Origin of the sequence: Flavobacterium sp. CAN_S2, from assembly GCF_015752255.1 — a bacterium.
Lineage (GTDB): Bacteria > Bacteroidota > Bacteroidia > Flavobacteriales > Flavobacteriaceae > Flavobacterium.
This window is the reverse complement of record NZ_JADOVA010000002.1, coordinates 288,358-346,028: the sequence shown is the minus strand read 5'-3', so window position 1 is coordinate 346,028 and position 57,671 is coordinate 288,358. Positions and strand designations below refer to the sequence as shown.

The following is a 57,671-nucleotide window of genomic DNA, read 5'->3' as shown; positions in this document are numbered from 1 at the left end:
AAAGACACCATGGGTGAAGTGCAGGTTCCAGCTGAAAAATATTGGGGCGCACAAACAGAACGTTCAAGAAATAACTTCAAAATAGGTCCATCAGCATCGATGCCAAAAGAAATCATTGAAGGTTTTGCTTATCTTAAAAAAGCAGCGGCTTACGCCAATTGTGATTTAGGAGTTTTACCAGTCGAAAAACGCGACGCTATTGCTGCAGTTTGTGATGAAATCCTTGCGGGAAAATTAGATAATGAATTCCCATTGGTGATTTGGCAAACTGGTTCAGGTACACAAAGTAACATGAATGTAAATGAAGTAGTTGCTAATCGTGCGCAAGTTCTTAAAGGATTCAACATTGGCGAAGGCGAACAATTCATTAAAGCAAATGATGATGTGAATAAATCGCAATCTTCAAACGATACTTTCCCAACAGGAATGCACATTGCAGCCTATAAAGCAGTTGTAGAAGTTACTATTCCCGGAGTTGAAAAACTAAGAGATACACTACATGACAAAGCAGTTGAATTCAACAATGTGGTCAAAATAGGTCGTACGCACTTAATGGATGCTACTCCACTGACATTAGGTCAGGAAATTTCAGGATATGTAGCGCAATTAAACTACGGTTTAAAAGCGGTTAAAAATACATTGGCACACTTATCAGAAGTGGCTTTAGGTGGAACAGCGGTAGGAACTGGATTAAACACACCAGAAGGATATGATGTAAAAGTAGCGGAATATATCGCTGAATTTACTGGACATCCATTTGTAACTGCCGAAAATAAATTTGAAGCACTAGCAGCACATGATGCTATCGTAGAAACACACGGTGCATTAAAACAGCTGGCAGTTTCATTGAATAAAATTGCCAATGATGTACGTATGTTAGCTTCTGGACCACGTTCCGGAATTGGAGAAATCCTCATTCCTGAAAATGAGCCTGGATCTTCTATCATGCCTGGAAAAGTAAACCCAACACAATGTGAAGCATTGACTATGGTTTGCGCACAAGTTATGGGGAATGACGTAGCAATCTCCGTTGGAGGAATGCAAGGTCATTATGAATTGAATGTTTTCAAACCATTGATGGCTGCAAATTTCTTACAATCAGCGAGATTACTTGGAGATGCTTGTATGTCTTTTGACGAACATTGCGCTCAAGGTATCGAACCTAACTACAAACGAATCAAAGAATTGGTTGACAATTCATTAATGTTGGTTACGGCTTTGAATACTAAAATAGGATACTACAAATCAGCTGAAATTGCTCAAACTGCACATAAAAACGGAACAACTTTAAAAGATGAAGCGGTTCGTTTAGGATATGTAACTCCAGAAGATTTTGATGCTTGGGTTAAACCCGAAGATATGGTGGGAAGCTTGAAATAATTAATTATCAATGATGAATTATTAATTATAAGTATAAACCAAAAAACCCTGCAACTTACATTGCAGGGTTTTTAATTTATTTTAAATAATTGAGCTTCTTAAATGAACTTATATGACTTATATGGATTAAATGTATCAAAATACTAAGTTAATTTTAGTTAAAAAAAACATCCGAAATTCTACTACTTATTAATATCATCCATGACTTCCTTCATTATTCGAATGCTATTCAATTTGTCTTCATGATTAAAAATTGGGCTGGTAATCATCACTTCATCGATACGGGTATATTCGATAAATTGCTTCAATTCTGTTTCTAATTTCTTTTTACTTCCTACAAATGAACAAGCAGTCATTTGATTGACATGAAAATGTTCTTCTTCACTCATAATTCCATCTAACGAATCAACTGGCGGCTGCAATGGCTTTCTGTCATTCCGAATCAAATTCAGAAACATTTGAGTCAAACTAGTTGCTAATTTTTCAGCTTCTTCATCTGTTTCGGCAGCTATTGCGTTTACACATGCCATCGTTTTGGGTTGGTCTAAAAATTCCGAAGGTTCAAAATTATCTCTATAAAACTCAAATGCCTGATGCATTTGTTTTGGTGCAAAATGTCCTGCAAAAGCATATGGTAATCCATTGGTAGCAGCCAAAGCAGCACTATCCATACTGGAACCTAAAATCCATATGGGAACTTTAATTCCTTCCGCAGGGAAAGCACGCACTTTTGCAGTAGCATTATCCTCGGAGAAAAATTGCTGTAGTGAGGCAACATTTTGAGGAAAGCGTTGCGATTGTTCAAAGAAATCTTTCCGAATCGCTTGTGCAGTTAAGCCATCCGTTCCTGGCGCTCTTCCTAATCCTAAATCAATCCGGTTGGGATATAAAGTCTCAAGGGTTCCAAATTGTTCCGCAATTATAAGTGGAGCATGATTGGGTAACATGATTCCGCCTGAACCTACGCGGATATTCTTGGTTTCACTGGCAATATAACCAATCAAAACAACTGTTGCCGTACTGGCTACATGCGCCATATTATGATGTTCGGCTAGCCAAAATCTGTTGTATCCTAAACTGTCAGCTAATTGCGCTAAAGCTTTTGTTTTTTGTAATGTTTCGCTTGCATTACTATTTTCGGTGATTATTGCTAATTCTAATATGGAAATTGGAATATTTTTTGTCATTATAAATTTCTGATTTTAAACAAAATTAATCATTTACAATCGAGCCAAAAATTGTGCGGTGTTAATTGATTTATAATATTTCAAAAGCAAAACAGATTTTCAGTCACTAATTTGAATAAAAAAACCTGCAACATTACATTACAGGTTTAAAAAATCATTTAAAAACAGGGCTTATTTCCCATCAACATAATCCTGTAAATAACTAAATCTTGGTGTGAGTTTTCCTTTTTCAGTAATCTTAGCTCTTTGTAAAATTCCGTCTTTATCATTATTGAAAAACGCAGGAATTACATGTTCCAACACCATTTCTCCAAATCCTTCACTGGCATCTTTGGGCAATTCACAAGGTAAATTGTCTACTGCCATGACCACAATTGCAGCAGGATGAAAAACTTCAACTTCTTTATTTTCGTTTGGAAAATATCCGTACAAAGGTTCTGCAATAGTCGATGATCTAAGCGTGCAGGCAATTGGACCGTTAACATCGCAGGAAACATCAGCCACAACTTTGATTTTACAATCTTTGGACTGAAGCATTTCACGGGTCAAAATTACCGGAGCTTCATTGGCATGAAAATGACCTGAAATATAAATATCAGATACTTTAGTAAATCTTTCGAAATCAGAAATATATTCATTCGGATTCTGATAAAAATCAGTGAAATCTAAAACCTGTCCATCTCTTCGTTTATTGTAATCTAAGACGTCAATTTGAGTATAAACAGGTTGCGTATAGTTTTTAGTCAAATAATTCTCTACTGATACTTCCTTAATTTTTATGGCATCAAGAATCTCTTTGACTCCATTCCCTACTTTTCCGGTTCCTGTAATTACAAATTTCAAAGGAGGTAATACGACTCTTTTTAAATGTGTAATCAAGGCTTCTTTACCCGAAAGTGTTTCTGCCTTTGGTAATTTAAACAATTCGTATTTGATACCAAAAGCGCGAATGCTATTATAAGCGCCTACAATTCCGGCATAACGCCCAAAACCTATTAGCCTGCGATTATTTTCGTCAACTATGGTTTCATAATCATACAAATCGATGTTTTTTTCTAATATTGCCTGTAATAATTTTCGATTGTACGGCTGTTTTTTGATGGTATGCGAAAAAAAGAAATATGATTTATTAGGTATCAAATTTTCTACCGGTACTTCCTTTACTCCAAACAAAATATCACAATCACTGACATCATCCGTCAATTCGATTCCGAGATTTTCATATTGCGAATCATTAAAAACCCTAATATCAGAACGCTCTACTTTCACAGTTACATTTTGATGTTGCTGTTTAAACCTTATTAGTTCATCTGGTGAAAAAACAACTCTACGATCTGGCGGATTTTTTCTTTCTTTTATGATTCCAAATTTCATATATTTTGTATGCTTTGATTTGTTTTTATATAACTTTATAACACGTATTTGTTACAAATATAACATTTTAAACTAAATTGAATTTATTTTTCAATAAAAATACACAGACTGAAAACGACTACCCACTGATGTACAAAATGATAACAAAAATGGGATTACAGCCTACTGATAAAATAGTGTTAAGGTTTAGAAAAAACACCCTTTGAAAAGACATTGATTCTATATATTTGCCTTTCTAGCACTACAGAAATGAATTTTATAAAAAAAACAAATATACTACATATATTCCTCCTCTTTTTAATTTTGGGTTCTTGCGCAAAAGAGAAAAAGAAAGTTGAGTTAAGCGATGACAAACTCCCAAAGAGTACATTGCCTAAGATGAAGCCGTTAACAAAACCAGAGCCTAAACTTACGGCAGAATATATCAATTCTAAAAAACAAGAAATAGACTCTTTTTACAAAAAGAATTGGCCTAATAAAAGTGCAAACGGAAGTTTTCTAGTTGCTAAAAACGGCCAAATTATTTATGAAAAATACGAAGGCTACTCTAATTTTAGAGATAAAACATTAATTACAAAAAATACGCCTTTGCATATTGCATCAGTAAGCAAGGTTATTACCGCAACCGCTATTTTGAAACTTGTAAATGCAAAAAGAATAGAACTGGATCAAAAGGTAAATACAATCCTGAAAGAGTTTCCTTATCCGGAGGTTACTATAAGAACATTACTGAATCATAGAAGCGGTATGCGTCATTATGCTTATTTTACAGATCGTGACAAAAGCATTTGGGACAGACACAACATCCTTACCAATCAAGATATTCTGACCATTATGGCAACAAAAGATATTGGATTAGAATTTAAAACCGATACTCGTTTTAGTTATTGTAATACCAATTATGCCATGTTGGCATTAGTAATTGAAAAAATCACTAAACTTCCCTATAAAGAAGCCATGAAACAAATTATTTTCAAACCGCTTGGCATGAAAAATACGTATGTTTTTGACTATGAAAGAGATAAAGACACTGCTGTTACTTCCTATAAAGGAAATAAAGTTGAGATAGGAAAAGATTATCTGGATGCAGTTTATGGAGATAAAAACATTTATTCGACACCGAGGGACTTATTGAAATTTGACAGAGCCAGAAACAATTCCGCTTTTTTAACGCCTGAATTACAAAGTCAGGTTTATAAAGGCTACAGCAATGAACGTAAAGGGACAAAAAATTACGGTCTTGGAATTCGAATGGTCAACTGGGAAACAGGACAGAATTTTTATTTCCATAACGGCTGGTGGCACGGTAATACCTCATCCTACATTACATTGCGAAAAGAAGGTGTAACCATTATAGCGCTATCTAATAAATTTACCCGAAAAACGTATGACGTACGCAAATTGGCTGTATTATTTGGTGACTATCCTTTCCGATTAAAAGACGAATAAAAAAAGGTACGATTTTTGAAATACTCATATCAATACAACAATAGTAGTTCAGATAAAAAGTGTACATTTGCAAACTCAAAATTCTGGTTTGGATTTTGAAATAAAAAGGGGTCGACTGGTTTTGACAGCAAGTCGAATTGATAAGTAAGCACGTCGAGCATTGAGACCTTGCTCGTAAATATAAGATCTTACAATTTTACACGGCGAAAATAACTACGCTTTAGCTGCATAATCCGAATTATAGTACGATTAAGCCACGTTCCTATCAGATAGGAAAGCTGGATTCTCCTTGAAAGCCTTGGTTTGTGGCGTTCAGTTCAGGGGAACCGTAAAAATAAACCTAGATTTCCATGAGCTTCGGGTGGATTTCAAAATTAAGAAGATAAGTAGCGTGTGGCTGTTTCTGGCCTAGCACACTATCGAAAACTCAATCAGGAAATAAACGCGTAGAAAGCTTTTTAGTTGCTTGTTTGGACCCGAGTTCGATTCTCGGCGACTCCACAAAAGGAAGGTGTCGAACACCTTCCTTTTTTAATTTTTAAAACACTTAAAATCAAATACTTATCTATTTAATAATTCCAAAATCGAGACAAATTCCTTAAATATACTAAAAAAAGAAAAAGGAATCCGTTGGGAATCGAACACCTTAAAATACTAACAATCAATACTTAATATATTAAAAAACAAGTGTTCGATCGAAATTTTTCAATCCCGTCCACTATCCTTATTTTTTTCATATAATTCTTCAAGTGTCTTTCCCACAATAACTCGGACAAACCAATCAACTATAGCAGCACGTTTTTCCTTTGCTTTACACTTTTTTTTACTTCCATCACTTTTTTGAGACTTATTAGATTTTGGTTTCATGGAAAGACTATTAAATCAAATTGCAAAAAACTTTTGTCTAAGTTCACAATTCAATTTAAATTGATCGTTAAAGAATAATTATTTTTAGATTAATAATTATTTGATTAAAATAATACCTAAATTTTTATCTGTAAACAGGTATTTATACGTACTGATTTATATTACTTAATTGATATTTTTGAAAGCATTCAATTAAATTTTAAGAATTATGGTTTTCCGTAAAAAAGCTATGAATTAAATATTAACATTTGCTTTATTGTTTATTAAGAGCAATTAAAATAATCAAAATTCAATTATGGCCAAAAGTAGAGGTTTCTCAATTTATTTATTAAAGAATACATTTTCACCTGAAAATGCACTTAAGGATGACCATAATCTTGAACTACTATTAGAGGAAGGTACAAATCTTCCTCTTAATTCAATAATGTACATAACTGATAGTCCTGGGAATGCACCTTGGTGGAAAAATTATTGGGGAATAAATAAAAACTTATTTCAAGTTCAGAAAGGAAGTCTTGTTTTTCTACCAGTTGATAATAGTTGGGTAGCCTTGACGTTTGGTATGACATACCATCAACTAAAAGATAATTGTTATGAATATGACTTTGGATTAAGAACGACATTAAATTCACTAGATCCTGAAAAAATTAAATCTACTGATATATTACAGCCGGAGAATGCAAAAAGACAAAGAGTACAAAGTCCTACAGCTTCGAACTTAAACTTTTTTGATATAAGGCATGATGAAACTATTATAAAGAAATTGACAGGTGCAGTTAAATCTGAATACAGTGATTTATTTAGGAATGCGACTGGATCTAGTAGTCTACGAATTTCTTCAAATCTACAGCCAAACGAGATTACGGATCTATGCAGGGAAATTATTGATATCTATAATAAAACGGACTATGTTCAATCTTTTCCAGATATTCAAAATATAGTTCCTGTTAGAGATCCTGATAAAGTAAATGAACTTAATCAAAACTTACTTATAGCTTTTAAAACTGCACCTGTAGATTTGGTATTATCTATTCCTGAGATCATAGATTATTCGGCATCTTTTAAAATTAAATTCAACGGTGCAGGTAGAAGTAATTCCGAATATAATGATGTCTACATCGGTGCTTATAGGGCATACCTTGAAGAACGTGACATAACAGAAGTTATTGATATTAATATTTTTAACAAACATCATATGTCTATTGTCGATGAAAATGGCACTCTAATTAGGCAATATACTATCTACAAAAGTTTTCTATATGATTGTGAAATAAATGAGCTTACTTATCATTTATGTGAAGGTGAGTGGTATCAAATAGATAAAGATTATATTAAAAGATTGGAAAATGCACTTAACCCCCATTTTTTAGATGCACACTCGCTTTTACATCAATGTGATTCCAAAAGAGAAGATGAGTATAATATATCGGTAAAAGATGCTAATACAAATGTTATATGTTTGGATAAAAAAAACATTTCACTTGCCGGACAAACTCAGATAGAACCATGCGATTTAATTACTTTGTTAGAAGATAAAGTCAACCTTATACATATAAAAATTTCAACTCGTTCTTCAAGTCTTAGTCATTTATTTAATCAGGGAGTAAATTCGATTGAATTACTTAGAATGGAAGAGACATCAAGAGAAAAATTAAAAGCGCTCGTTAACAACCACAATTTTGATTCTTTAATAGATAACGGCGATTTTAGCGTTACTTATGGGATAATCACTAAAAAAGATTCCATTGGAAAATCTCGAAAACTACCTATATTTTCTCGTATTAGTTTGTTAAGAGCGGTCAACTCATTAAAACTAATGAATATTCCATGTACAATCTACTTTATTTACGATAATGTAAATAGAAAAGACAATAATAAAGATGATGATTAAATATCGCCTTCGATTAGATTAATATCATTAGAATTCTTTACAGCAGAAACTTTATAATATATTACTATTTCATAATCGTAAAATAAAATTTTACATAGCTTACTTGATAGGCCAATTTAAAATATAAACATAGTTTAGAAAAAATCATTATTTTAGATTATAAATAGATACGCAAAATTCACTAATTCACCAACAAGTTAAAATGCATAGCGAAAATCATAAATTAATTGCAGAAGACGATTTAAAAAGATCTGAATTCATCCATAATTTTTTTAGCGTGAAAAATCAAATGATTTTAACTTCAGAAATAAAAATCCCAAAAGTAATTATTCAATATTGGCATAATCTTGATGAAATACCACAAGATGTTGCTAATTGTATTCAAAGTTGGAAAATTCTCAAAGAAAAGGGTTTTGAGTTTAAACTTTTTGATGATTCAAGCGCTAAAAAATTTATATTGGAAAATTTTGAAACTCAATATCTAGAAGCATATTTAAAATGTCATCATCCTGCTATGAGATGTGATTATTTTCGATTGTGCTATTTGCAAATTTACGGCGGATTTTATGTTGATTGCGACGAGATATATTCTAATCAAGAAATTGATTCTTTATACCTTGATAATAACCTTAAAATCCAACCTCTTTGTTATAGTTTGCAAAAAGATCAAATGATTGACATAAAAGACTATTTCACGAAACCTTTTGATGAATCTAATATCTACTATTTTAATAACAACCCTATACTTGCTCCTCCTAATCACAATTTGATACACATGGCATTAAAAAGAAGTACCGAAAGGCTTATTAATGATACGGACATCTTTGACATCCAATCAGCCACAGGTCCAGGAAATCTAAGTGCTTCAACAACTTATTATCTTCTGGAGAATCAAAGTGAAATAACTATTATTAAAGATTGGGACAGCATATCTGTTACCCCTTGGCCATTAAGCTATAGAAATGATGATAGAAACTGGAGACTTTACAATGCCAAAAACAAAAAATGTTTCAATTAACTAACGCTTATGAACATAATAACCGGGAACAAAAATTACCTCTTCTTAAGATTTAAAATAAAACAGGTATTAAGAATTATCAGAAAAAAAGTTATACTAACCGCTTTTGGTAAAGCCAATAATCAAATCAATAAAATTTTCATTATTAATTTAGATAGACAAACTGAAAGATGGGAATTAATTAAAAAGGAACTTAAAAATATTCCCACGAATGTGAACATAAATCTTTCGAATTTTTCTGAAAGATTTTCAGCAATCGACGCAAAAATAAAATTATTAAACAATACTAAAATTAATAGTACTTACAAATTACAAGATCAATACTTTGTAGACCCTGATCCTAGATTACTAAAAATAATTAGAGAAAAAGAAATAAATATTGAACTAACCAACCAAGAAACAGCAGTTGCATTATCACATATTTCTGTTTGGGAAAAAATAATACTAAAAGATGTATCTAATGCACTTATTTTAGAAGATGATGTGTATTTTGAAAATAAGTTTTCAAAAACACTAAATTTATTATGGGAAGAAATTGAATCATCATCATTAGATTTCGATATAATATTTCTTTCATACAAAAAAGTTGAACATAACCCAGACATAAAAAAAGTATCAAAAAATTTATCTGTACCTAAAAGAGGGATTTGGTGGTTTTCCGGTTACATTTTATCCAATAATGGAGCTAAAAAATTATTAAGTAAATTACCTGTAATTGGCCCAATAGATCTTTGGATTAATCATGAGTTTGCTAACTTAAATGTATATCTTTCCAATGAGTCAATTATAAACCAAAAACTTTTCGTCCAATCTGATAATAATTATTCGATTCTACCAATTCTTTCTCAAATTGGAATAAAATCCAATGAGACTTTTATTCTATTAGATAAATTAAAAGGTAAAAATCCAGTTTTTGTCTTCGACCTAAGCGAAAATTGTGATACAACTTTATCAAAAATTAATACACTCTTAAGTTTAAACAGTTATAGAGCTTATAAAAATGTTTCCGAAAGAGATTCTTTACATGTAAAAGAAAGTATAAAGCAAAAACAAACTTTATTGTTTGATGCCTATCTTGGATTTAATTTAATCATTGATAATTTATCAGACCTGATAAATTTTTATCCAAGCGGAATAATTATTATAATAGAAGAGGTTCATGATAAATCTTTGCAATCGGTATTATCGAATGAAATAAGTACTAATTTGCATTTTATAAATTCAAATAGCAAAAAAGTTTTCAAGCAAGTTTCTAAATTATTACAAATCAAATATTGGGAGTTTAATGACATTAAATTAAATCAAGTAAAAATAGATAAAAATATCAATTCCGAAAAAATTCAAATAATTAATAAATTCAAATATTTAGAACATGATGTAAATCCTTGGATAATTCCAATTCAAAATATTGAAAAATATATACCTTATAATCATACTGAATTTGAAATTCTCTCTTTAGCAAAACCCATTGATGGCATTTCAGATTCATTTAATAAAATGGATTTAAATTATTGGAAGTTGCTAGACGACACTTTCCCTTCAAATCTAGCACATTTTACAAAAAGAAATTTTAGGTTAAATAATTCGGGCTTTGAAATTACCATAACTAATGACAAATTAGAAGGAAAACAATATTCATCTTCAGCAATAGTGACAAAGCTACCACATATTTATGGTAGTTTTGAAATTTCAATGAAACCAATTAAAGGAGATGGAATTATTTCGGCATTTTTCCTCCATAGAAATGATCCTTGGCAAGAAATTGATATAGAATTTTTAGGAAATGATACAACGAAGATTTTACTAAATGTTTATTATAATCCTGGATTTGAGAATACAAATTACAATTATGGAGTTAGAGGAACGCCAATTTTAATAGATTTAGATTTTGATGCTTCTGAAGACTTTCATCTATATAGAATTGAGTGGGAATATCATGAAATAAGATGGTATGTTGACAATAAAATAATACATTCTAGAAGGACTTGGATGCCAACCCCCATACCTGATCTCCCTTTAAACGTATATGTAAATGCATGGATTACAAATTCTGAAGCTTTAGCTGGAAAATTTAATAATATCCTCTTACCTGCAATTCTACACGTTAAACTTATTGAATTTTATAAATTTGAGTATTAAAATACTAATTGCATATAACTGTCTATATTTACAAAAGTAGTTTTACTGATAAGATATACTTCATAAGTCATTCTATGCTTTTAAGAGAGCAAAATTAACATACTATGTAACAAGCTGATAACGCCAATACTTGTATGCATCGCAACAAATTTATAGGGCAACATTATTAATTTACAGAATACTTTGCATCAGCAATATGGAGATTATAAATATAAATAATTGATATAATCTGAAAAGTCCATAAACTGATACTTGGAAACCTATTTCTATATATATTTGATTAACCTAAAATAATAAAAACTTCATTACTTTCAATATTTATTCGCAATGAACCAGAACCTTCAAAATGTTTTTCAATCTTACGAAGCATTGCTTCCTTCCAGGGAATATGGGATGGTTATATTTTTATTAAATCAAAAAATCAAAGATCGGGAAATCGACGAGCAATTTACATATGGAGACTTCAAGCAGACAATCAAAGAGCTTGCGGAATTTGCTCCATGGGCACTACCCCATACTGAAGCAGTGCTGAAAAACCTCCTAAATAATTTTATTGAGAGACCGCCGGAACAGAAATACATTTACAAACTGACCGAATACGCAATGAAGTTTATCGCGATGGTCGATCAAAAACTTAACAATCCCTATCGAAAATTTCCACTGCGTGAAAGTTTTGAGAAATATACAAATTTCCACGCAAGTGAAATACAGGTGATAAGCCAATTTGAAAGCTGGTTCCAACAAGGATTTAACAACACCACAAAGCAAAATATTATTGATCACCTTGAAGCACTCAAAGACGATGTTAACCAGTCTATTAAAGAGCTTAACAAACTTCTCTACCAAGAAAATGTTGATATACTGGAAACCATCTCCAGATTTACCGAAATTTTCAAGAGCCTAAATGAAAAGATAGAAGAAATAAGGGATACATTACGCCTTGGCAATAATCTGGAAAGGGAAATCCACAACGTGGTAAGCTATTTTTATGATCTTTCTGATAATTTCGTCAATTCTGAACCTCAAGAAAAGGCTGCTTACCAGCAATCGACCCAAGATTATACCAAATCCGTTAATATACATAAGGATGTGCGGAATTTTTTTATGGTCATTGATTCCAAGATTGGACAATTAAGGGAAAAAATCGTTTTTGCGAGCAATAAGCTGAATGATTTGCAACATAACTTTCGTTATCAAAGTAATTATAAGGTGAACATTAAACGCTTTATGGAATTTGTCCTTACTGAGAGCAGCTACACCAAAGAGGGTCCCAAGCTACCAAATGCATTTCCCGTCAAGGCCATACCCATGGAATCTTTTAAGTATACATTAGTACCATATCTAGAAACATTCTTCCCTGTAAAGAAAATGGTCCAGTACACAACACTCGACCCAAATTATCAGCATTTGGAAAAGGAAAAAATAGAAAAGGAAATTTCGCGACAGCAAAGAATCTCAAAGCTAGTAAGTCATTATAAGGACTTGCTTCATAGAGAAAAGGAGATAGATTTTACCGAACATTTTCACCTTATACTGGAGCGCGATCAGGATATAGAGATTGCACTAAACGTAAGCTACGAATTGTTAATCTTTGCGCATCATTCTTCTGATTATAAAATAATAATTGACAGAACCTTACTGAGAGAATCAGCTAATAACAACATACATTCATGGCAGACGAACATCATTCAAAAATAGATTTCTCCTTTTTGTCAGAGGAAGCTGTGCAAAACCATTTTGCTGATCTTAATATCGAATTATTAAAAGGAGCCCACATCCAAAAAGATGCATTCTACCTTTTTAGCCTATTGCAAGATAAAGAACGTGACCTGCAGCATTACTATATTTCCCTCTATGGACTCGAATTAACACGCGGTGCTAATGGCAATGAAACATACTATTATCTTGATTTCACAGAGCAAGGCAAAGGCAAGCTGTCAAAACAAGAAAGATACAGGGAGCTTTCGACATTAAATATTGTGATGGGAATTTTGCTACTTAAAATGTACTACGATAAATATTTTGATTTCCAAAAAATTATACATTGGACTGACATTGAGCAACAAATTAACGACTCAGAGAATAGTACTAACTTGAAATCAATGTTTTTTGAAGAGCAACGCGAGTTCTACTCTGAAGCAGAATGGCTGCAGGTAAAAAAGCGTATAGGAAACTGTTTAAAGGAATTCGAGGTCCTCGGATGGATAACCCGAATTCCATCTCAAAGTCAGGAAACGTTATCTTTCAGTATTAAGGAAAGCATACACCGCTTTGCGAAACTTTATGAAAATGAGCTAGTGCATTTCGACGAATTTGTTAATGCTTATCAAAAACAGTCAGGAAAATGAGTTATCCAAAAATATATTCTCTATCAACCGTTGGAATAGTAAAACATTACAACCAGGACTACCTCTTTCATCCCGAGAGAACAGACTTTACAGGTAACAACGGTGTCGGCAAATCCATTCTTGCAGATTTAATACAATTGATATTCATATCAGATGACAGCCTAATTGAATTTGGGACAGACAGTATGGATAAAGACGGACGGAGTGCGTACACGCTTCCAAAAGGAACAAGTGAGGCATATGCCTTTATGAATATCGAAATTGAAATGGGCGCATTTGTAACCATTGGCGTTTGCATCCCAAATAAGAAAAGTAAAAGACTTAAACCTTTTGTGATCTTAAAGGACCTTGATATGGAAAAGCATATTGATGAATTGTCATTTCCGGCATCACAACTTCCCAACCACAAAACATTTATCCATGAAGGAGAATTTCTGGGTCTTCAACAACTTGCGCGACATTTTAGAGATCGTCATTCTCTATGCTTGCAATATTTTGTGCATGCAGAAGACAAAAGTAGCTACTACGCTTTTTTATTTAAAAAGGAAATACTTTCGATAAACCTGAGCATTAAAAGTAACCTCAAATCCTTCGCAAAGATTATACAGTCTTTTTCGAGAGCAAAGTCACTAAACATAAAAAATTCACAGAATCTCAAGGATTTTCTATTTGAAGAATCCGAGAAAGATTATCAGGAAACGTTTGCCATTCATAAGACCGAGCTGGAAAAACAACTTTTTGACTACAGAAGCCTTGATACAGAAATTGCCCTGCTTGAATCCAAACAACAATCCCTTCTGACCATCAAGGAAATGGAAAGCTGTGCGAATTCCTCGCACCTCGCTTACTTGGGCTTCAAACTTCGTTTCGAAGAATTAAGCATCTTAGCCCTTCAGACGAAATATGATGACGGCCAAAAAATCCTTTTGGATTATAAGGATGAATATCAGAATTTTGAAAATCGTGCGCCCCGTCTGGCAAAAGTATTGCAGCAAATGCAAGAAGATTTTAAGGCGCTGAAATTAATGGCTGAAAGGCGAGGGAAATTTTTGGAGTATCAGCAGGAGATAGACACGCTGAAAAATGAACATCAACAGCTTTCCGACTGCAAAGCGCCTAAGATTGGTCATATTGAGAAAAATGATGTCAAAATCGAGGAATTCCATACACAGGAAATCATAAAAAGGATAGAGAAGTTTAAGGGGGTGTTTGAGAGATACAATTCACTTTCGGCAATGACCAATAAGGTCACCGATCAGAAAAAAGTTATTAATGATCATCGAATTGATCTTGAAAACTTGATCAAAAGAAATAACGAAGTTCTTGCCCTTATTAATTTTAATAAAAAAGATACTTTATTTTCAAAGGTACTTGAGCAAAACCAGCCACTTTCAAAAATACAGGAAGCGACGCTTTTTGAATTGATGTCGACCTCATGGGGAAAACCGAAAGATCCAAAAAAACAGCCTACATACACTGAGAATCTTGACATTCTTGACGAGCAAAACATCAGTATAGATGGAAGCGTTGAAGGCTATTGGCTGAAGCTTGGCCACCTGAGAAGATTCATTCCTAAATTAGAACAGCCTCAGCTGTTTACGGATACAGAAAAATTAGCAGAGGCTTTTGCCAAAAGACAGACTGAAATCGAATCGATAATTAAAGGATATAACGGACAACTAGCAGAATTGGATAAATTTGAAAAAGGATTAGCATATGATCCTACCATTATTCTAGTGAAATATCACTTTGATCCCCATTTAAAAGATTTTTCTGCATACCAGCATTTTGAAAAAACTGCCCAATTGATTAATGATTTAAGTAAACGCTTTGAAAAAATAGAAACCGAAAAACAACTGCTTATTACAAAACAAGGCGCTATCGAATTTCCATGCAGAATCTTTCCAGGCAAAGATTCTGCATATTACGAAAAGGCTAGTGAACAAAAAAGGGAAAGTATTACGCAATGTACTATGCTGATAGCAAAAGAACTGGACAGGTTAATCTCGCTCAAAAATGAATTGATACCTGTGAAAAAATCGATCAATGAAACCGACTTTAAAAATCTTGAAATTATTAGTGAAAGATATAACCAGACATTGTCAGATTTCCGAAAGCTTTATACTGAAGACGAGCTTAGCGCTACTGAAGATCTATCGCTTTCTGGAGAAGATCGGACAGAACATCTGGCTGAGGAGTTTCATAAAGCTAAACAGGATTACATCAGCGAATACAAAGTAATTATTTCAAAATTCGAGGAAACAACTGACGGCAGTATGGAAATAAAAGAGCAGATTCGAGATGGTAAGTTCAGCTTCCATGTTCTGGAGATAGCATTATTAGGCCCGAAGATCAGGTATACAGACAACATTGCTGAAAATGTGCGTGAGCTGAATCGCGTGAGGCTAGGAATTGTCGACGCAATCTTTGAAACGATGCTAAAAATATTTGTTCAGACTAAGGATAAGTATGAACTTTACAGAGCAACTGTACGCGATTTAAATACATTTTTCAAAGGCACGAAAATTAGCAAGAAGCATTACTTTCAGATTCACTTTGTACAGCAGAAAGAATTCTCTATTGATTGGATCTACCAGTTACAGAATCACAGCACTGCCGCTTACAAAGCTGGTGAATTTGCATTTTCCGACATTTCTGTAGAACATTTTGTAGAAAACTTCTTTAAATCTGCAACGGGTTACCAGCGTAAGATTAACTTCGGCGAATTACTGGATCCGAAGACATATTTTAGCTTGGAAGCGAAACTTGAAAATGAAAGCGGAGATAAGGAAACTCCAGGAAGTACTGGTGAGACGTATGCCGCTGTAGTCTTACTTGGTATAGGAAGATTATCGAAAGTACAGATCGAATCGCGCAAGGGTATTAAATTTATTATTTTAGAGGAAACAGCAAATCTTGATGCTACTAATTTTAGCACATTTCCTGAACTCGCAAAAGAACACGGATATCAGATTATTACCATGACACCTAAACCTTACGGCTCTGATGCAGAAGGCGGCTGGATATTACACCACCTGATTCCCGGACTGGAAGATACCGATATCAACTTCCCGGTTTCAAATAGTTATTTTAAAACAAATACTGAATCAATTCCACTGAATCAGTATCTTATCCCCCCACACCATGAATTGGACAGTACTGAAATCCCTGAATGAAATTTATCAGATTGGAATGACAAAGAAAAAGACTTCACTTCTTGAGGATCCAGAAATCCGCCACCTTCTAAAAAACACAAAGGAACTAGGAGAATACAGGAATGACCTCGTTAAGATGGATGGCTTTGATGTTCTTTATGAAAATAAATTTCTGGCTGATTATAAAAAATATTTGGATTTTTTGGAGTCGACTCAATTACTAAAACCTCAAACTCGGTTTCATGAAAATGACATCAAGATACTTATGGATCTCAACGAGCGGATGGAAAATGGTGAACTGGAAGCAATAAGGGATCAGATAATTACCAATGAAGAAACAGTACGCGGGGTTTCACAGATGTTTTTCAGGGATGAAAAGTACATGGAAGGCAAATCTTCGCTTATCGATGCCTTCAAAAAAATTTTGCAAATCGAGTCGCTGGCAAACGACAAAGATCAGCAGTATCTATATGTCCTCAGGTGTAAAACCCCTGAAAGGATCGTGTTGTGTGAAAATCTGGATTTTCTTAAAAGACCGACAGCACCTAGGGCTAACAATATTGAATTGTGGTATGCAGGTGGTAAAAATATTGCGAAGCTCGACTTTATTAATACCCACGAATTGCCAATTTACTATTCAGCGGATTGGGACTACGACGGATTGAAAATATATGAGGCTGTAAGAAATAAAATACCTGAAATCACTTTATTGATACCAAACGGCTCACCAAGAGGGATTGCATTGACGAATCACAGAAGTTTATGGCAGGATATTCCATTTTCAGGATTGGATAGAAATTTATTTGTAAGTAAAGCTCAGGATTTACTCAGCTCCTTGATTACCTATGACCAATGGATCATAGAAGAATCCAATGATCTTTTAGGAATGTTGGGTCTGAAATAATCTGAGTCGTCAAATTACCTTTGAATAAGTATATTCTTCAATTCAACTATTAGGCGATTTTTTATAGCTTTAAGCACTATCTACATATCCAATATAACTTCAGGTAAGACGATTTAAATAGGCAGGATTTATAAATACAATAATCTTTATGCGTCAAGATTATTTTCTAACGAAATACAAATACCTTGCCCTACATATCTTAATTTTTTATAAGAACAGAGAACAATTACTTGGAGACTAAAAATGAATTACCATTGACATACTCCTATAATTTTTCGTTACAATTATATATGACCTCAATAAGATCATACAGGTCACTGCTGACTTTAACAGGATCTCGGTAAATTTCAGAACCTGAAAATCTTACTACATCATATCCTTTGGATTTCAAAAGTCTATCTCTTTTCCTGTCTCTTTCAAATGATTCTTTAGAACTATGGTACTGATAACCATCACATTCTACAATTAACTTAATTTTCTCATTCCCTGGACACCATATTAAAATATCTGCCCTTATGCTTTTTCCATCAATCTTATAATTCGGAAATCCTGCCTGAAGCGACAAATGGTAGGAATTCCATATAAAATTATCTACAACCAGCTTATGATATTCAAAGATTTCATAATCACCCTTTTTATATCTTCCTGAGTCAATTTTTCCTTGGATAAATTGTTCAAAATTAATCATTTCAGCATCTCCAGTATCTTTCTTATATCGCTCAATCACACGAAGTATGTCCTGATGATTATTTCTAAAGTTTGATATGGCGTCCTCTACGTTTTCAAGCGGAGGAATTACTTGCAGCTCTGTATTTCTGTTTTTAAGAAATAGCAATGTTAGTGAATTGATGAAAATTCTTTCAATAGGGGATTCACAGTGTTCAAATACAATATCAGTATTAACACGAGCATAATTGTCGATATATCTCTCGTAGAATGACGAGAAATTATATGGATTCTCAGGATCATTCTCTTGTTTTTTTTGTTCGTCAATAGACCTTCTTATAAAATCATTAAAAAGTGGTTGAAATAATTCTCTCGATTCCAGCCTTTTCCTTAAATCAGCAATATCATTCATTATTTTTTACATACAATTAAACTATTTCACGTTGGATTGAAATAGTTTTGTTAATCAAAAAAATTAAATCGTAATCAATAAAGTTATTGAGTTACTCCTAACACGATTCTTTTATAATAAAAGGCTCCATATAAGAAATTAATTTAAAAATAAGACTGTTATGATATTATCAAAATAAAGTACAGATACTTTGAAGCTATAAAAAAACCAAGATATCGATACAACAGAGCCCTTCACCTGAATACTCCACATTTGGCAAATTATTGGATTACAACTTTCTGATTTAGCAATTCAACATTAAAGTTGATTTTTGCATTTAAAGCTTTAAATACTTTAATAATTGTATCAAATCTTGCATCAGTTAAACTGTTTTCAATTTTTGAAATTTGAGCTTTTTTTACACCAACTAATTCTCCCAATTGTTCTTGAGTCAAATTTCTTTCTTTGCGAATTTGTTTGATAGTTTGTCCTATTAGTTCAAGCTTTAATTCATTTTCAAAAGCATCTCTATTTTGAGTGCCTTTTTTTCCAACGAATCTATCAGTTACTTCGTCTAAATTATATGTTTTCATAATGATTTACTTTTTTTCGTTAAAATATTTAATTCTCAAAGATTCTGCACGTTCGATTTCTACTTTTGGAGTTTTGTCAGTCTTTTTTATAATTCCATGTGTTGAAATAATAATTGTATCTTGCTTGTCAGATTTGTCCCAAAATGCAAATAATCGAAAATATTGTTTATTATATAAGGTTCTGAATTCCCAAATTTCGTTATCAAGCTTTTTGAAGAGTTCGTTATCATTTACGCTTCTTGATTTCCAAATATTGTAAAGTATTTTTTCTTTTGATTTTTCATCTAAACTTTCCAAAAACTCAATAACAGGTTCTAGAAATTCAACTTTGAATTTATAATCCATTCTATGTTTCCTCTAATTTTTATGTAAAGATAAAAGTTTCCTTATTAAGAAACAAATTTTATTTGAAGTTTTGTTTCCCAATGCTTAACGCATAACGTCACCAATAAATAAAATATTATTTCTCTTTATTACAAATTCTAATTTTCTTTTAAAATTTATATTGAACTGATATCGTTAAATTCTTTAATTATCTAAAAAATGGTTCGAAAATTATCCTAAGATAGTCACATTACAGAGAAATTTAATTATAAGATTTTGTATAATATTTTAGTAAGCTAGCTGTAAAATGTTCGACTGTGAATAAGAGTTCGACAGTCGAACTCTAACGTCACCTTTAACTATAACTTTTTACCTTTAAAAAAATTAGAATTATTAAAAAAAGTTAAAAATACTTAGTTAAACATTTTAACCTTAAAAAATAATCATTAAAAAAAATTATTTAAAGTATTTAAAAACAATCAGTTATATCATAATTTTAAACTGTCAAAAAAAGTTAATATAGGAATAAGCTGTTCGATTGTAGTCTCGGCGACTCCACAAAAAATCCGAAAATCAATGATTTTCGGATTTTTTTATGAGTAAATCTCATAAAAATAAAAGTCTTACAAACCTTTTTACTGCTATTGCCATATTGTAAGGAATCTATTTTCTATTTCAAACATCATTAAATCGGATAAAATCGATTGATTAAAATCATCAATCTTAATTTACCACTCCAAAAAATCTTCTGCTGTTAAACTCCCAAGCTCGGAATTGGAAGTAAACTAATTTCTCAAATACCAAAAAAAACTTTTATTTTAGCGTACTTTTATAAGTACAATCTTAAAAATTTAAGATTAATGACTTAAGATGTCATACTTCACGAGAAATTAAATGAGGTAAAAAAAGATTATAAATTATACTGAAACCCAATTGAAATTTTCAAAAAAATATTCGCTGTGTGATAAATGTTACTGTAGCTGAAATTTAAACTGACAATATTTGCAGTATAAAATTTATAATTATGGAATATATAGGTTATTTTGCGTCAATCCTCATTGGCGTAGCATTAGGACTGATAGGTGGAGGTGGTTCCATTCTTACGGTGCCCGTCTTAGTTTATTTATTTGCTGTTGAACCTGTACTAGCAACGGCATACTCGTTGTTTATTGTAGGTTTAACTAGTGCAGTAGGAACTGTTGGCTATTTCAAAAAAGGGTTAGTAAATATAAAAACTGCCATTGTTTTTGGTATTCCTTCCATCATTGCCGTATTTACCACTCGAGCTTATATTGTTCCCGCAATACCTAAAGAAATATTTTCTACAGGAAGTTTCACACTGACGAAAGACCTTTTTTTAATGTTACTTTTTGCAGTAATAATGGTTATTGCATCCTATACGATGATTAAAAAAGACAAAAAAAATACCATTGAAGAAACTGGCGAACAAAAATTCAATTATCCATTGATACTTATTGAAGGTGCAATTGTTGGAATAATCACCGGACTTGTAGGAGCTGGCGGTGGATTTTTGATAATCCCTGCATTAGTTATTCTTAGCAAATTACCTATGAAGGAAGCTGTGGGGACGTCGCTTGTAATTATTGCCGCCAAATCATTAATCGGCTTTTTTGGAGAAGGTGGAGAAAGTATAATCGACTGGAAATTTCTATTTATCATTTCAGCATTCGCAATTATTGGAATTTTTATAGGTACAGCCATATCCAAAAAAATTGATGGTAACAAACTAAAACCTGCTTTTGGTTGGTTTGTTTTAGTGATGGGAATATATATCATAACCAAAGAACTGTTTCTGAAATAAACTTCTGCAACTGTCATACCAAATAGTGCAATGTTATTCCGATTGAACAAATTGTTACGGTACAAACAACAACAAATACAATTACCTCATAAACTACAACATCCGTAAAAGGCAAAATAATTAAGTTATTAATGCCTATGTAACATTAGTCACCAATTTTCATAAAATCATCAACTAATTTTGTCCTATAAATTAGAAACTTAAAAAATAAACGATATGTATTTTCAACACATTTACGATAAGAGTCTTGCTCAGGCAAGTTATTTTATTGGCTGTCAAAAAGCAGGAGTAGCCGCAGTTATCGATCCTAAAAGGGATGTTGATACCTATCTTGAAATTGCCAAGCAGAACAATATGAAAATTACTCATATTTTAGAAACTCACATCCATGCTGATTTCCTTGCGGGCTCCAGAGAACTAGCCGCATTGACAGGAGCAGAAATGTACCTTTCAGCGGAAGGCGGACCCGATTGGAAATATGAATTCCCTCATGTTGACATAAAAGATGGTGATGTTTTAAAAGTAGGAAACTTAAAAATTGAAGTAGTTCACACTCCAGGACACACGCCGGAAAGCATCAGTTTTCTTTTGACAGATACTCCTGCCAGCGAAGAGCCCGTCATGTTGTTCACCGGTGATTTTGTATTTGTTGGAGATGTAGGACGACCTGATTTGCTTGAAAAAGCAGCAGGAATAAAAGGAACGCAGGACATTGGTGCCAAACAAATGTATCAATCAATCAAAAAATTTGATGCATTACCTGAATACATTCAAGTTTGGCCTAGTCATGGCGCAGGTTCTGCTTGTGGAAAAGCATTAGGAGCTGTACCAAGCACGACTGTGGGTTATGAAAAAATAAGAAACTGGGCTTTTCAGCATAAAAATGATGAAGAAGGATTTGTAAAATATTTATTAGAAGACCAACCGGAACCACCGAAGTATTTTGCAATGATGAAAAAACTGAATAAAATAGATCGTCCGCTGCTTACAGCTGTTCCTAAATTGAAAAAAATAGATTACACTGAATTATCAGAGGCTTTAGCCAAAGGCATTAAATTGATAGATGCCAGAGATAAAACAGAATTTTCTAAAGGATTTATTCCGGGAAGTATTAACATTCAAGGGAACAATTCATTTGCTACTTGGGCAGGATGGTTTCTTACGTATGAAGAACCTTTTATCTTACTTGCCGATGAATCGCAATTGGATGATTTGACCCGAAAACTAATGAGAATCGGTTTAGACAATATTCAAGGTTACGTTCCTTCTACAAAAGTATGGGAAGAAAACGGCGGTTCTTTGGAGAAAGTGAATCAGATTACTATCGAAGAATTTAAAGCCTTACAGCAAGAAAAAGATGTTCAGGTAGTTGATCTTCGTGGTGTTGCAGAATACAATGCAGGTCATATCAAAGGAGCTAACAATGTATTTGTAGGTACTTTAGTAAATAATCTAGACAAAATCAGTAAAGATAAAAAAGTATTAATCCATTGCCAAGGAGGAGACAGAGCAGCGATTGCTTACTCTTTACTAGCTAGAAACGGCTACAAAAATGTACTAAATTATTCTCCTGGAATGAATGAGTGGGTGAGCCAAAACAATCCTATTGAATACTAAAAAACCTCTTGTATGTTCGGAATTTTTAAAAATATGTTTTCAAAAAAAGACAACTCACAAATGGAAAAATTAATAAAAGAAGGTGCGTTCCTTGTAGATGTTCGCACCCCAGCAGAATTCGCTGAAGGTCATGTAAAAGGATCAACCAATATTCCTTTGGATCAAGTTGCGAGCCAATTGGAAAAATTTAAAGGAAAAGAGCAAATTATTGTTTTCTGCCGAAGTGGGAATCGCAGCGGTCAAGCCAAAATGATTTTGGAACAAAATGGTTTCAAAAACGTTACCAATGGCGGTACTTGGCAAGATGTAAATGAAATGATCAATAAATAAACAGCAATAATTTTAAAATAGTGTGCAGTTTAAAACAAGAAAAATACCTGTTTTAAACTGCACATTTATTTATTTAGCAATCGAAATTAATACGATTTGATTAATAGTTAACTTATAAAATACCTTTAAAAGATTTGATTTTTCAAATTGACTTAAATAAAGAGTAAATTTGATAGTCGTCTAAAAATTAGGAATAACAGACATTTTGAAAAAAATAAGAATAATAAAATACTATGGAACAGAAAAAACCAGCAAACAAAGACTTAATTTTAAGAGAAAAATTAGCATTGCAACGAACAACATTGGCTAATCAATCTACTTTTCTTGCCTTTTTGAGAACCTCCATGTATTTTTTGATTGCAGGCTTGAGTTTGAGAAATCTACTAAAAATTGAAAATAGTTTACTGATTGAAATCGCACTTTTCGTCACTTCATTTATCATTTTTGTTTTTGGAACGGTGAACTATTTTAAACATAAAAAATCCATTGCAGAAAATAAAAAACACATAGGCGATTATCAGTTGGAATATTACAAATTGTAAGCACCTATTCATTTATGGCTAACTTATATTCCAAACAATCATTTTAATTCCTAAAAAATCAATTGAAAACAAATACAACGAAACTTGGACTAAAAGAAAATTGGAAACAGTTTACTATTTTGGTAATCGTCAATGCGTTTGTTGGGGGAATGATAGGAATGGAACGAACTATTATTCCAAAATTTGCTGAAATTGAATTTAGTATTGCCTCAAAAACGGCTATTCTCTCTTTCATCATTGCCTTTGGAATCACGAAAGCAATTACCAATTATTTTACAGGTAAACTGGCAAATCGTTTTGGCAGAAAAAATTTGCTTTTATTTGGTTGGATTCTGGCCATACCGATTCCTTTTATTTTGATATATGCTGAATTTTGGAACTGGGTGATTTTCGCCAATATTCTTTTGGGCATTAGCCAAGGACTTACTTGGAGCAGCACTGTGGTTATGAAAATTGATTTGATTGGAGAAAAAGATTGCGGATTGGCGATGGGACTCAATGAGTTTGCCGGTTATTTTGCCGTTGGATTAGTTGCTTTTCTGTCAGGCTATATCGCCCAAAAATATGGCATTACGCCCTACCCTTTTTACTTGGGAATTGGGATTTCGATAATTGGTTTTCTATTGACTTTGTTTTTCGTCAAAGATACCCGAGTATTTGTACACCAAGAAAACACGACCAATACAACTGAAAAATTAGAAAATATTTTTCTCGAAACCACTTTCAAAAACAAAACATTAAGCGCCATAACACAAGCCGGATTAGTCAATAACCTGAATGATGGAATGATTTGGGGACTTTTGCCTATTGTGTTGCTTTCTTTGCATTATGATTCTCAGAATATTGGAATTATAACCGCCATTTACCCAACAGTTTGGGGTTTTGGACAATTAGTAACCGGAAAAATGTCCGATGTTTATTCGAAAAAAAAGATGCTGTTTTGGGGAATGTTACTGCAGGGAATAGCGATACTTTTTATTCCTTTTGCTAAAGCATTCTATCAGTTGGCCGCTATTTCAGCCTTTTTAGGTTTGGGAACGGCTTTAGTTTATCCAACTTTTTTATCAGCAATTGCGCAAGCGACAAATCCACATCAGAGAGCCGAAAGTATTGGTACATTTAGACTTTGGAGAGATTTAGGATATGCAATAGGAGCAATTATTTCAGGAATAACAGCTGATTTATTTGGATTAAATTACGCCATAATATTGATTGGAGTTATCACTATTGTATCGTCGTTGATCATTGAAATCCGAATGCCGAAAAACACTTAATAAAATAATAAACAGTTAAAATTGAACAGAAAATAATTTCTTTTTAGAAAATAATAATAAAAAAATGGAACCAAAAAAATCAAAAAAATCTACTATTCAAAATATTGTTTTTATTGTATTGATAGCACTGCTTTTGTTTAGTCCTTTGGGCACTTTTGTAAAAGTACACTTAAACCGATTAATTGCTTTTTCGCCTAAAACTATAGCTGTAACAGATCAAAAAGAACTGTCGACTTATCAGTGGCAATTAAAAGACGCCACCGGAAAGATTGTGTCACTGGAAGCATACAAAGGAAAAATAGTATTCATTAATTTCTGGGCTACCTGGTGTCCGCCTTGTATTGCGGAGATGCCAAGCATTCAAAAATTATATGTTGATTACCAGGATAAAATGGTCTTTTTATTTGTGACAACGGATTCTTTTGAGAAAGCGAATGCTTTTATGATTAAAGAAAACCTTACACTTCCTGTCTATCAATCACTAACCAATTCTCCATTGGAAATGGAATCTTCAACTATTCCGGCAACCTATCTTATTGATCAATCCGGAAATGTGATTGTAGCCAAAATTGGTACCGCAAATTGGAACAGTGATTCTTTTCGAGAAAAGTTAGACGAGTTACTAAAAAAATAAAATCAATGTCATTTTTACTTTTTTTTTTTTGTGTGACAAAAGTAACATAACTACTCATTTATAAATATAACCTTTGTGGTAATAAAAATATAATTATGGAAATTTTAGAATTAATCAGAGAACCTTGGCCTTGGTATATTGCCGGCCCATTAGTTGGACTTACAGTTCCAGCTTTGTTAATTATTGGTAACAAATCATTTGGTATTAGTGCCTCATTACGTCATACTTGCGCCATGTGCTTACCGGCAAACATAAAATTTTTTAAATACGATTGGAAAAAAGAAATCTGGAATATGTTTTTCGTTTTCGGTATTTTATTGGGCGGTGTAATTGCGTATAGCTTTTTGTCTAATCCTAATCCGATTATCATTGATGGAAATCTACAAACTGAATTGGCAGGCTACGGCATAACGGAAATTTATGGAATGTTGCCAGAACAATTATTCTCGTGGGAAAGTTTATTTACACTCAAAGGATTTTTCATGATGGTCGTTGGTGGCTTTTTCATTGGTTTTGGTTCTCGTTATGCGGGAGGTTGTACTAGCGGTCACGCGATTTCAGGTTTGTCTAATTTACAAATGCCATCATTGATTGCAACGTGTTGTTTCTTCATAGGTGGATTGATTATGGCAAACATTATTTTACCATTTATTCTTTCACTTTAAATTACGAATTATGAACATTAAAGATCAAAATACAGATTTCGAAACGCGTTCATTAGATACAGTTTGTATCAACGAGAGTCAATTGGAACACAAATGGTACCATAATTTAAAATATCTTGTCATTGGTATTTTATTCGGTATTGTTTTCATAAAAGCAGAAATTATCAGTTGGTATCGCATTCAGGAAATGTTTCGTTTCCAATCTTTCCACATGTATGGCGTTATTGGAAGTGCCGTTGTTGTTGGGATAATTTCCGTTTTCCTGATAAAAAAATTCAATATTAAAACCATTTACGGTGAGAAAATTGAGTTCCACGACAAAACCTTCAACAAAGGTCAGATTTATGGTGGACTCATCTTTGGATTGGGCTGGGCAGTAACTGGAGCTTGTCCTGGACCGTTGTTTGCACAAATTGGAACGGGTGCAACCGTGATGATTGTAACCCTATTTTTTGCAATAGTAGGAACTTGGGTATATGGATATTTTAGAGATAAACTGCCTCATTAATAAATTTATGATTCCAGAAAAACAAAATATCGTCCAATTTAAATCGCTTGTAAAAAGACTGATTTATCTCTTTATGACTATTATTTTCTTAGTCATGGGGTTATTCTTGGTTGTGTTTTTCAATTCATCCATCACCTCTTGGTTTCAAAATAGTGATTCAAACCTCGATTCCCTTTATATCGATGCTAAGAAAAAAGTGATGGTGCAAAATGAAACGGCAAAATTCTGGAAGCCAGTTGATATCAATTTGATTACAGATATCACTTTAAAACAAGAAGTCGAATATGGTAAAGATTTAATTGCGCATACGGCTAAATATTTGGGCCCAAATGGCAGTGTGAAACAAATCTCTAACGGGATGAATTGCAACAATTGCCACTTAGATGCGGGTACAAAACCTTGGGGAAACAATTATGGTTCGGTATATTCGATGTATCCAAAAATGAGAGCTCGTAGCGGCCAAGTGGAAAATCTCTACAAAAGAGTCAACGATTGTATGGAAAGAAGCTTGAACGGCCAGCCACTCACAAAAGATGACAGGGAAATGAAAGCTATGATTGCGTATATTGAGTACATTGGAAGTAATGTTCCCAAAGGCAAAGAGGCAAATGCCTCAGGAATCTATGATTTGGAGTATTTAGATCGTGCGGCTGATCCTACCAAAGGAAAAACACTGTATGACGCCAAATGTGCGAGTTGCCATCAGTTTAATGGTGAGGGGATTTTGGCAGCAGACAAAAAAGAATATACGTATCCGCCACTTTGGGGCAAAAATTCATATAATAGTGGTGCAGGACTTTTTAGAATCAGTCGGTTTGCGGGCTACATCAAATACAATATGCCGCTGGGTGCAACGTATGAAAACCCTCAATTATCAGATGAAGAATCTTGGGATATTGCGGCTTATGTGGAAAGTCTGGACAGACCATTGAAAGATTTAAGTCAAGATTGGCCCGATATTTCGAAAAAACCTGTCGATCATCCTTTTGGACCTTTTTCTGATTCGTTTACGGAAATCCAACATAAATTCGGACCTTTCAAACCTATTAAAGAAGCAAAAAAGAAAAAAGAAAATTAACCACTTAAAACCAAATTATGAAAAACCTCACGCTTTCATTTATTCTTGTATTTAGCATGATTTCAATTGCTGCATTCGCTCAAAAAAAACCGAATAACCACAAAATTGTTTTTCAGTTTACCAATGCTGTTGACACTTTACAACAAAAAGCAATTGTAAACCAATTAAAAAACTTAACAACGCATTGGCCTAATGCAAAATACGAAGTAGTGATTCACAGCATGGGTTTACCTTTTGTAATGTCTGCAAAATCAAAACAAATAGACGCGATAAAAGAACTTCGAGCTAAAGGAGTTCGCTTTTTAGTGTGCGAAAATACAATGAAAAGTCAAAAAGTATCTAAAGACCAAATCATTTCGGAAGTAGAATATGTACCTGTGGGAATTGCCGAAATCGTTGAAAAACAAGAACAAGGCTGGACGTACATCAAAGGCGGATTCTAAAATAAGACTGTAACTATATTTTGCATCTAGCCACACTATAAATTTAGCTATAGTTTTTGCTGTAAAATTTGCTATAAATCTAAAAAACTAAAACCATGAGCAATAACCGAAGAGATTTCCTTAAATCAGTTGGGACTTTAGGTCTGGGTGCTGCTATTATTTCGCCTATTTCCACTATTGTAAATACAACTCAGACGGAAGAAATAAACTTGGATACAGCAATCAACCGAAGCAAACCTCAAACAATTTCTATTCTTCAAACTACCGATGTACATTGCCAAATTCATCCGCATGATGAGTTGTTTTGGGAAAATGACAAAGTAATTTTTAGAAAAACGGGCGGTTATGCATATATGGCAACCTTACTGAAACAATTAAAAAAGAAAAACCCAAATACCTATATCATTGACACTGGCGATATGTTTCAAGGTAGCGAATTAAGCGTCGAAACTACCGGTGAAGCTTTTGTTCCCATTTTAAATGCGTTGAATTACGATTTATATCTTCCAGGAAATTGGGAAGTAATTTACGGAAAAAGAAAAATGCAAACGTTATTGGGTTCGCTGGATGCACCAAAAATCTGTACTAATATGTACCACGATTTAGGTAACGGAAAACGAGGCGAACTTATTTTTCAACCCTACACAATTTGGCATATAGCCGGAGCAAAAATTGGTTTTTTAGGCTACACCGATCCTTTGGTGCCGTTGCGACAAAGTCCAAATTACAGCAAAGGAATTTTATATACCAATCCCGAAGAAAATCTGGCTCATTATGTAGATGTGCTTAGAAATCAAGAACAATGCAGTTATGTGATCATGATTGCACACTTAGGTTTATCACAACAAATAGCATTGGCAAACCGACCGGAATGTGAAGGTGTCAATTATATTTTAGGAGGCGACACGCACGAAAGAGTTCGAAAACCTATACTATGTAAATATTCAAAAGTGGTGGAACCGGGAGCTTTTGGTTCGTTTATTGGAAAATTAGATTTGACAATTTTAAACGGAAAAGTAATTGAAGACAACTATGAACTACTGGAAGTTGATTCGCCAAAAATAAAACCAGATGCTGCAATTGAAAAATTATTAATAGAAAAAGAGTCTATTTACAAAGAAAAAATTAATCAGGTTATCGGTTATAGCACGATTCCTTTATACCGCTATTTTGTGGTGGAAAATCCAATTGACACCATGATTTTAAATGCTTTACACTGGAAATTTCCAGATATAGATATTAATCTTTCGAATGGATTTCGCTTTTGCCCGCCAAAAACGACTCCGGATCAAACTGGAAATATTCCCATCACAAACGGATTTATTTTTGATATGTTACCCGTTGACAGCACTGTGCGAACTGCAAAAGTGACTGGTAAGCAACTGAAAAACTGGTTGGAAAAAGAATTAAATAATGTTTTTGCCGAAGATGCTTCGAAACGTTTTGGTGGTTGGGTCGTAAAGTTCAAGGGAATGGAAGTGCGCTTTAATGCTTTTGCAGAAATGGAAAAAAGAGTACAAAGTATGACCGTGAAAAATATACCGTTAGATCCTGAAAAAATGTATTCCATAATGGCCTGTGAACGCGACGGCGATCCTGTAGACATGCTTTGCAGAATGAAAGGCGTGATGGATGCCAAAAACACTAATGCAACTTTACATTTGGTCATGAAAGAGTATTTAAAACAAAATTCTCCTATTACTCCTACTCCGCAAAAAAATGCGATAATTCTTGATGCTCCAGAAACTCTGTTATCGCAGGTTACTGGTGTCAATTATACTTTTAGATAATATTTAAGGAAAGTAGTCAAAATTTATAAAGTCGAATGCCTAAAACACTCGGCTTTTTTTGGGTCAATGTGATAAAAGTTACTTCCCATTTAGATTGATGAGATTATTTTTGTTGCAAATCTAAACGTACAAAAATGAAAAATTTCTTCGCTGTAATATATATACTTGCTTCCCTCCTTTTTACCATAAATACAATAGCGCAACATCAAGAAATTTCAGACAAGCCGAGCGTTTGGAAAGAAAAAAGTAATGAAAAAATTGATTCCACATCGATTTTAAATGCTTTCAAAAAAGGAGTCTTTAATGGTCATTTTCGCTATTTTTTCATGGCGACTAACAATGAAAGTGGTTTATCTGATTATTATGCCAATGCAATTGGTGGCGGCGTAAAGTTTGAAACCGCTAAATTCCATAATTTTCAATTTGGTGTCAGCGGCTATTATATTTTTAACATTGGCTCTTCTGATTTTATTCAAAAAGATCCTGTTACTAATGTGTCCAATCGATATGAAGTAGCACTTTTTGACATTCAAAACCCATCAAACAAAGACAATTTAAGTCGGTTAGAAGAATTATATTTAAAATACAATTATAAAAATTCGACTTTAACACTTGGAAAACAATTACTCAATACGTCATTTATAAACCTGCAAGACGGCAGAATGCGTCCTACGGAAGTGAACGGAATTTGGGTAGATTATAATGAAATCAAAAAGACTAAAATCAATTTGGGATATCTCTACGGAATTTCACCACGAAGCACACTGAAATATTTTGAAGTGGGAGAATCCATAGGAATTTATCCAGCTGGCGTAAAACCTAATGGAACGAAATCTGATTATGCGGGAAATTTAGATAGCAACGGAATTTATATTATGGGTGTACAAAATGAATCTATAAAGAATCTAAAAGCACTATTATGGAATCAGTACGCGGAAAATATATTCAATTCGGCATTGTTCCAAATGGATTATAAATACGATTTAAATCCAAACTCAAAACTGCTCTTCGGTTTTCAGACGATATACCAAAACGCTTTGAATTCTGGAGGAAATGAAGATCCCAGCAAAACTTATTTTGAAAAAAATGGCAATTCTCAAACTTTTGGAGGAAGATTAGGCTGGCAAAATAAAAAAATAGAATTGACTTTAAACTACAACCGAATAACTGCCAAAGGAAGGTATTTAATGCCCCGAGAATGGGGACGGGATCCATTTTACACCTTTATGCCCAGAGAACGGAATGAAGGTTTTGGAGATGTAAATGCCGTGATGACCAAAATACAATATACAAATCCTAAAAAGACATTCAAATCGAATCTGGCAATAGGATATTTTGATTTACCGGATGTGAAAGATTTTGCATTAAATAAATACGGTTTGCCTTCTTATGTGCAGACCAATGCTGATGTTCGCTACCAATTTCAAGGGATGTTAAAAGGTTTTGATGCACAATTATTGTATGTACACAAGTTCAATGTGGGAGAAGCTTACGGGAATAAAAATTATATTTTCAATAAAACGAATATGAGCAATATCAATTTTATACTCAATTTCAATTTTTGAGATAATCCTTTTTTAATCCAAATGATAAAACTTCATTATCAAATAATTTAGAAGCAAATACAACAGCGTTCCTACCACTGCAAATGTGATAAAAAAGCTAATCAGGTTCAGCACAATATTAGGAATAAACTTCAATCGAGGATGCGTGATTAAAGGTTCCCGATGTAGTCTTTCGTAAATACTTTCCTTCGCTATTTTGATTTTCTTTTTGATAATCGAATTGTTTTTAAAGACGAATTAAGTCCTGAATTAAAATAAAATCATGCACTTGGTTAAGCTCTCTAAAGTAGGTAATTAATTTAAGAATAGTATATTTAGAAGTGAAAAATAATAGCGACTTATTTTTAATTCATCCATTTAGCATGAAAATTTAAAAATTCTTTCTTTCAGCAGCCACAGGAATCTGATCCATAGCTCGTTCTGCGATTGCTGTGATGGAAAGCGATGGATTAACTCCAGGATTTGCAGATATCATGGAACCGTCAATGATCAACATATTTTGATAACCAAAAACTTCATTATTTTTATCAATTACTCCCTCAAAACGGTCTTTCCCCATCACTGCACCTCCCAATACATGGGCAGTTGACGGGATTCCTGCTACTGATTCCAAAACAAATGAAGTTGCTTTCCCATTGACTATTTTGCTATATTTTTCGGTTAAAGCAAGAGACTCCGGAATATAAGCGGACGGTTTTAATCCCGTACCTATTGTCGATGACATTCCTCCAAAAAAGTTGTTTTTGAATTTTAAAGTACTGTCAATTGACTGCATGAATAATAAAACAGTAGTGCTTTTTGACCAACTGTTTATCCAATAAATTTTGAAATAGGACAATGGATATTTTACTACTTGCTGCGTCATGTTTGCCATTCGTACCAAAGCATTTTTACCATTAGACAAAGGCAAATGAAGCAATTTCCAGAAACCAGATCCTTCAGAATACCTCACAATTTCCAAATGACTATTATCATCCGTGTGCAGCAGGCTGCCAATAGCCACTCCTTTTGATAAATTTTTAGTTTTGTCCAAAGAGGAAACACTGATTAGCGTTTCATTATTGGTTCGTATATCAGCACCCAATTTATCGGATAATAACGGAAGTGATTTTGTCTTTAGTTTGAGCAGTAATTTAATAGTTCCCAAAACTCCTCCCGAAAAAATTACTCCTTTTGAAGTAAATTCTTTTCTGGAACCAAAAAATTTTGTGCTGGATTTTACCCCAACTTTGTAGCCTGAAGTCCCGTCTTTAACATCAATTGGCAAAACATTATAAACCTCATTTTCAGCAAGGATTTCAGCGCCATTATTTTGTGCCAGATACAAATAATTTTTATCAAGTGTATTCTTTGCATTGTATCTGCAACCCGTCATGCAACCTCCGCAAAAATTACATCCGGACCTTTTCCTTCAAAATAAGGATCGTTAACTTTTACTCCTTGTTTTCCAAAAAAAACAGCAACATCAGGATGTTCAAATTGATCTTCTTTCCCAATTTCTTTAGCCAATTCCTTCAATGCAAGATCACCGTCAAATAATTTTGGATTTCTGGAGGCACCAAGCATGGTGAGCGCTTTTTGATAAAATGGTTTTAATTCGGTTTCCCAATCTTCTAATTCGCTCCAACTTCCTGATTTAAAAAATGCCGATTTTGGTACAGGCAAAGTATCCTCATACACCAGCGAACCACCACCAACACCCGTTCCCGATATTATTACAATATGCCTGAAAATACTCATTTTCATGATACCAAAGAAACGCAACGAAGGCATCCACAACCATTTTCTGAGATTCCAATTGGTCTTGGCAAAATCTTCCGATTTGTACCATTTGCCTTTTTCAATTACTAAAACTTTATATCCTTTTTCAGAAAGCCGTAAAGCACTTACTGAACCTCCAAATCCGCTTCCTATTATTATGTAATCAAAATCGTAGTGCATCTTTTTTTATGTTATATCCCAAAAATAAGCAATTATTTTGAATAATATGCATGCATAGTAAAAGGTGCGCAACGATTCTTTTGACAATAAAAATCAACTTTTTGTTTCTCCAAAACAAAAAAAGAAGAGCATTTCAGATATGAAATGCTCTTCTTTTTACAATCAAAATTAAATCCATTTAATACACGCTCTGAAGTAAGACTATATTTAAGTTAGCCGTTTATATTCCTTTAATATTTCCTTTATTTTTCAAGAAAATGACTTCAATTATTTTGCTGGTCATTTCTTTCTCAATTTCTAATTGATTGGATAAAACTTCAATTACGTTTTTTTCTTCTTTTTCCAATGTTCCGTCGGCGAGTAAAACTTCCAATGCGAGAGCAAATACGGTTTCTTTATCTTCTCCTTTAATCCATTCGGAACAAGCCGAAATATATTTTAATTGTCCCAATTCCGCTCGTACATTAAATGCTTTTCTGTAAAGAGGTGCAATATCAATTCCGACAAATTTCTGTTTTGAAGACAAAACTCTAGATAATGTTGCCGTTTCCGAATCGGTAATTTGATTATCGGCAGAAATGCAAGAATATAAAATACCAACCCAAGCTTCAAACTCAGAATTTACAGTATTTTGACCACTATTATTATTTTCAAATGAACTCATATTTTTTATTTTTGGTTAAAGTTACAGCTAACAGTCCTGTGATTTGCTAGATTTTAGTAATAAATTATGATTTAACATTTATAAATTCATTGCAGATTTTAAAAATTTCGCTCCGGCAAAACTCTTTTAATTCTAGTAAATTTAAAAATATTTCAGATGTAACGCAACGCTTAAAGATTACGGTTGGCAAACCACAATTTAATACAGTCTTAACATTATGAAGCTGGTAAAAAGAGGCGTTATTACTATAAATTCATTAAATTTAGCATATTCAAAGACAATTACCATTATAAATTTTATCTATTGAAAATTAAATTAGGTAAGGATTCTTTGTGGTAAATTCGCTTTTAGAAAATAAAAATTAATTATACTATGGAAAATAACACAAACCCAACATCCTACAATGTCAACGGAGAAAGCAAATGCCCATTTTCTGGTGCAACTGCTCCTAAGCAAAGTGCGGGTGCCGGTCCAAGTAACCGCGACTGGTGGCCAAACCAGTTGAAATTAAACATTTTACGCCAACATTCTTCCCTCTCCAATCCTATGGGAGAAAGTTTTGATTATGCTGAAGAATTCAAATCATTGGATTTAGACGCTTTGAAAAGAGATATATTCGAAATGATGACCACCTCTCAGGAATGGTGGCCGGCAGATTATGGTCACTATGGCCCGTTCTTTATTCGTATGGCTTGGCACAGTGCAGGAACGTATCGAATTGCTGATGGTCGTGGTGGAGCAGGTTTTGGAACGCAACGTTTTGCACCCTTGAATAGCTGGCCAGATAATGCAAATTTAGATAAGGCTCGTTTATTATTATGGCCTATCAAACAAAAATACGGTAAGAAAATCTCTTGGGCCGATTTAATGATTCTAACCGGTAACTGCGCTCTGGAGTCGGCTGGATTAGAAACATTTGGTTTCGCCGGTGGTCGCGCCGATGTTTGGGAACCATCAGAAGATATTTATTGGGGTTCTGAACGCGAATGGTTAGCACTTAGCAACACTCCTAATAGCCGTTACTCAGGTGATCGTGAGCTAGAAAATCCTTTAGCAGCAGTACAAATGGGGCTTATATATGTAAACCCGGAAGGTCCGGACGGAAATCCTGATCCGCTATTGGCAGCGCGTGATATTCGTGAAACTTTTGCCCGCATGGCAATGAATGATGAAGAAACAGTTGCACTTATTGCCGGCGGACACACATTGGGCAAAACCCATGGTGCTGCAGATCCTAATAAATACGTAGGTCCAGAACCTGCAGGAGCTGGTATCGAAGAGCAAAGTCAAGGTTGGAAAAACACTTATGGGAAAGGTAATGCAGAAGATACAATTACCAGTGGTCTTGAAGGTGCATGGACAACTACCCCAACAAAATGGAGCAATAACTATTTCGAAAACTTATTTGGTTTCGAATGGGAATTGACCAAAAGTCCTGCTGGTGCACACCAATGGAAACCAGTAGGTGATGCAGGTGCTGGTACTGTTCCAGATGCACATGATCCTTCAAGAAGTCACCAACCTTTTATGTTGACTACCGATTTATCTTTAAGAGTTGATCCAATATATGAGAAAATTTCAAGACACTTTTTTGAAAATCCAGCCGAATTTAATGATGCATTCGCAAGAGCATGGTTCAAATTGACGCACAGAGATATGGGACCAAAAGCTCGTTATTTGGGACCAGAAGTTCCTAGTGAAGAACTAATTTGGCAAGATCCAGTTCCAGCAGTAACCCATCCGTTGATTGACGAACACGATATTGCTACACTAAAAGTTTCCATTCTAGCTTCTGGATTGTCTGTATCCGAATTAATTTCTACTGCTTGGGCATCGGCATCTACGTTCCGTGGATCTGATAAACGTGGTGGTGCAAACGGTGCTCGTATTCGTTTACAACCGCAAAAAGATTGGAAAGTGAATAATCCTTCTCAATTAGAGAAAGTATTAGCAACGCTGGAGAATATCCAAAAAGAGTTCAACAACGCAAACTTTGGCGGTAAGCAAGTTTCCATTGCAGATTTAATAGTTTTAGGTGGTAGCGCAGGAATTGAACAAGCTGCTAAAAATGCTAATTTTGAAGTAAATGTACCTTTTACTCCAGGAAGAACAGATGCTTCACAAGAACAAACAGATGTAGAATCATTTGCAGTTCTTGAACCTCAGGCTGATGGTTTCCGTAATTATGTAAAAACAAAATATACGGTATCAGCTGAAGAAATGTTGATTGACAAAGCACAATTATTGAACTTATCAGCTCCGGAAATGACCGTTCTAGTAGGTGGACTTCGTGCTTTGAACATGAACTTTGACCAGTCTCAAAGTGGAATATTTACAAAACGTCCAGGTGCATTGACTAATGATTTCTTTGTGAATTTATTGGATCTAGGCACTACTTGGAAAGCCCTTTCAGAATCTGATGATGCTTTTGTAGGAACTGATCGTAAGACTGGTGCAATCAAATGGGTTGGTACTCGTGTAGATCTTATTTTTGGATCTAACTCAGAGCTTAGAGCTATCGCTGAAGTTTATGGTTGTTCAGATGCTCAAGAAAAATTTATAAAAGACTTCGTTGCAGCATGGACTAAGGTAATGAACCTAGACCGTTTCGATTTAGTTTAAGTTTAGATTTATAATTTGTTTAAAAAGGTGGTCTGGCAACAGATCACCTTTTTTGTTTTTTATAGGTTAAATTGAAGGTCGGTCTGGCTTTATAGGTTATCAAAGATTACAAAATATTTATTATCACTATTTTATTATAGTTGCTTATTTTGATAATCATTGGCTAAAAATACTTTTATAACCGCTGTAGTATTTAATATTTAGAAACCCGTTAGCAAATATTTTTTTTTGATTTTAAACCTATTCAACGCGTTTGTTTTTTTGTAGATTTTACTTCAATTACAATGTTTTTTTAATTCTTTATTTGCTTGTTTTAGTCCTAATTCCTTTGATTTGTTTAAATCCAAACAACCACAAATTTTATCTTTAGCTTTTATTTTTGCCAATCCTCTATTGTAATAAGCTTCAGCAGATTTAGGATTGATTTGTATTGCTTTATCATAATCAGCCATTGCTCCATCATAATCCTTTAATTTGTTTTTTGCATTTCCTCTACCATAATATGCATCTGCATCGTCAGAAACATATCTATATATCTACTGTAATCATCGATTGCTCCTTTAAAATCTTTTGATTTTTTCTTAGCTCGTGCTCTATTAAAATAAGCTTCACTGTAATTAGGATTAATTTCTATTACTTTATTAAAATAAAATATTGCTTCTTTATAAGCTTTCAATTCATCTTTTGCATATCCAATAGAGAGATAAGCATCAGCATGATTCGGATTAATATCAATTGCTTTTTTGTAATCAGATATGGCTCCTTTATAGTTTTTCAATTCATCCTTCGAATATCCTCTATTGTAATAAGAATCAGCATCTGAACTATTAAGATTTATCGCTTTATCATAATCCAAAATTGATCCTGCAAAGTCATGCATGTAGCTTTTTGCATTTGCCCTGTTTAAATAACCAGCTTCATAAGAAGGATATCTCTCCAAGACTATATTGAAATCTAATATAGCCCCTTGATAATCCTCTAGTATATTTTTAGCATAGCCTCTACCAAAAAATGCTTCTGTGTAATCAGGATTTAGTTCAATCGCTCTGTCAAACTCTTTTACCGCTCCAGTGTAATCCTCTTGTTTAATCTTAGCAAAAGCTTTTTTATAAAATGATTCCGCAAATACATTATTAAAAGAAACCTCATTTGTCTGGCCATAACAATTACTGCAGATATAAAAAGTAAGGATTAAAAAAAAAATTCTCATAATTTAAAATTGAGATAAAAAATATTCAATATTAATCTATTTATTTGATTAAAAAAAGAATTGATAAAGTCTATAAAATTAGTTTAAACCTATTCAAATAAAACTCTCCTCACCAACCTCAACTCCATAAAAAAAGCCATCTCGAAAAAAACGAGACGGCTTTACTTTTCTAATTAAAATAGATTTACATTGTGTAATCTGTATTAACGAAATTAGATTCTTTGCTATTTAATAATTCCTGCAAAATAGCATTATTATAGTCATTGTCTTTTGAAGCTACAAAAGTTCTAATCGAGAACGAACGCAAGGCATCGTGAATACTCAACGTTCCTACAGCAGAATCTTTACGTCCGGTAAACGGATATACATCTGGACCTCTTTGGCAAGAGCTGTTTAAGTTTACTCTGCACACTAAATTCACTAAAGTATCAATTAGCGGCGCAATAGTTTTAATGTCTCTTCCAAACAAACTTACTTGTTGCCCGTAATTCGACTCCGCCATATCGTTCAATGGTTCCTGAATGTCTTTGAAAGTCAGGACTGGTATTACGGGACCAAATTGCTCTTCGTGATACACTCGCATTTCTTTATTTATTGGAAACAAAACTGCCGGAAAAATATAATTAGGAGAATGTTCTCCCCCTTTTTCATTAATGATTGTTGCGCCTTTTTTGACAGCATCATCAATCAATTCCTGAATGTAAGCCGGTTTCTCTTTTTCTGGCAACGGGGTCAGCATTACCGATTGATCCCAAGGATTTCCAAACACAAGCGAATCTACTTTGGCAGCAAAACGTCTGTTGAATTCATCGGCAATCGTTTCGTGAACATATAAAATTTTCAATGCCGTACAACGCTGTCCGTTGAATGAAAGCGTTCCTGCAATGCATTCTTGGATAGCCAAATCTAAATCGGCATCCGGTAAAATAATGGCTGGATTCTTAGCTTCTAAACCTAATATCAAACGCAATCTGTTTTTATTTGGATGCTGATCCTGCAAAGCAATCGCTGATTTACTGTTTCCTATCAAAGCCAAAATATCGACTTTTCCGGACTTCATTATTGGCGAAGCAACCTCACGTCCTCTACCGTAAACAATATTGATAGCGCCCTTTGGAAAACTGCTTCTGAAAGCTTCTAATAAAGGCGAAATTAATAAAACGCCGTGTTTAGCAGGTTTGAAAATAACGGTATTCCCCATAATCAATGCCGGAATCAGCAGCGCAAAGGTTTCGTTTAACGGATAATTGTATGGTCCAAGACACAAAACAACTCCTAAAGGTCCACGACGGACCATAGCATTAACGCCTTGACTTTTGGTAAAACGAGAACTATTTCGGTCTAATAATTTATAATCTTCAATGGTGTCATAAATATATTCTACCGTTCTGTCAAATTCTTTTTCGGAATCGCCAAGAGATTTACCAATTTCCCACATCAAAAACTTAACGACTTCACTTCGGGTCGCTTTCATTTGAGTGACAAAATTCGACATACATTTGATACGATCAGAAACTTTCATCGTAGGCCACAATCCTTGACCGTTATTGTACGCAACACTGGCAGCATTGACAGCTTCCAGCGCTTCAGTTTCGCCCATAAATGGAATTGAACCTAATATTGTTGGACCGTATTCCTCCGTTGATGAAATCGTCGAAAAAACAGCGGTTGTCTGACCTTCCCATTTTTTCAATTCGCCGTCCACTAAATACGTATCTTGATTTAATAATGTTGTAATCTGAAATTCTTCTGGTATTATATTCATACTAAAGGGTATTATTTTTATAATTTTAATACATAAAAAAGGCGGTTGCCTATTTCTGTTTTATGGTTCTATGACTTCGCCTTCCCACTCTATAATTCCGCCAATAAGATTATAAGCATTTTCAAAACCTAGCTGATTCATTATCTCACAGGCTTTTGCGCTTCGCATTCCGGAGCGACAATACACATAATAATTTTTACTTTTGTCCAAATTTTCAATTTCATTTACAAAATCCTGCCCTCTATGAATATCAATATTGATGGCATTAGCTATAAATCCTTCGTTAAATTCGTCTTCGGTTCTCACGTCTAAAATCACTGCGTTTTCATCAGCTTCAAACTGTGAAACCCAATCTTCTTGTGTTAAATTCATAATAGTGTTTTTTGTAAAAATACAACGTTTTTACCGAACAATAAACGCATCAATTGTTAATTAGATAATAATCTTTAGAAATCGTTTTCGCAAAACATTAACTGTCAAGAAACTATAAATAGGGCTTTTATTTTTACGAAAAACAGTCTATTAAATCCATAGACAATATAACAATACTAATCCGAAAATCAAGTACTTGACACGGTTTTTAGATGCAAAATCACTCGCTTTTTTTGAGTTTTTAGACTACTTTTACATTATAAAACATAGAAAAAAACTAAAATGCTTGATCCGATAAAGAAAATATTTCCTTCCTTTTCTACTGAATTAGTCAAAGATGTTGATGCCAATGCTTCTATTCAATCTTTCAAAGCTGGCGATATCATCATGCGAACCGGACAGTACATCAAAAATACGGTACTGGTAATCAGTGGAAAAATAAAGGTATATCGTGAAGATGAAAACGGCGGTGAGTTTTTTATGTATTATTTGCAACCCGGACAAGCCTGCGCCATTTCTATGATTTGTGCGACCAAAAATGAAAAAAGCCAAATCATGGCAAAAGTTGTTGAGGATGTCGAATTGATAATGGTGCCATTACCTTTGATGGATAAATGGATGATGCAACACCGCAGCTGGTATGAATTTGTTATCGATACATACAGAAGTCGTTTTGAAGAAGTGCTCGAAGTCATTGACAGTATTGCTTTCAGAGCCATGGATGAACGCTTGGAATTTTATTTGAAACGCCATGCCGATGTTTGTGGTTGTAAAGAATTGAAGCTTTCTCATCAGGAAATTGCCTCTGAACTGAATACCTCAAGAGAAGTAATTTCACGTTTATTAAAAAAAATGGAACAACGCGGCATCGTTGCTTTGCATCGCAATAACATTGAACTTTTAAAATAAATTCATTTCATTCACTACGAAAATGCATTTTATAAATGCTCCTTTTTTCAGATGAATTATTTATATAAAATTATTTAAAACCTGAATACCAATACTTTATATTACAATTTTAAAAAAAAATCACTTTGTAAAATAATCACTAAGCTTCATTTTTGATTATCTTTAGTATTGTTTTTTTTGGGATTATTTTCGAAATAGAAAAAATCAATCAATCAACTTATTTTTTGGTTCAAAATAAAAGCAATGTAACAATTGTCACTGTTTATCCTAAAAAACAGAAGTACATTTGTACTATAAATTTAAAAAACGCAATCATGCAAATAGAACAAATATATACCGGATGTTTAGCACAAGGTGCTTATTACATAACTTCAAATGGTGAAGCAGCCATTATTGACCCGTTACGCGAAACCCAACCGTATTTGGACCGATTGGAAAGAGACGGCGTAAAATTGAAATACATTTTCGAAACCCATTTCCACGCTGATTTTGTTTCCGGCCATGTCGATTTAAGTCGTCAAACCGGCGCTCCAATTGTTTACGGTCCAAATGCAACGTGTGAATTTGATTGTATTTCTGCAAAAGACGGTCAGGAATTCAGCATAGGTAACATCAAAATAAAAGTATTGCACACTCCGGGACACACTATGGAAAGCTCCACTTTTTTATTGATTGACGAAAACGGAAAAGACCATGCCATTTTTTCCGGTGACACCTTGTTTATTGGTGATGTGGGAAGACCGGATTTAGCACAAAAAGCGGCACACATGACACAAGAACAATTGGCCGCTACCCTATTCCATTCGTTGCGAGATAAAATTATGACTTTGGCAGATGACGTCATTGTATATCCAGCTCACGGTGCAGGAAGTGCCTGTGGAAAAAACATGAGCAAGGAAACAGTTTCGACTATTGGTGACCAAAAAGCCACTAATTATGCGTTGCGCGCCAATATGACAGAAGCCGAATTTGTACAAGAAGTGACCGAAGGTTTATTGCCACCGCCAGCTTATTTTGGTATGAACGTGGCCATGAACAAAAAAGGATACGATAATTTTGAGAATGTCTTGGATTTAGGAATGCGTGCTCTTTCTCCTTCAGAATTTGAAGTGGCTGCCGAAGAAACCGGAGCTTTAGTATTAGACACTCGAAAAAACGGAGAATTTGCCAAAGGTTTTATTCCGCAATCCATAAACATTGGGATTGATGGTGATTTTGCTCCTTGGGTAGGTGCTTTAATTGCCGATGTAAAACAACCCATACTAATTATTTGCGAACCTGGACAAGAGGAAGAGACCGTTACGCGCTTGAGCCGTGTAGGTTTTGACAACTTGATTGGGCATCTGGCAGGCGGTTTTGATGCTTGGGCAAAAGCCGGAAAAGAGATTGACACCGTAAATAGAATTTCAGCTGAACAATTTGCCAAAGAAGTGAAAATTGGCGAAAGTAAAATTATTGATATTCGGAAAGAAAGTGAATACTGCGCAGAGCATGTTGAGGAATCCTACAGCAAGCCATTAGCGGCTATTAATGAATGGGTCAAAGATATTAATCCAAAAGAACATTTTTACCTGCATTGCGCCGGCGGATACCGCAGTATGATTGCAGCTTCAATTCTGGAAGCGCGTGGTTTTAGAAATTTCACCGAAATTGAAGGCGGTTTTAATGCTATTGCAAAAACGGATGTTCCTAAAACGGATTTCGTTTGCCAAAGTAAAGTGTTAAAATAATTAATTACTAAATAAAGTATACAATGAAAAAAAACATGGGTTCAACAGACAAAATTATCCGCATCGCTATAGCAATACTTATTGCGATATTGTATTTTACCAATAGTATCAGCGGGACGCTTGCACTTGTTTTAGGAGCATTTGCAGTTATTTTTATAATCACCAGTTTTATCAGTTTTTGCCCATTGTATGCCCCGTTTGGAATTTCAACCCGAAAAAAAATATAACATGTCCGAGTTAAAATGTTCTGATACTTCTTATGATAAACCGCTGGACGCTGCTTATTGGGAGGCGCAATACAAAGCCAAAACTACCGGTTGGGATTTAGGCCAAGTATCACCGCCAATACAAGAATATATAGATAAGATTACTGATAAAAAGAAACGAATTTTGATTCCCGGTTGTGGCAACAGCTACGAAGCAGAATATCTTCTGGAACATAGATTTACAAATATTACAGTTATCGATATTGCGCCGACACTAGTTGCTGTTTTAAAAGAAAAATTCAAAAATAATCCTAACATTCAGATTGTCTTGGGAGATTTCTTTGAACATCAAGGAAACTATGATTTGATTATTGAGCAGACTTTTTTCTGTGCTTTACCACCAACGATGCGTCAAAAATACGTTTGGAAAATGCACCAACTTTTGGCTGAAGAAGGAATTTTAGCAGGATTACTATTCAATAGAACGTTTGAATCCGGACCTCCTTTTGGTGGAAGCAAAAAAGAATATGAAAAGCTTTTTGCAACCGCATTTGATTTTATAAAAATGGATTTATGTGACAATTCTATTGCACCACGAGCGAATTCAGAGTTGTTCATTGAATTAAAAAAAAACAATGTAATTACAATATAAGCTATGTATTTTTTATGATGAAATAATCATGAAAACTAAATTCCTTTTTAGAAAAAAATGAAAACATTATTATTTACCAATTGGCATGTTATGCGCTGGGTTCGCCTTGTGTTTGCCTTATTTTTATTTGCACAAGCCTATATTATGAAAGAATGGATGTTCATAGGTTTTGGACTATTTTTCTTCGTTCAGGTTATTTTTAATTTTGGCTGTGGCGCAAATGGTTGTAGTATTCCTAACACTAAAAAACAATAACGATGAGTAATTTTGATACGATTATACAATCCGAAAAACCAGTTTTAATTGACTTTTTTGCCACGTGGTGCGGACCTTGTAAAATGCTTGGCCCCATTTTGAAAGAAGTAAAAGACAGTTTGGGAGATCGCGTTTCCATCATTAAAATTGATGTGGACAAAAACCAGCAAATCTCGAGTCAATATCAGGTTCGTGGCGTTCCTACAATGATTTTATTTCAAAACGGAAAACAGTTGTGGAGACAATCCGGCGTATTGACAAAGGAAGAAATCATTAAAACTATTTTGGAAAAAAGCAATAAATAATGATTTCTTTAAAAATATTTTTTTTTTGAATTTACTTCTATTGTAAATCTTAAAAAATTTGAATTATAACCCATTTTTATTTTTGAAGATTCATTCATTTATTGAGATGGAAAAATAAATCATGACTGTTATTTTTCCTATCTTAGTAACCTATGGAAAACCCTCGCCAATATAGACTTTCTAAATCCGAATCTTTATTTGTAAGAGGTCCTTTGACTCGTTTTAAAAATCTTTTCTTCATTTTCAAAGTGCTCTACAACTTCATCAGAGCTTTCCAGAAAATGCATTTTATTGGACCTTGTGTGACCGTTTTTGGGTCGGCACGTTTTGGACCGCATACAGCACATTATAAAAGCGCTGAACGCATTGGTTCTGAAATAGCAAAATTAGGTTTTACAGTAATGACTGGCGGAGGTCCAGGATTGATGGAAGCCGCCAATAAAGGAGCTTATGAATCAGGCGGGTATTCGGTAGGTTGTAATATTGTCCTTCCTGTGGAACAGAAACCAAATCCTTATCTTCATAAATGGATTTATATTCCCTATTTCTTTGTGAGGAAAGTAATTCTGATCAAATATTCCTATGCGTTTGTAGTAATGCCGGGAGGAATCGGGACTTTGGATGAATTATTCGAAGCACTGACTTTAATTCAAAATAAAATAATCAGCGATTTTCCGATTGTTATTTTCGACTCCGTTTATCATCAGGAATTGTGCCATCACATTCAAAAAATGGTAGACAATGAAAGCATAAGCCCTGAAGACATGAAGCTTTTATTCGTGACTGATTCCGTAGAAGAAGTGATGGAACACCTCAAAAAACATGCTATCAAAAAATTTGGTTTAAAAAAAAATAAATATAAATCCTTATAGTTACTTGGTTGAAATAAAGCTAATTTGCGTTTGGTTTTTCATTGAAAATTTTACTAAAAAAAAAGATCGTTTAATGTTAATTAAGTCAAAGAAGTTCTTTGTTTTAATCAATTATTATCGCTCAATGTTTTATTTTTTAACCATTTATACAAAACCTCTTCTAAATTACATCTTATAATTGGTTTTGAAACATAATCGTCCATACCGGATTCCAAACATTTTTCTTTTTCTCCTAACATAATTCCAGCTGTCAAAGCAATAATAGGAATATTATTATATTTTTTTAAATGTTTGATTTCGGCAGTTGTTTGATATCCATTTTTATGTGGCATCTGAATGTCCATCAAGATCAAATCGAGCTTCTCTTTTTTGTACATTTTAATTGCTTTTTTACCATCAGATGCTTCAAGAATAGTGCATCCCGGAAGTATCGATTTGAGTAATGTTTTTACCAAAAGCATATTGATTCGATTGTCCTCGACCACTAATATTTTTTTATCTGAGAAATTATCGGGAACAATCGTTGTATCTTCAATTGTGACTTTTATTTCATTTACATCAGATGAAATTTCCTGAAATGAACTATCTAATTCAACCTCAAAATAAAACTCACTTCCCTGCCCAAATTTACTTTTCAGTTTTAGCTCACTATTCATCAAACCTAAAAGTTGATTTGAAATGGCCAATCCAAGTCCTGTACCGCCAAATTTACGCGTGATAGAACAATCTTCTTGAATAAAAGATTGAAATACTTTTTCTTGATTTTCCTGTTTTATTCCAATTCCGCTATCCTTAACAGAAAAATTTAAAAGACAGCGATTCTCACCTCCTGAAATTATTTCACTACTAATATCCAATCGTACAAATCCTGTAGTTGTGAATTTTAATGCGTTTCCAATTAAGTTCACTAAAATTTGTTTCAAGCGCACGGAATCAGCAAAAACAAAACTAGGAACAGACTCCTTACTATTTAGAATCAAATCTATTCCCTTTAATTCCGCTTGGTATTTAAACATATCAACAACATGATGCGTCAGTTCCACAAGATTGATTTCCTCAATATTTAATTCTAATTTTCCAGATTCAATTTTCGAAAAATCTAAAATATTATTGATGATTTCAATTAATATATTTGCTGATTCATGAACGGTATTCATGTATTCCCTCTGGTTTTCGTCCAGATTAGTTCTCATTAATAAATCAGTAAAACCAATAATTCCGTTCAAAGGCGTACGAATTTCGTGGCTCATATTAGTCAAAAAACTGGACTTCGCTTTATTTGCTGCTTCGGCTTGTTCTTTGGCCTTTGTCAGTTCAATTTCCAGTTTTTTTAATTCTGTTATTTCGATGAAACTAATCACAACCTCATCAATTTCATCGTGGATATTAAAAACAGGAAAACCATTCAACAAGAACCATCTCACATTCGTGCTATCCGTTTTAATTATTCCAATAATAAAATTACTAATTGGTTTTTTGGTGCGAATAATTTGATTGACTGGAAAATTTTCTGTTGATAATGATTTATGATCCTCTTTTACAAATTTCCAAATTGGATTGGCAACATCCTCTTCTTTTATTTGTGCCTCACTCAAACCTATCAATTCGGAGGCTTTTGGATTCGAATAAATGATTGCAGTATCTTTGTTGTGTACAATTATTCCAACATCCAGATTGTTTAATAAATCGCGATACCGCTCTTCACTTTCTCGCAAAGCACATTCAGTTTCTTTCAACTGGGTGATATCTAATATCGTAATTAGCGCCTGCTCTTTATTATCTGAAACAATTCCAGTCAAATAAACATTTATTGGAATATTCTCATCCAAAAGCAATTCAACTTCACAACATTCTTTTACAGTAGCCTGAAAAACAGCCTCTAAAAATTGATTAAAAACCGGCTTCGTAGCATTAGATATAAAGAAACCAAATTGACTATTTATCAATTTAGATCTTTCTTTCCGCAGTAATTGTGAACCGGCGAGATTCAGTTCGACAACGGTTCCAGAACTTGTCAATGTGAAGTAACCTGTAGGCGCAAATTCATACAATTCAGCATATTTTTGCTTTACAATTTCAGCTTCCTCTTTAGCAAGCATCAATTCTTCTTTTTGCATTTCAAGCTCAATCTGATGGACTTCTAATTCATGAATCAGCTTTAAAGTATCAACTTCTGAAAGTTTAGAACTGTATTTTGATTCTTTACTGCGATGTAATTCTTCCGCTTTTTGTCTTATAATGAAACGGGCTTCGGTTTTATTTTCGATATTTTCCATGTGTACTGCCTTTTTAAATACTACTAATTTAATTGTCTGAAATTGGAAATTATGCAACCTATTTAACTTACATACTATTCTATACTGCTATTTCATGAATAAAAAACTGAATGTTTTTTTGATCTCCAATAAAATATACCGCGCTGATAAATTCGATATTGATTCGCTTGTTATTGCTTGTTTCAATTTCCTTGAAAATGGAATGAAATGATTTTTTTTGGCTTAATTCCGTAAAAGTAGACTTGTTTGGAATTATGTTTTTTAGAAATTTAACAGACCAAACTTCTTTCCCAATAAAATTCTCTTTAGTTTCCCCTATCAAAGCTGTAAAAAAAGGATTTATCGCATTGATTTTTCCTGTTTCACCATCTACGAAAATGATTCCATCCTTCACTGATTCAAAAAGGTGCTTGTAACGGGTTTCAGCATTTACTAAGGCCTCCTGAACAAATACACGATCCGAAATGTCACGGATAATACACTGAATGACTTTTTTACTATTGACCAAATAAACGTTACTCACAAATTCAACATTTATTTTTCGTCCTTTCGCGGTTTCAAGCGGCAAATTTTCATAGCGAATAAATTCTTTTTTTTGTAATTCTGAAAACTTGTCTTTATTACTCACAATGTCCTTAAGTGAACCTATTTCCCAAATTGATTTTTCAATTAACTGCTCATGAGAATAACCTAACATTCCGACTAAAAAAGGATTAACATCGATTATTTTGCCGGTTTCATAGTTCAGAATCAGAATTCCATCTTTGGCTGACTCAAAAAGACGGCGGTATTGATTTTCCATCTTAAGAGACTCTTCGGCAAGTTTTGCAGCTGTAATGTCAGTAAAAGTAATTACGATTCCATCAATACGATCATCGAGCGTACGATACGGCATAATTCGAACGTAATAATACCTGCCATCAATTGTTGCAACCTCCTTTTGAATAGGCGCCAGCGTTTTGATAACCTCAAGTGCATTACTAACCATTTCAGGATATTTCAAGTCGCACACTAAATCCGTAAAAGGTCTTCCGGTATCAGTTGCACGCAACTTGAATATTTTAGTTACTGGATCAGTAAATCTGCGGATGTTTAATTCTTTATCTAAAAAAAGAGTGGCTATTTCCGTACTGTTGAGCAGGTTTTTCATATCATTATTGGCCTGTTCAAAATCGACTAATTTGCTTTGTAATTCCGTGTTAACTGTTTGCAATTCCTCATTTAAACTTTGTAATTCTTCCTTTGAAGTAGTCAATTCCTCATTGGTAGATTGTAATTCTTCGTTCGTAGACTGCAGTTCTTCATTCGTGGATTTGAGTTCCTCCTGAGAAGTTTGCATTTCTTCTCTCACGCTGTTCAAATCTTCATTGCTGCGTTTCAATTCTGCTTCTAATTCTTGTTGTTTAAGAGTCGCACTTTGTTTTCTTGATTTAGAAGTTCCAGAAACGGAATCAGTACTAGTTGGAATGTCTGTAAAAACAACCATAATCATCCCTTTTACTGCATTTGGACTTTCTATTTGTTGTACCGTCAGATTGATAAAATGGAATCCTCCGTTTTCAACTATTTTTATATTATCAATATAGACTGGTTCAAAACTTTGCAACGCTTTTCGGAATGCTCCTGGCAGCTCATTACGCAAACCTTCGCGTGCCATTGCATGAACATTCCAGTTTGCTTTGCCTGCAACAGGTTCTAAATATTTTCCGGTTCTGCCGGTAATGTATATGATATCGCCTTTGGTGTTAACAAGTACGCTTGCTGGGGCAAAACGTTGCAGTAAAATTTGATCCGTAAGTGTCTGAATGTTTTCAACGACCTTAGTTTCTTTCATAGTGTCAATGGTTACTCTTTTTGTTTGGGAATAGGAACTTGGAAAATTGGAGAATTCTGGAGAAACTGATTTTGAAATCCGTTTATAAAACTTAAGTTTCGAATCTACAACTTCAAATCCTTTGATGCTGCTTGAAATAGTCTCTGCAGTGCCAAGCATCATAATTCCTCCCTGATTGAGGCTATAATTAAATAGCATTATTAATTTATTTTGTAATTCCGGCTCCATGTAAATTAGCATATTGCGACAAGTCAGTATGTCTAATTTTGTAAAAGGAGGATCTTTGGTAACATTATGAGGAGCAAAAACTATCATTTCACGAATGAATGTATTTACGCGATAACCGTCATTTTCGAGGGTAAAAAATTTAGTAATCCGCTCTGGAGAAATATCTTTTGTAATACTGGAATAAAAAAATCCTTTTCGGGCTTTTTCAATAGACAAAATGTCTAAATCAGTAGCGAAAATTTGTAATTTAATACTTTTGGGAGGTTGTATTTTTGATACTGCTTCTTCAAAAACGATTGCTAGGGAATATGCTTCTTCACCCGTGGAGCAAGCTGGAACCCAGGCGCGCAAGGTTTTACCGTCTGGTATATCCTTTAGCATATTGGGAATAATTTCTTCTTTGAGTTTATCCCAAACAGCGGGATCCCTAAAAAAGCTTGTTACACCAATTAATAGTTCTTTGAAAAGCAGTTCAATTTCACTTGGATTTTCCTGTAAAAAACGCACATAGGTTTGCATTTTATCAATGTGATGTATTCCTTTTCTTCGTTCAATGCGGCGCATTAAGGTACTTTTTTTATACATCGAAAAGTCATTCTCGGTATGATCCCGCAACAAGATTATAATTTTGTCCAGACTACTTTTTGATTTAATGAGAATATCCGATTCTGATTGAATTTCGGGAAAATATCGCAGTAAAGCCATCAGTTTAGCGGGTAATTCGGCTACGGGAGCAACAATATCAGCAATTACAGAATCTATAGCATTACGAGGCATACTGTCAAACTTTGCTGATGTCGGATCTTGCACCACTACAATTCCATTTTTTTCTTTAATGGCTTTCAATCCTAAGCTACCATCGGAACCCATTCCGGAAAGAATGACACCAATACTTTTTTCCAGCCGATCCAGTGCTAAAGATTTAAGGAAAATATCGATTGGCAATCGCAAGCCTCGAGACTCTGTGGGAACAAATAAATGTAGTTTTCCGTTTAATATTGACAGGCTTTTATTGGGTGGAATTACATAAACACAATTAGGTTTTACTTGGAGCGCATCAGTTGCCTGATAGACTTTCATTGTTGTCATTCTTTGTAATAACTCTGGCATTATTCCAGTATGGGTTGGGTCTAAATGCTGAATTACTATGAATCCCATACCACTATTAACTGGCATGTTTTTAAAAAATAATTCAAGCGCTTCCAGACCACCAGCAGACGCTCCAATACCAATAATTGGAAAATCAGCAGAATCCGCATCCGATACCCTTACATTTGGTTTCAAATCTAACGCTTTACCTTCCCCAAGGTTGGCTTGATTATTTTTTATCATTACAAATTTTGAATTTTCAATAACTATTATAAGTTGAGTAGGAATGCTCTATCAAATTACTTCTTTTATTTTGAGTATTAATAATTGGCTAATTTAGTAGGTTTTTAGCGGTTTCTCACTTTTAAAAAAAGCAAAAAAAGAATAAAAAGACATCTCTTGCCTCAGAGAAACTAAATTTAATTTAACAACTGTTTAATATTTATTAAAAAAAGATTAAAATAAAACATCCCTAGAAATTAGTAATCCGCATAAATCATGTCTTTTTTATAGTGTTAATCAAATTATTTAACTGATTAAACCCTAATATATGTTAAATTTAATAAAAAAAATGTGATTTGACAAGTAAATTAAACATTAAAAACTATAAACAAAATTTTAAAAATTTCACATAAAAAAAGTGCCTAAATCATTAGACACTTTTATTAATCATTCTAAATCAATTAATTTTTTTGCAGCCATATTTGCAACATTTGTTCTAAATCTGCTTGAATAATTGGTTTAGGTAAATAATCATTCATCCCTGCTTCCAGACACTTTTCTTTATCTCCAACCATTATTCCTGCCGTGATTGCAATTATGGGAATATGTTCCGCTTCTTTTATCTGCCTGATTTCCTCTGTTGCTTGATAACCATTTTTATTTGGCATCTGAATATCCATTAAAATAACATCAGGTTGCTCTTTTTTATACAATTCTACAGCTTCATTTCCATCTTTTGCTTCAATGATGATGCAATTTGCTATAATTCTTTTGACAAGTGTTTTAGCCAATAGCATGTTGATTTTATTGTCTTCAACTATTAAAACCTTCTTATCTTCCAAAACTGTTACCAGTGTTATTGGTGCTTCTTGAATTGTTTTAGAAAGGAGACGCTCTTTGTTCTTCTTATGATTTGTCTTTTTGAATTTAACAACAAAGTAAAAGTCACTACCGTCGCCATATTTACTGATTAATTGCAATTTACTGTCCATTAAGGCCAAAAGCTGATTGGAAATTGCCAAACCTAATCCGGTTCCACCAAATTTACGATTCGTAGAATTGTCTTCCTGAACAAATGAATTGAATATTTTCTCGTTGTTTCCTGTTTTTATTCCAACTCCAGTATCTTTTACAGAAAACTTAATCGTAGACCATTTCTTTTCATCTGGCTCTATTTCGGTAATATCCAAACGAATTTCACCAAAATTCGTAAACTTAATCGCATTACTCAATAGATTTACCAATATTTGTTTCAATCGCACCGAATCTGCAAGAATATATTGTGGAATACTTTTGCTGATATCCAGAATTAAATCTATTTTTTTCAAATCGGCTTGGTATTTAAATAAATTTATAACCTGATTTGTTAATTTTAAAAGGTTAATTTCTTCAATATTCAGTTCTAATTTTCCCGATTCAATTTTAGAAAAATCCAACACATCATTAACAATGTCCATCAATGAAATTGCGGATTCATTAACGGTTTTCATATATGCGGACTGATTCTTTTTGAGATTAGATTTCATCAACAAATGCGTAAAACCAATTATTCCGTTCAACGGTGTTCTAATTTCATGACTCATATTAGCTAGGAAATCCGTCTTTGCTTTATTTGCGGCTTCGGCTAATTCCTTCGATTTTACCAGTTCCATTTCCATCACTTTCTGTTCCGAAATATCAATAAAACTGATTACGATTTCATAAATTTCCCCATTTGCATCCATATCGGGATATCCATTTATTAAAAGCCATACCACATCATTTGTTATTGGTCGGCATACGCCAAATCTAAAATTTTTGAGTGATTTTTTGGTCGCGATAATTTGGTTTACAGGATATCTTTCAAAAGACATCACCGTATTATCTTCATTTAAGAAATTCCATGTTGCATCAAAGGCTGTAATTCCGCGCATTTGATCATCGGTTAATCCCAATAATTCAGCAGCTTTTACATTATTGACCACTACGGAAGTATCCGGTGCATGAACTACGATACCAGCATCAAGATTGTTTAACAAACCGCGGTATCGTTCCTCACTTTTTAGCAATGCCCTATCGGATTTTTTGGCTGCTGTGATATCTCTTGAAAGGCAAATGTAGTGCCTTTCATGATCCTGACTTTCTTGCATAGGTGCAATAGAAAGTTCAAACCAATGCAAACCACTTGGTAACTCCAGAGAATATTGTCGGCCTGTTGAATATCCTTTTTCCGAAGCTTCCCGAATAGCGGAAATGCACAAATTTGAAACATCAGGTGGCAATACTTCCGAAAATGTTTTTCCCAGAAATGCTTCTGGAGGAAAAGCTAATAAATCATCGCGACGGGAATGGTAGTTGAAAATTTTACCTCCCATATCCACTTCAAATAACAAATCTGGTATAGCTCCAATTATGGCTTCCAGTTTTTTATTCATTTTCCTGAAATCATCCTCAGATTTCTTGCGTTTAGTAACATCTCGAACGATGGACACAATTCGACCATCAATAATCATTTTGGCAGTAATCTCTACTGAAATTAATGCTCCATCTTTATGCAACATACTACGCTGAATCAATGTTTTTTCACCACCCAATAATTCCTCCATCATTATGGGTCTTGATATCAGCTCCTCTTTTGTATATAAATCTATTAGGTTTTTTGTACACAATTCCTCTTTTGAATATCCTAATAGCAAACAGGCACTTTCATTTACTTCAAGTAAATCGCCGGAAATATTATTAATAAAAATTGCATCAGAAGCTTGTTCTATCAAACTTCGATACTTTTCTTCACTGTTAATCAGTTGCTCTTTTATATTTTTCAATTCGGTTATTTCAGTCAAAGCTCCATTCAATCGCAGTGCTTTACCCGTTTCATCTCTGGAAATCACACCTCGATCATAAAACATTCCGTAACTGCCATCAGCCTTTTGAAAACGGAATTCATCTGACCATAATCTTGCAGTTCCTGCATAAGAATCCTCTAATTTTTTAATCACTCGTTCCCTGTCATCCGGATGAACTCTAGATCGCCAAATAACACTATTATTTTCTCCATTAGATTCCATACTGCCAAAGCCCAAAAGATCTATAAAAGTCTGATTATTCCAACTTTCCCCTGTTAATAAATCCACTTCAAAAACTGCATCATTGGTAGCAGCAGCAATCATTTCGAATCGTTCATTTGCTTTTTTGACTTTCTCTTCCGCTTTTTTACGTTCAGTGAGATCAATACCCATTCCCAACAGACATTTTTTACCTTCGTAATCAATCACATGAGAACTAATATAATATGGAACTTTATTTTTCTTTTTAGTAAAGAATTCAACTTCAATACCAGGTGATCTTCTTTCAAATACTGTTTTTATTCTTGTTTTAACTTTTTGCTTCTCTTCTCCATCAAAAAATTCTAGAGGATTCATTTGACTGATTTCCTCATAATCATAGCCAGTTACTTCTTCAAAATTTTTATTCCATTTCAAAAATTTTCCTGATTCGTCATAGAGGTAAAAAATTCCCGGAAGATTATTGATTATCGATTCCGAAAGATTTTTTTCTCGAAGGATTATTGATTCTGCATTTTTTCGTTCAGTAATATCGGTGATGGTTCCTATGTAGCCTACAATTTCATTTTTTATATTTTTTTCAGGTAAAGCCTGTCCCATCACCCAGGCAACAGATCCATCCTGACGCACAAATCGGTATTCAGACAATGAATTTTGTTTGTTGTTTGTGGCATTTTCCCACCCTCTGAACAATGAATTTTTATCGTCCTCATGAACGCCTTTTAACCAACCGTTTCCTAAAGCTTCCTGAAAAGACAAACCTGAAATTTGACACCAATGTGGATTAACAAACGTGGTATATCCGCTGGCGTCCGTTCTGAAAATTCCCACAGGAGAAACATCCGTAAGCAAGTGGTAACGCTGTTCACTTTCAATAACTGCTTCCTCAGCCTTTTTTCTTAAAGCCTCTTTTTCAAAAACTTCCAATGCAAAAGAAACATCACCGGTTGCCTCCTCTAACAATGCAATTTCTTCTGCGTCAAAAAAGTTTTTTTCATTAGCATAAAAAGAAAAAACGCCAATTACCTTTCCGAATTTTTTTATTGGCACCGCAATCGATGAAAGATAAGCTCGTGATAAAGCTTCTGTACGCCAAGGTTGCATCATTTGATCATTTTCAATATCATTGCAAATAACATATCGTGCTTCCCGCATTGCGGTTCCGGCCGGACCTCTTCCTTCAGGAATATCTTCTATGGAAATGGCTTTAATTGTTGACAAATACCCATTATTCTCTCCAGCAATCATCACCGGAATTAATTTTTTAGTTTGTTCATCAACCGTTCCAATCCAGACCATTCTAAATTTACCTAAATCCACCGCTATTTTACAGGCTTCTTCAAAAAGCGTTTTTTCATCAGTTGTACGAACAATCATTTGATTAATTTGACTGATGAACAAATAAAGTCGGTTGGCTTTGATCAGTTTTTGATCAGCTCTGATGCGTTGTGTGATATCAGTAACGATACCGTGACAAATCACAGTTCCTTCCGGTTCAACTACCGGTAAAGAATTTAATTCATGCCAAACTAACCCTTTTTCAGGATGAAAATAACGATATTCGCATTTGAGAGGAACTAATTGCGATTTTGTTGCGGCAATATTTTGCATCACAAAATCCAAATCAGCTGGATGAATCAGTTGGAAAATTTTATCGGCATCGTTCTCAATTTCTTTAAAAGTAAAACCAAAAATTTCCTCAACAGCATTACTGGCATACGGATAGCATAAGCTCCCATCCTTATTTTGACGCATCGAATAGATTAATCCTGGCGATGCGTCAGCAATTTTAGCAAACTTATTCCTTTCACTCAGTAAGGTTTCATTTGCTTTTTTGTTCTCCGTTACATCTCTTAAATTCGAAATAATTCCTCCAACACTACTATCGTCAATTTTATTATTTAAGATTCCTTGCAGCCAAATATAATTTCCGTTTTTATGCTTGACCTGAAACAGTACTTCAATAGGTTTGTCGGGATTATCTATTGCTTTTTGGACCATCTGATTCACATAATCTAAATAATCTGGATGAAAATATTCATTCTTTGGGATTTTTTCAAATTCATCATCTGTGTATCCTGTAACTCGAGCCGAAGATGGGCTTCGGAAAATAGTATTTATATCTTTATCAAAAACCGTAATAATACCGTCATTATTCTCAACCAAAGCACGGAATCGTTTTTCACTCTGTTCAATTTTATCTTGGGCAATTTTACTTTCTGTAATATCTCTTAAGTTGGCAATAATCAACCTCACGCCATCCTCACTCAATAAGTTTGTAAGTACTCCTTTTATCCAGATGTAATGTCCTTTTTTATGTTTTACCTGAAACTGAACTGGATTTAGAACTCCCGGATTTTCGAATGTTTCTTTCATCTTCTGATTCACATATTCAATATAATCCGGATGAAAATATTCTGAATCAGAGATCTCAGTCAATTCTTGTTTTGAATAGCCAGTTATGCGTTCCGAGGACGTACTACGAAATAATGTTTTTAAATTTTCATCAAGTACTGTAATAATTCCCTCATTATTTTCGACCAATGCTCGAAAATATTTATCATTATTTTCAATCGTTTCTAATGCTTTTTTGCTTTCAGTAATATCTTTAACAAATCCTAAAAAACGATTCTCGGAAAGTTTTACCGCTTCAACAGACCACCATTTGATAGCTCCCTTTTTATGAATTGTTTTAAACTCTTTTTTTGCCGTTCCTTTTTCTAAAAGAATTTGGAATTCCTTGTATAATTCTCCTTGCAATTCATGAGATGACAAATTTCCAAATCTCATAGTTAGCAATTCCTTTTTTGAATACCCAGTCAATACTGTTGCGGCATGGTTTACATCGACATAATTCCCTTTTTCATCTAAAACAAAAACTCCGTCAGGTGCGTTTTCGATATAAGTCTTAAATTTAGCATTACCTTCTTCCTCAACTAATTTTAGTTTATATTCTATTACCGCTGCTTCTTGCTCTTTAATGGAATCTTCAATATATTTTTTCTGGGTAATATCTTGTATGTTTCCTCTTACTGCATAAACATTTCCAGAATTATCAAGCACCGGAATTACAATTGCATGCAGCCATTTATTACTATTATCTGATAAAATGACGTTTTGTTGTAGTTCAAATTGTTCTTTATCTATGATGGATTGATTAATTTTATCTTGAAAAAATGTGGCATCTTCTTCTGAAAAAAGATTCAAAAACTCCTGATACAAATTCTGGTCTGGTTTCTTGTCGATTCCATAAATTGAATACAATTCCTTAGACCAAATCATTTTTTTATTCAGTAGATTGAACTCCCAACTTCCCATTTTTGCAATTTGTTGCGCATGGTTTAGTAGGTCTTCACTCTTAATTAACTTTTCTTGCGTGCTTCTTATCTCCGAAATATCTCTTCCAATTGCATAAATATTTTCAGCAGAAATTGCATTTGCTGTCCATTGAATCGTTACAAATTCACCGTTCTTTTTTTTAAATCTGTTCTCAAAATTCATGGCTGGGTTTCCCATTGCAA

45 protein-coding genes and 1 other RNA gene (2 of these 46 only partly in view) are annotated in these 57,671 nt (G+C 33.8%); 30 read left to right on the top strand and 16 right to left on the bottom strand.

Features of this window, described 5'->3' with window-relative positions:
* Window positions 1-1,380 carry the 3' portion of a class II fumarate hydratase gene (gene fumC / locus IWX80_RS09345; RefSeq protein WP_196853195.1) on the top strand. Its footprint begins 18 nt before the window's first position, so the window shows 1,380 of its 1,398 coding nt (coding positions 19-1,398); its start codon lies off the left edge, out of view; it ends in the stop codon at window positions 1,378-1,380.
* A 182-nt stretch (window positions 1,381-1,562) separates the two neighbouring features.
* On the opposite strand, the gene IWX80_RS09340 is transcribed toward fumC, so the two are convergent.
* Window positions 1,563-2,567, bottom strand: coding sequence for an LLM class flavin-dependent oxidoreductase (locus IWX80_RS09340; RefSeq protein ID WP_196853194.1), 1,005 nt, complete (start codon window positions 2,565-2,567; stop codon window positions 1,563-1,565).
* 171 nt (window positions 2,568-2,738) lie between these two features.
* Window positions 2,739-3,941 (bottom strand): NAD(P)-dependent oxidoreductase, encoded by a 1,203-nt coding sequence (locus IWX80_RS09335; RefSeq protein ID WP_196853193.1) that lies wholly within the window; start codon window positions 3,939-3,941, stop codon window positions 2,739-2,741.
* A 249-nt stretch (window positions 3,942-4,190) separates the two neighbouring features.
* Between IWX80_RS09335 and IWX80_RS09330 the strand changes: the two genes are divergently transcribed.
* The gene (locus tag IWX80_RS09330) at window positions 4,191-5,390 is read left to right on the top strand and encodes a serine hydrolase domain-containing protein (protein WP_196853192.1); all 1,200 of its coding nucleotides are present in this window, start codon (window positions 4,191-4,193) and stop codon (window positions 5,388-5,390) included.
* Between the two features lie 107 nt (window positions 5,391-5,497).
* Window positions 5,498-5,894, top strand: a transfer-messenger RNA (tmRNA) gene (gene ssrA / locus IWX80_RS09325).
* Window positions 5,895-6,095: 201 nt separating this feature from the next.
* Here ssrA and IWX80_RS09320 read toward each other — a convergent pair.
* Window positions 6,096-6,257 (bottom strand): hypothetical protein, encoded by a 162-nt coding sequence (locus tag IWX80_RS09320; RefSeq protein ID WP_196853191.1) that lies wholly within the window; start codon window positions 6,255-6,257, stop codon window positions 6,096-6,098.
* Between the two features lie 295 nt (window positions 6,258-6,552).
* Between IWX80_RS09320 and IWX80_RS09315 the strand changes: the two genes are divergently transcribed.
* The 7 genes from IWX80_RS09315 to IWX80_RS09285 all read left to right on the top strand — a co-directional run bounded on the left by IWX80_RS09315 (window position 6,553) and on the right by IWX80_RS09285 (window position 17,712).
* Window positions 6,553-8,148 (top strand): DUF6119 family protein, encoded by a 1,596-nt coding sequence (locus tag IWX80_RS09315; protein ID WP_196853190.1) that lies wholly within the window; start codon window positions 6,553-6,555, stop codon window positions 8,146-8,148.
* Window positions 8,149-8,350: 202 nt separating this feature from the next.
* Window positions 8,351-9,166, top strand: coding sequence for a glycosyltransferase family 32 protein (locus IWX80_RS09310; RefSeq protein WP_196853189.1), 816 nt, complete (start codon window positions 8,351-8,353; stop codon window positions 9,164-9,166).
* Between the two features lie 9 nt (window positions 9,167-9,175).
* Window positions 9,176-11,305, top strand: coding sequence for a family 16 glycosylhydrolase (locus tag IWX80_RS09305; protein ID WP_196853188.1), 2,130 nt, complete (start codon window positions 9,176-9,178; stop codon window positions 11,303-11,305).
* A 327-nt stretch (window positions 11,306-11,632) separates the two neighbouring features.
* Window positions 11,633-13,003 carry a hypothetical protein gene (locus tag IWX80_RS09300; protein ID WP_196853187.1) on the top strand — a complete coding sequence of 457 codons (1,371 nt, stop codon included), beginning with the start codon at window positions 11,633-11,635 and terminating at the stop codon, window positions 13,001-13,003.
* Window positions 12,976-13,653 carry a chromosome partition protein MukE gene (locus tag IWX80_RS09295; RefSeq protein ID WP_196853186.1) on the top strand — a complete coding sequence of 226 codons (678 nt, stop codon included), beginning with the start codon at window positions 12,976-12,978 and terminating at the stop codon, window positions 13,651-13,653. Before IWX80_RS09300 ends, IWX80_RS09295 begins: the two co-directional genes overlap by 28 nt.
* Window positions 13,650-16,829: a hypothetical protein gene (locus tag IWX80_RS09290; protein WP_196853185.1), complete on the top strand. Its 3,180-nt coding sequence runs from the start codon at window positions 13,650-13,652 to the stop codon at window positions 16,827-16,829. Before IWX80_RS09295 ends, IWX80_RS09290 begins: the two co-directional genes overlap by 4 nt.
* Window positions 16,798-17,712, top strand: coding sequence for a hypothetical protein (locus IWX80_RS09285; RefSeq protein WP_196853184.1), 915 nt, complete (start codon window positions 16,798-16,800; stop codon window positions 17,710-17,712). Before IWX80_RS09290 ends, IWX80_RS09285 begins: the two co-directional genes overlap by 32 nt.
* 265 nt (window positions 17,713-17,977) lie before the next feature.
* On the opposite strand, the gene IWX80_RS09280 is transcribed toward IWX80_RS09285, so the two are convergent.
* The 3 genes from IWX80_RS09280 to IWX80_RS09270 form a co-directional block, all read right to left on the bottom strand.
* The gene (locus tag IWX80_RS09280) at window positions 17,978-18,790 is read right to left on the bottom strand and encodes an endonuclease domain-containing protein (RefSeq protein WP_196853183.1); all 813 of its coding nucleotides are present in this window, start codon (window positions 18,788-18,790) and stop codon (window positions 17,978-17,980) included.
* Between the two features lie 260 nt (window positions 18,791-19,050).
* On the bottom strand, window positions 19,051-19,362 hold the full coding sequence (locus IWX80_RS09275; RefSeq protein WP_196853182.1) for a helix-turn-helix domain-containing protein: 312 nt from the start codon (window positions 19,360-19,362) through the stop codon (window positions 19,051-19,053).
* A gap of 6 nt (window positions 19,363-19,368) precedes the next feature.
* Window positions 19,369-19,707 carry a type II toxin-antitoxin system RelE/ParE family toxin gene (locus IWX80_RS09270; protein WP_196853181.1) on the bottom strand — a complete coding sequence of 113 codons (339 nt, stop codon included), beginning with the start codon at window positions 19,705-19,707 and terminating at the stop codon, window positions 19,369-19,371.
* 1,003 nt (window positions 19,708-20,710) lie between these two features.
* Here IWX80_RS09270 and IWX80_RS09265 point away from each other — a divergent pair.
* The 12 genes from IWX80_RS09265 to IWX80_RS09210 all read left to right on the top strand — a co-directional run bounded on the left by IWX80_RS09265 (window position 20,711) and on the right by IWX80_RS09210 (window position 31,954).
* Complete coding sequence (locus tag IWX80_RS09265) at window positions 20,711-21,508, top strand: sulfite exporter TauE/SafE family protein (RefSeq protein WP_196853180.1); 798 nt, start codon at window positions 20,711-20,713, stop codon at window positions 21,506-21,508.
* A gap of 216 nt (window positions 21,509-21,724) precedes the next feature.
* Window positions 21,725-23,125, top strand: a complete 1,401-nt coding sequence (locus tag IWX80_RS09260) for an MBL fold metallo-hydrolase (RefSeq protein ID WP_196853179.1) — start codon at window positions 21,725-21,727, stop codon at window positions 23,123-23,125.
* A 60-nt stretch (window positions 23,126-23,185) separates the two neighbouring features.
* Window positions 23,186-23,455 carry a rhodanese-like domain-containing protein gene (locus IWX80_RS09255; RefSeq protein ID WP_334682304.1) on the top strand — a complete coding sequence of 90 codons (270 nt, stop codon included), beginning with the start codon at window positions 23,186-23,188 and terminating at the stop codon, window positions 23,453-23,455.
* Between the two features lie 233 nt (window positions 23,456-23,688).
* Complete coding sequence (locus tag IWX80_RS09250; protein ID WP_113635534.1) at window positions 23,689-23,997, top strand: DUF202 domain-containing protein; 309 nt, start codon at window positions 23,689-23,691, stop codon at window positions 23,995-23,997.
* 62 nt (window positions 23,998-24,059) lie between these two features.
* Window positions 24,060-25,271 (top strand): MFS transporter, encoded by a 1,212-nt coding sequence (locus tag IWX80_RS09245; protein ID WP_334682303.1) that lies wholly within the window; start codon window positions 24,060-24,062, stop codon window positions 25,269-25,271.
* Window positions 25,272-25,335: 64 nt separating this feature from the next.
* Window positions 25,336-25,905, top strand: a complete 570-nt coding sequence (locus tag IWX80_RS09240; protein WP_196853177.1) for a TlpA family protein disulfide reductase — start codon at window positions 25,336-25,338, stop codon at window positions 25,903-25,905.
* A 95-nt stretch (window positions 25,906-26,000) separates the two neighbouring features.
* Window positions 26,001-26,570 carry a YeeE/YedE family protein gene (locus IWX80_RS09235; protein WP_442899835.1) on the top strand — a complete coding sequence of 190 codons (570 nt, stop codon included), beginning with the start codon at window positions 26,001-26,003 and terminating at the stop codon, window positions 26,568-26,570.
* A gap of 10 nt (window positions 26,571-26,580) precedes the next feature.
* Complete coding sequence (locus tag IWX80_RS09230; protein WP_072944174.1) at window positions 26,581-27,078, top strand: DUF6691 family protein; 498 nt, start codon at window positions 26,581-26,583, stop codon at window positions 27,076-27,078.
* A gap of 7 nt (window positions 27,079-27,085) precedes the next feature.
* Window positions 27,086-28,156 (top strand): c-type cytochrome, encoded by a 1,071-nt coding sequence (locus IWX80_RS09225; protein WP_196853176.1) that lies wholly within the window; start codon window positions 27,086-27,088, stop codon window positions 28,154-28,156.
* 17 nt (window positions 28,157-28,173) lie between these two features.
* Window positions 28,174-28,599 (top strand): DsrE family protein, encoded by a 426-nt coding sequence (locus IWX80_RS09220; RefSeq protein ID WP_165152999.1) that lies wholly within the window; start codon window positions 28,174-28,176, stop codon window positions 28,597-28,599.
* 95 nt (window positions 28,600-28,694) lie between these two features.
* On the top strand, window positions 28,695-30,389 hold the full coding sequence (locus IWX80_RS09215; protein ID WP_196853175.1) for a bifunctional metallophosphatase/5'-nucleotidase: 1,695 nt from the start codon (window positions 28,695-28,697) through the stop codon (window positions 30,387-30,389).
* 134 nt (window positions 30,390-30,523) lie between these two features.
* Window positions 30,524-31,954 carry an OprD family outer membrane porin gene (locus IWX80_RS09210; RefSeq protein ID WP_196853174.1) on the top strand — a complete coding sequence of 477 codons (1,431 nt, stop codon included), beginning with the start codon at window positions 30,524-30,526 and terminating at the stop codon, window positions 31,952-31,954.
* 370 nt (window positions 31,955-32,324) lie between these two features.
* Here IWX80_RS09210 and IWX80_RS16990 read toward each other — a convergent pair whose 3' ends face one another.
* From IWX80_RS16990 to IWX80_RS09200, 3 genes are all read right to left on the bottom strand, one after another.
* On the bottom strand, window positions 32,325-33,329 hold the full coding sequence (locus IWX80_RS16990) for a GMC oxidoreductase (RefSeq protein ID WP_334682302.1): 1,005 nt from the start codon (window positions 33,327-33,329) through the stop codon (window positions 32,325-32,327).
* Complete coding sequence (locus tag IWX80_RS16985; protein ID WP_334682301.1) at window positions 33,326-33,895, bottom strand: NAD(P)-binding protein; 570 nt, start codon at window positions 33,893-33,895, stop codon at window positions 33,326-33,328. The genes IWX80_RS16990 and IWX80_RS16985 overlap by 4 nt, the downstream gene beginning before the upstream one ends.
* Window positions 33,896-34,115: 220 nt before the next feature.
* The gene (locus IWX80_RS09200) at window positions 34,116-34,559 is read right to left on the bottom strand and encodes a tellurite resistance TerB family protein (protein ID WP_196853173.1); all 444 of its coding nucleotides are present in this window, start codon (window positions 34,557-34,559) and stop codon (window positions 34,116-34,118) included.
* 372 nt (window positions 34,560-34,931) lie between these two features.
* On the opposite strand from IWX80_RS09200, the gene katG reads away from it, so the two are divergent.
* Complete coding sequence (gene katG / locus IWX80_RS09195) at window positions 34,932-37,181, top strand: catalase/peroxidase HPI (RefSeq protein WP_196853172.1); 2,250 nt, start codon at window positions 34,932-34,934, stop codon at window positions 37,179-37,181.
* A 275-nt stretch (window positions 37,182-37,456) separates the two neighbouring features.
* On the opposite strand, the gene IWX80_RS09190 is transcribed toward katG, so the two are convergent.
* From IWX80_RS09190 to IWX80_RS09175, 4 genes are all read right to left on the bottom strand, one after another.
* Entirely contained in the window at window positions 37,457-37,633 is a 177-nt protein-coding gene (locus IWX80_RS09190) for a tetratricopeptide repeat protein (RefSeq protein ID WP_196853171.1), read from the bottom strand.
* A gap of 17 nt (window positions 37,634-37,650) precedes the next feature.
* Window positions 37,651-38,391: a tetratricopeptide repeat protein gene (locus IWX80_RS09185; protein ID WP_196853170.1), complete on the bottom strand. Its 741-nt coding sequence runs from the start codon at window positions 38,389-38,391 to the stop codon at window positions 37,651-37,653.
* Between the two features lie 184 nt (window positions 38,392-38,575).
* Window positions 38,576-40,156 carry an NADP-dependent glyceraldehyde-3-phosphate dehydrogenase gene (locus IWX80_RS09180; RefSeq protein WP_196853169.1) on the bottom strand — a complete coding sequence of 527 codons (1,581 nt, stop codon included), beginning with the start codon at window positions 40,154-40,156 and terminating at the stop codon, window positions 38,576-38,578.
* A 60-nt stretch (window positions 40,157-40,216) separates the two neighbouring features.
* On the bottom strand, window positions 40,217-40,528 hold the full coding sequence (locus IWX80_RS09175) for a rhodanese-like domain-containing protein (protein WP_196853168.1): 312 nt from the start codon (window positions 40,526-40,528) through the stop codon (window positions 40,217-40,219).
* 282 nt (window positions 40,529-40,810) lie between these two features.
* On the opposite strand from IWX80_RS09175, the gene IWX80_RS09170 reads away from it, so the two are divergent.
* The 7 genes from IWX80_RS09170 to IWX80_RS09140 all read left to right on the top strand — a co-directional run bounded on the left by IWX80_RS09170 (window position 40,811) and on the right by IWX80_RS09140 (window position 45,457).
* Window positions 40,811-41,437: a Crp/Fnr family transcriptional regulator gene (locus IWX80_RS09170; protein WP_196853167.1), complete on the top strand. Its 627-nt coding sequence runs from the start codon at window positions 40,811-40,813 to the stop codon at window positions 41,435-41,437.
* Window positions 41,438-41,751: 314 nt separating this feature from the next.
* Window positions 41,752-43,167 (top strand): MBL fold metallo-hydrolase, encoded by a 1,416-nt coding sequence (locus IWX80_RS09165; RefSeq protein WP_196853166.1) that lies wholly within the window; start codon window positions 41,752-41,754, stop codon window positions 43,165-43,167.
* A gap of 23 nt (window positions 43,168-43,190) precedes the next feature.
* Window positions 43,191-43,394 carry a YgaP family membrane protein gene (locus IWX80_RS09160; protein WP_196853165.1) on the top strand — a complete coding sequence of 68 codons (204 nt, stop codon included), beginning with the start codon at window positions 43,191-43,193 and terminating at the stop codon, window positions 43,392-43,394.
* A gap of 1 nt (window position 43,395) precedes the next feature.
* Entirely contained in the window at window positions 43,396-44,025 is a 630-nt protein-coding gene (locus IWX80_RS09155; RefSeq protein WP_196853164.1) for a methyltransferase domain-containing protein, read from the top strand.
* 57 nt (window positions 44,026-44,082) lie between these two features.
* Complete coding sequence (locus IWX80_RS09150) at window positions 44,083-44,280, top strand: hypothetical protein (RefSeq protein WP_196853163.1); 198 nt, start codon at window positions 44,083-44,085, stop codon at window positions 44,278-44,280.
* A 2-nt stretch (window positions 44,281-44,282) separates the two neighbouring features.
* Complete coding sequence (trxA, locus tag IWX80_RS09145) at window positions 44,283-44,585, top strand: thioredoxin (RefSeq protein ID WP_091168196.1); 303 nt, start codon at window positions 44,283-44,285, stop codon at window positions 44,583-44,585.
* A gap of 152 nt (window positions 44,586-44,737) precedes the next feature.
* Window positions 44,738-45,457 (top strand): TIGR00730 family Rossman fold protein, encoded by a 720-nt coding sequence (locus IWX80_RS09140; protein WP_196853162.1) that lies wholly within the window; start codon window positions 44,738-44,740, stop codon window positions 45,455-45,457.
* 107 nt (window positions 45,458-45,564) lie between these two features.
* Here the strand turns inward: IWX80_RS09140 and IWX80_RS09135 are convergent, their stop codons facing one another.
* The 3 genes from IWX80_RS09135 to IWX80_RS09125 form a co-directional block, all read right to left on the bottom strand.
* Entirely contained in the window at window positions 45,565-47,733 is a 2,169-nt protein-coding gene (locus IWX80_RS09135; RefSeq protein ID WP_196853161.1) for a hybrid sensor histidine kinase/response regulator, read from the bottom strand.
* A 79-nt stretch (window positions 47,734-47,812) separates the two neighbouring features.
* A complete protein-coding gene (locus IWX80_RS09130) occupies window positions 47,813-51,127 on the bottom strand; it encodes a chemotaxis protein CheB (protein WP_196853160.1) in 3,315 nt (1,104 codons plus the stop codon).
* 440 nt (window positions 51,128-51,567) lie between these two features.
* Window positions 51,568-57,671: the 3' portion of a PAS domain S-box protein gene (locus tag IWX80_RS09125; protein WP_196853159.1), read on the bottom strand. The gene runs 289 nt beyond the window's last position; the window shows 6,104 of its 6,393 coding nt (coding positions 290-6,393); the start codon falls outside the window, past its right edge; it ends in the stop codon at window positions 51,568-51,570.

Coding starts and splice junctions, on each gene's coding strand:
- IWX80_RS09340 (WP_196853194.1), bottom strand. CDS start 2,567: ATGACAAAAAATATTCCAATTTCCATATTAGAATTAGCAATAATCACC.
- IWX80_RS09335 (WP_196853193.1), bottom strand. CDS start 3,941: ATGAAATTTGGAATCATAAAAGAAAGAAAAAATCCGCCAGATCGTAGA.
- IWX80_RS09330 (WP_196853192.1), top strand. CDS start 4,191: ATGAATTTTATAAAAAAAACAAATATACTACATATATTCCTCCTCTTT.
- IWX80_RS09320 (WP_196853191.1), bottom strand. CDS start 6,257: ATGAAACCAAAATCTAATAAGTCTCAAAAAAGTGATGGAAGTAAAAAA.
- IWX80_RS09315 (WP_196853190.1), top strand. CDS start 6,553: ATGGCCAAAAGTAGAGGTTTCTCAATTTATTTATTAAAGAATACATTT.
- IWX80_RS09310 (WP_196853189.1), top strand. CDS start 8,351: ATGCATAGCGAAAATCATAAATTAATTGCAGAAGACGATTTAAAAAGA.
- IWX80_RS09305 (WP_196853188.1), top strand. CDS start 9,176: ATGAACATAATAACCGGGAACAAAAATTACCTCTTCTTAAGATTTAAA.
- IWX80_RS09300 (WP_196853187.1), top strand. CDS start 11,633: ATGAACCAGAACCTTCAAAATGTTTTTCAATCTTACGAAGCATTGCTT.
- IWX80_RS09295 (WP_196853186.1), top strand. CDS start 12,976: ATGGCAGACGAACATCATTCAAAAATAGATTTCTCCTTTTTGTCAGAG.
- IWX80_RS09290 (WP_196853185.1), top strand. CDS start 13,650: ATGAGTTATCCAAAAATATATTCTCTATCAACCGTTGGAATAGTAAAA.
- IWX80_RS09285 (WP_196853184.1), top strand. CDS start 16,798: ATGAATTGGACAGTACTGAAATCCCTGAATGAAATTTATCAGATTGGA.
- IWX80_RS09280 (WP_196853183.1), bottom strand. CDS start 18,790: ATGAATGATATTGCTGATTTAAGGAAAAGGCTGGAATCGAGAGAATTA.
- IWX80_RS09275 (WP_196853182.1), bottom strand. CDS start 19,362: ATGAAAACATATAATTTAGACGAAGTAACTGATAGATTCGTTGGAAAA.
- IWX80_RS09270 (WP_196853181.1), bottom strand. CDS start 19,707: ATGGATTATAAATTCAAAGTTGAATTTCTAGAACCTGTTATTGAGTTT.
- IWX80_RS09265 (WP_196853180.1), top strand. CDS start 20,711: ATGGAATATATAGGTTATTTTGCGTCAATCCTCATTGGCGTAGCATTA.
- IWX80_RS09260 (WP_196853179.1), top strand. CDS start 21,725: ATGTATTTTCAACACATTTACGATAAGAGTCTTGCTCAGGCAAGTTAT.
- IWX80_RS09255 (WP_334682304.1), top strand. CDS start 23,186: ATGGAAAAATTAATAAAAGAAGGTGCGTTCCTTGTAGATGTTCGCACC.
- IWX80_RS09250 (WP_113635534.1), top strand. CDS start 23,689: ATGGAACAGAAAAAACCAGCAAACAAAGACTTAATTTTAAGAGAAAAA.
- IWX80_RS09240 (WP_196853177.1), top strand. CDS start 25,336: ATGGAACCAAAAAAATCAAAAAAATCTACTATTCAAAATATTGTTTTT.
- IWX80_RS09235 (WP_442899835.1), top strand. CDS start 26,001: ATGGAAATTTTAGAATTAATCAGAGAACCTTGGCCTTGGTATATTGCC.
- IWX80_RS09230 (WP_072944174.1), top strand. CDS start 26,581: ATGAACATTAAAGATCAAAATACAGATTTCGAAACGCGTTCATTAGAT.
- IWX80_RS09225 (WP_196853176.1), top strand. CDS start 27,086: ATGATTCCAGAAAAACAAAATATCGTCCAATTTAAATCGCTTGTAAAA.
- IWX80_RS09220 (WP_165152999.1), top strand. CDS start 28,174: ATGAAAAACCTCACGCTTTCATTTATTCTTGTATTTAGCATGATTTCA.
- IWX80_RS09215 (WP_196853175.1), top strand. CDS start 28,695: ATGAGCAATAACCGAAGAGATTTCCTTAAATCAGTTGGGACTTTAGGT.
- IWX80_RS09210 (WP_196853174.1), top strand. CDS start 30,524: ATGAAAAATTTCTTCGCTGTAATATATATACTTGCTTCCCTCCTTTTT.
- IWX80_RS16990 (WP_334682302.1), bottom strand. CDS start 33,329: ATGACGGGTTGCAGATACAATGCAAAGAATACACTTGATAAAAATTAT.
- IWX80_RS16985 (WP_334682301.1), bottom strand. CDS start 33,895: ATGCACTACGATTTTGATTACATAATAATAGGAAGCGGATTTGGAGGT.
- IWX80_RS09200 (WP_196853173.1), bottom strand. CDS start 34,559: ATGAGTTCATTTGAAAATAATAATAGTGGTCAAAATACTGTAAATTCT.
- katG (WP_196853172.1), top strand. CDS start 34,932: ATGGAAAATAACACAAACCCAACATCCTACAATGTCAACGGAGAAAGC.
- IWX80_RS09190 (WP_196853171.1), bottom strand. CDS start 37,633: ATGGCTGATTATGATAAAGCAATACAAATCAATCCTAAATCTGCTGAA.
- IWX80_RS09185 (WP_196853170.1), bottom strand. CDS start 38,391: ATGAGAATTTTTTTTTTAATCCTTACTTTTTATATCTGCAGTAATTGT.
- IWX80_RS09180 (WP_196853169.1), bottom strand. CDS start 40,156: ATGAATATAATACCAGAAGAATTTCAGATTACAACATTATTAAATCAA.
- IWX80_RS09175 (WP_196853168.1), bottom strand. CDS start 40,528: ATGAATTTAACACAAGAAGATTGGGTTTCACAGTTTGAAGCTGATGAA.
- IWX80_RS09170 (WP_196853167.1), top strand. CDS start 40,811: ATGCTTGATCCGATAAAGAAAATATTTCCTTCCTTTTCTACTGAATTA.
- IWX80_RS09165 (WP_196853166.1), top strand. CDS start 41,752: ATGCAAATAGAACAAATATATACCGGATGTTTAGCACAAGGTGCTTAT.
- IWX80_RS09160 (WP_196853165.1), top strand. CDS start 43,191: ATGAAAAAAAACATGGGTTCAACAGACAAAATTATCCGCATCGCTATA.
- IWX80_RS09155 (WP_196853164.1), top strand. CDS start 43,396: ATGTCCGAGTTAAAATGTTCTGATACTTCTTATGATAAACCGCTGGAC.
- IWX80_RS09150 (WP_196853163.1), top strand. CDS start 44,083: ATGAAAACATTATTATTTACCAATTGGCATGTTATGCGCTGGGTTCGC.
- trxA (WP_091168196.1), top strand. CDS start 44,283: ATGAGTAATTTTGATACGATTATACAATCCGAAAAACCAGTTTTAATT.
- IWX80_RS09140 (WP_196853162.1), top strand. CDS start 44,738: ATGGAAAACCCTCGCCAATATAGACTTTCTAAATCCGAATCTTTATTT.
- IWX80_RS09135 (WP_196853161.1), bottom strand. CDS start 47,733: ATGGAAAATATCGAAAATAAAACCGAAGCCCGTTTCATTATAAGACAA.
- IWX80_RS09130 (WP_196853160.1), bottom strand. CDS start 51,127: ATGATAAAAAATAATCAAGCCAACCTTGGGGAAGGTAAAGCGTTAGAT.